The sequence below is a fragment of the Shewanella sp. S1-49-MNA-CIBAN-0167 genome (assembly GCF_040310145.1).
In the GTDB taxonomy this organism is placed as follows: Bacteria; Pseudomonadota; Gammaproteobacteria; order Enterobacterales; family Shewanellaceae; genus Shewanella; species Shewanella psychromarinicola.
Genome location: NZ_JBEOPO010000002.1, coordinates 115,343 through 173,013 on the forward strand (window position 1 = coordinate 115,343; position 57,671 = coordinate 173,013).

Below are 57,671 nucleotides of genomic sequence, written 5' to 3' on the forward strand. Positions count from 1 at the left end.
TATTCGATTGGCCCGCGGCTATGCGCCGCTAACCATTAATCTTCACTCCCCCATGCTATCAGACAGTCAAAACAGTGTATTGGCAGTCGGTGCACAACAAAAAAACACCGTTGCCTTTGGTTTTGCCGATAATTTGATTGTGTCGCCACACATTGGTGATTTATTCAGTCTTGAAGCTCAGCACTATTTCACTCAAAGCTTAGCCACTTTTAAGCGTTTGTATGACTTCAACCCTAGCCATATTGTGCATGATAATCATCCACAATATGCGCCAACCCAATGGGCTGTAAACTACCAATCTGAGCATAATTTGCCGCAATCGCACTGTATTGGCATACAACATCATTTCGCCCACGTGTTGTCGGTTATGGCAATGCACCAGCGTACGGATCAAGTATTAGGATTCAGTTTTGATGGCACAGGCTTGGGAGATGACGGCGTTTTATGGGGCAGCGAAGTGATGCTGGCTGATGTTAACGGTTTTACCACGGTGGCGCACTTTAGTTCATTTAAGCTCATTGGCGGTGAACAAGCCATTAAGCACCCTGTTAGGATCCTGCTGGCATTATTATTTGAACAAATGACACTGCAACAGGTGCTAGAGCTTCCCATTGCCGCAATACAAAATGTGGGCAAGAAAACCGTCACTAATTTATACAAGTTATGGCATAACAACAGCCATTGCATTGAATGCCGCTCAGTTGGGCGCTTATTTGATGCCCTTGCTGTCGCATTAGACTTTATTGGCAGTTCGCAGTATGAAGGCCAAGCAGGCATGATGATTGAAACGGCAGCCAATGACTATAGCAATCATCCAAAACGGCAGCCTTTATCAATAAGGCTCAACACCGTCAGCCACAATGATCCTGAGCCCATTCAATGGCACAGCAGTGACTTTATTACTCAATTGGTGAACCTGGCGATAAACCACTCACAGACACCCTACATTAAACAGCAAGTATGCTGGCATTTTATTGATGCTATCAGCCAGCAACTTGATCACATCGGTCAACAATATCCGCAGTTACCGCAGGTGTTTTGTGGCGGTGTATTTCAAAACAAAACATTACTCTCCCAGTGCATTGATGATTGTCGACGCGGTGAACGGCAATTTTTACCCAGTGGTCATATACCTATTAATGACGGCGGGATTGCTTTAGGTCAATTGTGGTATGCCATTCATCATATGGCTTAGGCATATCGGCTGCTTAAGCACCTTGAAGAATACATTACGAGTGTTCACTAACAATAAATTGCGGCGCCGCTCACATTATTTACTCAACAACCGTGTTGTTCTCTGTCTTTGTTGCAAAAGCTGATGTGTATCAAAGAATCCTTTAACCACTTCACCGACACTAGTTAATAATCATAACAAATAAGGTTAAGGAATATATTATGTGTAAAGACTGCGGCTGTTCAATTACTCATGAGCATACTATTCATAGTAATCCTCAGCTTAATGATAAAAAGACCTTAGCTGTTATTCATAAAATATTGGATAAAAATGATATAGAAGCGCAGCACAATCGTGATCACTTTGCGGCTCATCAGGTCAGCGCCTTTAATTTAATGAGTAGCCCAGGTAGCGGTAAAACCAGTCTTTTAGAATGTTTACATGAATATCTTGATGCACGCTATGCCGTAATTGAAGGCGATCTTGAAACCTCACGCGACGCCGACCGCTTAATTGCCAAAGGCATTAACGCCTATCAAATTCAAACCGGATCAGCCTGTCATCTTGATGCTTTTATGGTTCACGGCGCACTGCATCACATCAATTTAGATGATGTTGATATTTGTTTCGTTGAAAATGTGGGTAATCTTGTGTGCCCAGCCAGTTACGATGTCGGCACTCATAAAAATATTGTGTTGTTATCAGTGCCGGAAGGTGATGACAAAATTGAGAAGTATCCGGTAATGTTCCGCCGAGCAGATTTAGTCGTTATCACTAAGTCTGACCTGCTACCTTACTTTGATTTTAGTATTGATGAGGCTAAAGCACAGTTAAGTAAATTAAACCCTAATGTTGAGTTATTAGTTGTGTCAGTGAAAGATTCTGACTCAATGAACACCTTGGCTACATGGTTTGATGAACATAAGGAATATTAGTTATGTGTTTATCCGTACCATCAAAAGTAGTTGAAATTCATGACGATGCAACAGTGACAGTTGATACTCTTGGCGTTAAACGTCGAGTGAGTTGCCATTTAATAAGCGACCCACTAGAACTAGGCGACTTTGTATTAATCCACATTGGCTTTGTGATGAATAAAATTGACCACAATGATGCCCAGGAAAGCCTCGAGTTGTATCGACAAATTATTACTGAAATGCAATTGGAGTCAGAATAATGATTACGCTTAATGACTTTTACCAAGGGTTTCGTGATCCACAGACTATTCGTCATTTAGCGCAATTGATTGCTCAAGAAGCGGCCAAAACCGACGATCAAATTAACATTATGGAAGTCTGTGGTGGTCATACCCATACCATTATGAAGTACGGTTTATTACAGCTATTACCAGACAACATCAAATTTATCCATGGTCCTGGTTGTCCTGTTTGCGTTATGCCCAAAGAGCGAATTGACCATGCGGCCACCCTTGCCTCTCAAGCCGATACCATTTTAGTGACCTTAGGCGACATGATCAGAGTACCGGGTTCAATGGGCAGCTTGGCGCAGTTTCGCGCTAAAGGCTGCGATATTAGGCCAATATACGATCCATTGGATACCTTAACGATTGCCCGAGATAACCCTGACAAAACGGTCATTTTCTTTGCCATTGGTTTTGAAACCTCTGCACCAATGACCGCCGCCTTATTGGCACAAGCTGAAGCGTTGAAAATTGATAATCTGTTATTTCATATTAACCATGTGCTAGTGCCACCTGCCATTGATGCAGTGATGTCTGATAGTCGCAGTAAAGTGAACGCGTTTATTGGTCCGGCGCATGTGAGCGTGATTAGCGGTGCCAAAATCTATCAATCTACGGTTGATCAATATCAAACACCTGTGGTGGTATCAGGGTTTGAGCCCGTGGATGTTATGGAGTCTATTTTACGAATTGTGACCCAAAAAGTCGCCGGCAAAGCTGAACTTGATAATCAATATAGTCGCTCCGTGAGTTATGAGGGCAACCTAGCCGCTCAACAACTCGTCGACAAATATTTTATGGTTCGTGATAGCTTTCGTTGGCGCGGACTAGGTCCTATTGCTAATTCGGCACTGACACTGCGCCCTGAATATCATCATCGCGATGCCGAGCGCATTTATGTCAAAATTTTACCCACAACCGAAATCGATGACCATAAAGCCTGTATGTGTGGCGATATTTTACGTGGATTGGCTAACCCTAAAGACTGCAAAGTGTTTGGTAGAGGCTGTTCACCGCAAACACCGCTTGGCAGCTGTATGGTGAGCTCGGAAGGCGCGTGTAATGCCTATTACCGCTATGGAGAAGTGAGTCATGCCAACTAAAAAAACAATTCAACTAAGCCACGGTGGTGGCGGTAAAGAAATGGATCAACTCATTCACGATCTGTTTTTTAAAGCCTTTGATAATCCTATTTTGACCTCGCAAGAAGACGCGGCCAAATTGAACATGTGTGGTCACATTGCTTTTACTACCGACTCGTTTACCGTGTCACCGTTATTTTTTGCCGGTGGCGATATCGGCAAATTAGCGATTGCTGGCACCGTAAACGATTTAGCCATGATGGCGGCGCAACCAGAATACTTAAGTTGTAGTTTTATCATTGAAGAAGGCTTTCCGCTGGATGACCTCAACACCATAGTCAATAGCATGGCCGCTGAATTACATAAGTCTGGCGCACGAATTGTCTGTGGCGACACTAAAGTGGTGCCTAAAGGCTGTGCCGACGGACTATTTATTAACACCTCTGGCGTAGGCCGTATTTTAAATCCCGATATTTCAGCACGTAATTTGCAAGTGGGCGACGCCATTATTGTTTCTCGGGATATTGGCCGCCACGGCGCGGCAATTTTAATGGCCCGTGATGGCTTAACGCTTGAGTCTGACTTATGCAGTGACTGCGATACCTTATGGCCCATTGTTGAACAACTGTTGATTGCCAATATCAAAATGCATGCAATGCGTGATGCCACACGAGGTGGATTATCTGCAGTGTTAAATGAGTGGGCTAAAGCGTCGCAGATTGGCATTAACGTCGAGGAAGCCAGCATTCCTATTTGTGACGAAGTGAAAGGCTTATGTGAGTTATTTGGCTTTGAACCTTTTGACTTAGCCAATGAGGGCACCTTTATTATGGCGCTGCCAATGGATATAGCCCAAGGCGCAATTGAAGTTATGCAGCGATATGGCCACTGCGAACACGCCGCTATTATCGGCCAAGTGACTGAGAGTCATCCTGGCAAAGTGGTGTTGCAGACGCCTTGGGGTAGCAGTCGCTATTTAGATTTACCGCAAGGTGAATTACTGCCAAGGATCTGTTAATGCACGAATACTCGATTGTGATGTCACTAATGGAACAATGCGAAGCACTGGCTTTGGAACATAAAGCCACACGGATTGAGCAAGTTGAACTGAAAATTGGTGTGTTAAGTGGCGTTGAGCCAGCCCTACTGTCTCAAGCGTTTGAAACGTTTAAATTAGACAGTATTTGTCACCAGGCAAAATTAATCATCAATATCCAAGCATTAGTTTTGCAGTGCAATCAATGCCAACAGCAATCGCAAGTCGATGAACGAACTATTATTTGCCCCGTTTGCCAGTCAAATCACACCAAAGTGATTGACGGTGAGGACATGATGTTAATGCAACTCGTTATGGACACGTAAGTTTTTAGCTAATAGTAATATTAAAATACCCTAACCTAATAACCCGAGTAACTTTAAAAAAAGAAGGACTACACCATGAAATATTTATCAATTGCCTTTATCCTTGCCACTATGCCAACTATTGCGATGGCACATGAGGGACATGGTGGCATGGGCTTGTTTCATCATTTCGCTCAGCTCAGCCCAGCAATTATGTTAGTGGCTATCGTGGCATTTGTTTATTGGAAACGAACTAAGTAACCACAACTTGAGAGAATAATCAGTCTCGGGTTAGATTAATAATCATGACGGGATGGTCATGCTAGGTCGTTATGACTAAGCAGTTATTGCGGCACAGCCATCATTTTTATCGACATCATTTACACAATCCGACGTTGACATAGTTGGCGTCAGGATGGATTGCGTCAACATAGCTTGTAACAATGATGAACCATGAGATAACGCCACTGATAAAAAAAGCCTTCAAATGAAGGCTTTTTTTGTAGCTGAACAATCCAAATAAAACCGTTAGAACATTTCTGCTGGCATGGCCATAATCGATTTATCACCCTGATTAACTTGTGATAAATGATATTGAGCTTTTGATAACAACTTATCCATATAGAAATCAGCCACAAACTGCTTCTGAGCAGCAAAAGACGGGTCTTCATGGTTTGAAGCTCTATCAGCCATCAATAACCAAAAATAACCGTATACCGCGTAACCAAAGGCATCTAAGAAGTCTACGGCACAAGCATTAACTAATGCTGGTTGTGATTTTTTGTTAGCGTTAATGTAGTTAGCTGTGGTCAGTAACTCATCAAACACTTGGTTTACCATGGCTTTATGCTCAACACTTGGGTGAGTTAAGCCTGCAAGACTGGCATTCACCTCAGCCGCAAATTGCGTCAAGGTTGCCACGTTATCACCGGTAACTTTACGCCCTAAGAAATCAATCGCTTGAATACCGTTAGTGCCTTCATAAATCTGCGCAATGCGGGTATCACGTACAAACTGCTCGATACCCGTTTCGCGAATATAGCCATGACCACCAAATACTTGCTGGCCCATTATGGTGGCATCTAGTCCGCGATCTGTTAAAAATGCTTTTGATACCGGAGTGAGTAAGCCAACATATTTTGCTGCTTTAGCTTTCACATCGCCGCTAGCATATTTGGCTAAATCTAACTGCTTACCGGTATAAACCGATAACGCACGGCCCGCTTCTGTCAGCGCACGAATAGTGAGTAACATACGACGCACGTCGCCATGGACGATAATCGCATCTGACGTTGCACCGGTTGCGGAACCTTCAGCTGCAATGCCTTGTAACCTATCTTTGGCATAATCGCTGGCCATTTGATAAGCCGCTTGCGAGTTACCTAAACCTTGTAAACCAATCGCTAAACGCTCGTAGTTCATCATAGTAAACATACACACTAAACCGCGATTGGGCTCACCCACTAAGAAGCCTTTGGCGTTCTCGTAGTTCATCACACAAGTAGCAGACGCTTTAAGACCCATCTTATGTTCGATAGACCCAACCGTCACCCCATTTGCTTCACCTAAACTACCGTCACTATTAACGCTGATTTTAGGCACTAAAAATAATGAAATACCTTTTGAATTAGGCAGTTTGGCTAAAACTAAATGGATCACGTTTTCTGTTAAATCTTGATCGCCTCCGGTAATAAAAATCTTATTGCCGGTAATCGAATAGCTGCCATCATCAAGAGGTTCTGCTTTGGTGCGGATACCGCGTAAATCTGAACCTGCGTGAGACTCGGTCATGTCCATTGCACCAGCCCATTGGCCAGTATATAAATGGGGTAAATAAGTTTGTTTTAACTCATCATTTGCATGAGCATTAATACACAATGCAGCACCTGCAGTAAGTGAACTGTACAAAGTAAATGAGTTACAGGCGCTATAGCCCATTTCATCAACTAATACACCGAGCATTTTGGGCATACCCATGCCACCAAAGTCAGGCTCACCACATAGACCGACCCAACCGCCTTCAGAAAACTGCTGGTACACTTCCTTAAAACCATCAGGGGTAATAATGTCGTTGCCTTTATGAACCACTCCTTGCTCATCACCGCTGCGATTTAAAGGGTGAAGCAGATCACGGCTGATCTTATTGGCTTCATCTAGAATGGCGAGTGCGGTATCCATGTCGACAGCATCTGCCATAGCAGGAAGCTGTTCCCACGTAGCTTGTGCATCAAATACCTGTTCCAATAAAAATTGCATGTCCTTTAACGGGGCTTGGTATGGGTTCATAAGAGTCTCTTAAACGAATAATTAAAACAGTTGTTTTAATTTATACTAAAGTGTCACAAAAGGAAAAGCTTTTTAGCAATTATCTAACCATAATTTGACCCATGTCGACTCGTGCCAAACCTTAATGCCGATAGTTTATGTTTCTCAACCCAATAAGGTTCCAATGAGTTACAATTACCACTTAGCTCACAGAATTAGCACCTTATTTGATTAAGATCTGTTGACCTTACTCACCGCATCGATCACGAGAGATAAACAGCCCTGATATTTAACAATAGTGAACCGCACTTTTATGCATACACCTAATGAAGAACACGGCCCATCATCAGCTTTATCTGAGCACTATCAGCAGGTCACTGTCATAGGCAATTCAATGGGTGATTGGCAGCCAGCCCAAATTGGACATACTTTCATTTTTAACGGGACTCAACATGAGGCCGATAAGGTGATTAATATTTGTAACGGCCCTTATCTAGGCTCACGTCAAGCCTTCGTTGTCAGTAACAGCCCAGATAACAATCAATTAGTGTCATTGTTAACCGAAGTGAGTGAAACACTCGACCCGCAACTTAAGTGTTGGCCTTCTTCTGGATTGGTGACTATTTTATTAATGGCGCTGATAGCAAAACAGGTCAATGTACAACGTATGTCTTTATTACCTTCATTAGCAAGACCCGCAGAAATGCCTTCTTCTGAGTATTTACCTTGTATGGTGCATAATTGGTTAGGTGAGCGTCGTATTGCTTTAGGTTTGCAACTCACCAGCAATAATATTCAGTGGCCAGAATTGTTTGTAGATGATGCAACGACTGCATTTACTTACGATAATACGACAGAGCCCGTTGAAATTAACCCATTTGAAGTGTTATTAAGTGATGCAGTCCGCCGCCGTCAAAATCAAGTATTAACGCCCGATAACACCGATCCGAAGTTTGTCGTCGCCCAGCGTTTAGCCCTGCAAGTGACCACTGAGCAACCAGACAATCTTGATGTGCAATATGCATTGTTAGCCGCACTGAGTAATTTACCCAGCGTGCAATGGTTAACTTACGCCAACCAAAGCGACTTAATCATGGCCGAGTCGTTGTTTTATAACCAAGACCCAGAAACTCAAGCCAGTAATTGGTATTTAATTGACTATCAAGCATCACAATACCTCGATACGATTCGTCATCACTTAGCATATTGCCAACAAGTGATTGCGTTAACGGCAAAGCAAGTACATCCCGAATTAGAACAAGATTAATTATGATCCTACCGAATAACACCTAACGGTCATGTTGATGAACGTTCACCACCGAAATATGTGTAAGCGTCCGTTGAACTACGCCTTGCTTCATAGACAGGATTTTTAGCGCAGGCATAAAACTAGAAGACTTGAAACAACGGCACGGTGCGCAAACACAAGTACTCGATCTTGATGTTCAGTGGCAACGACATAAGTGCCGCATGGTGGCAAGAAAACGGCTCACGCAGGTGCCCGCGCGGCTACCGTCTTGATAGTAGTAAAGAACAATGTTGTGTAAACCTCTACATCGTGGCTCGATATTCGGCCCATCCGTACTTGTTGTGGTTGAATTAGTATTGGCTAGTGTCGTGGTGTGTTAATCGATACCCATGTATACATCGAGCTCTAGCGTGGCCATGCTTGGCATGCAAATAGCGCTGGCGATCACAGCGGTACCGATCTGTTTTTCATTATATTTCCTTATTATTCCTCTATCTTAATTTGTTTAATTCCTCCATGCTTAATCACAACCTTGTATCAGCTTTGGGTACAACACCTCAATTTAAAAATTGAATTTACCAAGTTAGCAAAGCAAAAAACGCATTAGTTAGACAATTACAACCCTGTAGAAATCTCATGGATTTAGGCGGCGTTGCCAAGCGTTGTTAAACAATGAAACTAATACCATCAACCATTATGAGTCATAGGATAGAGACCTAAATGAGTTAACTCGTGACACCAAAAAATGAATAGCTTTACCTATTTACAACAATGATGCAGCATAAACGCTAAGAGCAACCTATTAATACCTGTCTAAGTCGCAAGTCCATTAAAGACTGTCAAACTTGAGAGGATAATAGTGCGCAAAGACGCTGTAATCCAATTGTAGTATTGGAGGGCTGAAGCTATCCCAATAAGTGAACGACTAAATAGAGAGGAAGCAATTATGCTAGTAACTTTTTCCAGTCCTGCCTACGGGGACATAACGATGTTTGGTGACGTGGCGATTCGGCTGCTTAAAATGATGGGGCACAGCGGTACGGTTCCCAGTGCTCTTTATGCAGAAGATGTTCAGCCAGCGCTGGTGTGTCTGGAGGCTGCGCTCGAGCAGTTGCCAGAGCCAAAAGCATCTATGAAAGACGAGGAAGACGATAACGGCGCACCGACCGTAAGTCTGTCGCATCGGGCCATGCCTTTACTCGAATTGCTCAGGGCTGCAGTCAAGGGGGAATCCAATGTAATGTGGGACCACAATAAATAATCCAACCTAGGCCTGCCGTCGTTAGTTGAATTCTGGTCGCTGATGACAAGACAAGGTGTAGTTGACGTGACGTCGGACGCAGCTTCTGGGTAAGTGGAATGCTATCTTGCTGTTAATCATGATGGTTCCCGTGCTGCGTCTACAGATTTTCTGGTTAAATCCTTGACGACCTGTTCCGCTAGGAATGCCTGTTACCCTATGTACTCAGTCATACAAGGCACGACATCCGTACCTTTTATTCTTTTAAATCATTATATTCAAAAAGAAAATTGATATGCTAGAATAAAAATAAGCGGTTAGTTGGTGATATCATCTACCTACCTCTTAATGCTTGGGTTTGGGTTTGGGTTTGGGTTTGGAAGAATTTAAACCTGTTGCGATAGTAGATATATTTTTTATTGTTTTTCTCATAAAAAAACCTCAACATTAATGTTGAGGTTTATATAAAATATAAAGCAGTGCTATTTATTTTACAATTGTAGCGACGCCATCTGGAACCACTGTAATTGTTGCTTCTTTACCAACAATTGATCTCGCTTTTTCCAAAGCTTCATCAAAAGTAAAGGCATGCTCCATATGCATATCTGTTATTATTTTAGGGTCACATTCATCAGTTACAATTATAACTGTATATTTAGATAATAATCTTGCTAAAATTTGAAATTCCCATTGGTCAGGAAGAGTATCTTCTTTTTTGATGTTAGCTACTTTTTCCAAAATTTCATTAGCATTTTTTGCTGATGCGACACTATTATAAAATCCTTCTCCTCCATGTCCATCAACACAAGATGAGAGTGCGATTAATACTCCACCTTCTCTTGTAGTGGCTTCAGCAGCAGTTAGACCTTTAACAGTTTGATATATATTTTGATCTAGAGGATAGCCGCCATTTGTTGTTACGCCAATGTCTGCAATATTTTTCTTTACAGCAGCTAAATCATCAACAAATTTACACCCTACGAGATGTGCTTCACTTATATCTCCGGTAAAACATCCAATTATATCTTTTTCACCATTGATTACAGTGTTTAGGATAAATGCACATTTAGATTGTTTAGCCGCGTATATCATATCTTTATGGATAGGATTATCTTCAAGGTTCCCAGTTCTAGATTTAGGATTGCTTATAAATTCTGAGTTGTGGTTATACATTATTGTTTTAGCTGAAGCTATGCCTGGTAATATACTTTTTCTTCCACCTGAAAATCCTGCAAAGAAATGGGCTTCGATAAATCCTTCAGCTATTAATAAATCAGCTTCCATAGCTAATTTATTTAAATAAAGGTCACCTCCAGAAGGCAGAGTACCCATGAACACTTGATCTTCATCGTTAGTTGATATGTGATTACAAATTATTTCATTATCAACTACTTCTTCTCCCATTTTATAAATCAATTCTTCTCTAGTAGTAGGTCGATGAAATCCTGTAGCAATAAGAATAGTTATCTCAGCATCTGGATTACCTTTCCTTATCTCTTTTAATATCAATGGAACAGTTACTCTACTAGGAAGTGGTCTTGTGTGATCGCTGGTAACAAATACAATTTTATTCTTTCCGACGGCTAATTCTGATAATTTTTTTGTGCCGATCGGATTCTCTAAAGATTTTAGAACAATTTCTTCTTGAGTCATTTTTGGATCAAATTCGTCAGTTTGTGGTATTAATACTGCTTGAAGATATTTTTTTTCTATTGAAATCTCTACAGTTTTCTTAGCATAAGGCATTTTTATTTTCTGAAACATAAGTAAATCCTCCTAATAAATAAAAAGTAATATTTTTAAACTGACAAATTGTAAACTATAGCAGTGAGTATTGTTAAGTACACCGTCACATATTTTAAAATAACATTACAATTTATTGATAATACTTGCATTATATGCAGCACCAAATCCATTATCTATATTCACAACACTGACGCCACTAGCACAACTGTTGAGCATTGATAGTAGTGCAGCTATTCCATTTAGTGAGGCTCCGTATCCTACACTTGTCGGAACAGCAATGATTGGTTTCTCTACAAGTCCACCTATAACACTAGCAAGAGCTCCTTCCATACCTGCAACAACTATAATAACTTTTGCTTTTCTAATAACATCTAATTTTGAAAAAAGCCTATGTATTCCGGCTACACCAACATCATTTATTATTTTTACGTTATTTCCAAGAATAAGAGCTGTTTCTTTTGCTTCTTCAACCACAGGAATGTCGGATGTTCCTGCTGATATAATAGCAATATAATCTTCTGTCTTTTTAATAGCATTTAATTCGAGAGTAATAGTTCGTCCTAATTTGTTATACATTAATCTAGGATCAAGATCTTTTACAGCTTCATATACTTCATCGCCTACTCTCGTTGCTAAGATATTATTTTTTTTGGTAAGCATAAATTTAATAATTTCTCTTATTTGCTCAGTAGTCTTACCACCACCGTAGATCACCTCAGGACAACCTACTCTGATCTCTCTATGATTATCGATCATAGCAAAACCTAGATCCTTGAATGGAAGTTCTTTTAGGTTATCAAAAGCATCATCAACGCTTAATTCACTATCTTTAATTGCGTTCAATATTTTTTTTATTTCAACTTCAGTCATTTTAAAACACCCCTTAGCTATTTAAACTTCCCATTTTATAACCTGCTGCATCTATAGTTACGTACTTAAACCCATATTCTTTTAACTTTATTGATATCTCATCTAGAAAATCTGTATTAAATAATTGATCTCTTATTGTTGGGTCTATTTCAATTCTTGCCAGATCTCCATGAGAACGGACTCTTACAGCAGCAATACCTTTATCTCTTAAATACTTTTCAGCTTTCTCTATCCTGTTAATATCATCAATTTCTAGCCTCGTATCGAAAGGAATTCTTGTCAATAAACATGCACCGGCCGGCTTATTCCAAGTTAAAAGGCTGAGATCCTTTGACATTTCTCTAACCTCAGATTTTGTGATTTTACATTCCAGTAGAGGACTTACAATTTCTAATTCATTTAACGCTTTAATTCCAGGTCGGTAATCTTTTATATCATCAAGATTAGTTCCATCGATTACATAATCAAAACCTTCATTTATAGCTTTTTCTTTAATCATAGAAAATACAGCTTTTTTACATAGATAACATCTATCGCTAGGATTATTTTTTATTTCATCTATAATCCCAACTTTAATAAAGTCATGTTTTATTCCCATTTTTTCTGTAAATTCTTTTGCTTCTTCTATTTCCCAGCTTGGGATGTATGGTGAATTTACTGTGACGGCTGCTGCATTATCGCCTAATGCATCTTTAGCTGCTTTTAGCAAAAAAGTACTGTCTACACCACCTGAAAATGCTACTAATACTCTTTTCAACCCTTTTAAATAACTAACTAATTCTATATATTTTTCACTCATAACCTTCTCCATACAAATTGACTCTGACACGTCTTGATATATTTTACCTTTATTCATAATTGCCTCTTATTTAATTAACTTCAATACCTCTGAATATATATCCAAAATAGAAACGTTGTTTATTTTTGCTAATTCTTTACAAGTTTCATATTCAGGCTTTATTTTAATAACCTTGCCATTCAAAAGACCTTTTTTAATATCCACCTCTCCAAATTTAGTTTGGACTTTTTCGAAAGTTCTTTTCAACATCTTCTTTTTTACAGGGTACTCTCTAATTCCTAGAGTAGTGGTTTCCATAAATAATATATTTTCTATTTTGTTTAGAAGATCGACTGTAGTTAACACGGTAAGTTTTATAGCAGGTCTATTTTTTTTCATTAATATATTTGTTTTATATACATCTAGGGCACCGTTATCAAATAACTTTTCTTCAATAGCTTCATATAGCTCAGGATTCATATCATCTATATTAACTTCGATAATGATTTGTTCCTCTATATCAAAATCGTTATTTTCTTCTTTGACAGTATTTGATTTAACGATTTTACCTTCAATTTCCGTTGCAATATAAACTCTGAGTATATTTGGAATATCAAAATCTTTTGTCCCTAATCCATATCCTGTTTTTATAATATTAAAATTCAATTTGCTTGTGAATTCATTTACATTAGCTTTTAATATTGCTGCGCCTGTAGGCGTCGTTGTTTCAAAATTAACTTTCCCCAATGTTACAGGAGTGTTTTTTAAAATCTCTACAGTTGCAGGTGCCGGTACAGGTATAACCCCATGAGCACACTTTACAAAACCGCCACCTAGTTCTACAGAAGATGAAATAATCTTATCAACATTCAAATAATCAAAACATATTGCGGCACCTATAATATCAACTATTGAGTCGACGGCTCCAACTTCGTGAAAATGAATCTCCTCAATTGTTTTACCATGAACTTTGGCTTCTGCTTTAGCCACCTCCATAAACATATTGATACTTAACGTCTTTATATTTTTATTATATGGAGCATCATTAATTATTTTCTTGATACTTTCTAGATTTCTATGTTCGTGTTTATGATGGTGATCATCGGCGTTATTATTATTATGAGTATGTTCAGCTTCATGTGAATGATGATGGGTATGTTTATGTAAATGATGATGGGTATGTTCAGCTTCATGTGAATGATGAGTATGTTCATGATTTTCTTTGTTTAAAATCACATCAATCTTTGTTCCTTCTATTCCCATTTTTTGTTTTCTGGATCTATGTAAATAAAATTCATTTTTGACTGATAATTTATTTAGCATTTCAGTTAGATATTCAAAATCGACTCCTACATCTACCATTGCTCCTAGATTCATGTCGCCGCTTATTCCTGAAAAGCAATCGTAATATAGTATTGTCATTTTGTTCCCCCTCCTAAATAATATTATGTAATTTTAAAATTCTCTATCCATTATTAAATCGTCATATTTTTCATCTCATATTATTCTATGATTTTTTGAAATATAACTTCGTTATTTTGACACAGGAGGCGATCGAAGTTTGTGATGTAAGCGAAAAAACTCAAATGTAATATTTGAGTTAAGAATTCACCTTGATTTCTACAAACGAATGATAATTATAGAAGATGATAAGACATCATATTCATTTGATACGTAACCCATTGACCAAATTGAATATTAAAGAGATCTTCGGTTAACGAAAATGGTAGAATTCAAAGAAGGGTTAAAAGATGAAATAATAGCCACTTTAGAAAAAACAAAAATGATCCGAACTAGCGGTGTTTTTTAAGACAGTTGTTGGCTATATTGTTAAGTAGCTTCTTTGTGCCGCTCTGGATTTAACTCAAGTTCACCAATTGCCTGCCAGTTCCACTCTTTTTTTGTTCATCGTTCACCATGCTCTTTTCTTTTTTCTGATACAACACTTTTGGTTTGCTTAGTATTTCAACGTCAAGGCCATCATGGCGCTGGCTCGGTGTAACAAACTGGATCCTGCTATGACGAAATTCGTTGTGGAATGCGCATTCTTTGTAAAAAGCGCTGTATTATCCGATGTTTGCTGTGATAGCAAAACGGTTAATAGCCAATAGACCTAGACGAATGGAGCAAAAATCTGTCAAACAATGAACAAAAACCTATAAGATATGAGTGATCCCTAGGGCTGAAGCTAAGCAAGAAACCATCATCAATGGTCACTAGGAACAGATTGAAGTCTTTCTTGGTATCAAGTGGTTAACCCTCCCGAATTCAACTCTGAAGTGCCATTCAGTATGGACTGTCATTATCAGGTTATTAGTGTGGCTGAATGAGTATTGGTGCAAAGCCAATGGCAGTAAAAATTAATATAGGCAGAAATGCCAATAGGGAAGATAAAAAAAAGGGTAATCTATAAATGAGACATCGTTTACTTGCCTAGCCTTTGCTACAACTATTTTAATATTATTAAAGTGAAAGTCGGCAGCAATAAACACCCTGTCAGTCTATACCTAACAACCTCGAAATACAGGAACCAGCATGTCGAGAAGTGACAGTGTTCAAGATTCTAGGAATAGGCCACTTTCGGTAGCTAGAGCAACCTGCGATCTGCTAGGTTTTAGGCGGATTTCGTCTTTCGAGGATGCTTCACTTCTATCACCCAAGTTCTATAGCCTAAGTTCTATAGCCTAAGCTGTATAACCTAAGTTCTTGGACTTGGGATTTAGCAATAGTGATAATAAAAAGGCAGTAACCATTCTCTTTAATCACTGCCTTGTTAAGTTACCCTATGGGAGCTCTGAAACGAGCATGTTAAGGAGTCTTGGGGATAATGCTTACCACATTAAATCATCAGGGATGGCGTAGTTAGCATAAGGATCGTCGGCATCACTCACCTGCTCTACTGAATATTTAGCGGCTTTATCCCATAAATAGCCACACCATTGTGGTACCAGTAACTTGACTCGTTCTGCCAGTTTATGCGGCACTATGTAGCTTTTTTCTTCATGACGGACAATGCCCAAGGTGCCGTTAAGTAAATCAGCTTGAATTTTATCGGTAATATAAACGGAATAGATCTTGTTTTCTAAGGTGAAGTTAAACTTAATCTCGGCATCTTTGCCCACAGTAATAGCGAATTTAGAAAACTCAGTGATCAATCCTCGTACTTGACCTTTTTCAGATGCCTCAGCAAAACGCTGCTCATTTAAGGCTTTGTCTTTGAGGTTTTGAGCATTTTTTTGCTCGGCGATTTGTTGCTTTAATGCATCGCTACCATCATCTATCTTTGATTTTTTATTACGCTTTTTTTGAGTTTTTACGTCACGAACTTTTTGTTTACTGGCAAGACCTGCTTTAAGCAATTGATCTTGTAATGCATTGGCCATGTTATTTACCTTTAATTTTGTTGAGTTTTATAAACCTTGCTTTGCGGCCATGTCACCTAACTCAGTCATAGCAGTGCTGGCGCCACCTAATGACCAACCACCATCAACAGGCAACACGACACCTGTGATGTATGATGCCATGTCAGATGCCAGGAATAAGGCCGCATTGGCAATATCTTGGCCTTTGCCATTGCGTTTTAACGGCACACTATTAGCGACCCGTTGTTGTAATTCATCACTGGGCGCTAAACGGTTAAAGCCTTCGGTATCTTCAATGGGGCCAGGTACAATAGAATTAATCCTGATCCCTTCAACTCCCCACTCTAGCGCTAATGTGCGGGTTAGCATATCGACTCCGGCTTTGGCGGCGCAAACATGCACTTGCAACGGCATCGCGATATACGCTTGCGGGGCTGAAATTTGAATAATGCTGCCGTTGGGACGTGATAACAGTGGATAGGCTTGTTTTAATACTTGAAAACTGCCAATTAAATCAATATCAATAACTGATTTAAAACCATTATTAGATAACTTTGCTGCACTGGCTGGGAAATTACCCGCCGCGCCACTTACCAGTACATCAATGTGCCCATATGTAGCGGCGATTTTATCAAAGCCAATGGTTAACGCATCGTTGTCACGTACATCAAAACTCACGCCTAAATGATTCGCTCTGGGATTAGCTTGATTGAGTAACGCAACCGCAGCGTTTACTTTATCAAGACTGCGACTCGCAACGGCAACATTCGCGCCGGCTTTTGCAAATTGAATGGCAACTTGCAGATTAATGCCAGAGGTGCCACCCACCACCACCACATTTTTACCTGTGTAATCAAACCTTGTGTTATCAAACCTTGTGTTATCAGACATAGTCATCCCTTATTTCTGTGTGTTTTTGTTGATGTAGATAAGTCTATTTTGCTGACGACATAGACAGAAAATATAACTTTTTCAATGATGCTTTTACAACAAGAACGGATCAAACATGCAGTGATTGATAAATAGCCTTAAGCGCTGCTAATGGATCCACAGCTTGAGTAATTGGTCGACCAATCACCAAATAATCTGACCCCGCTGTAATAGCTTGTTGTGGCGTCATGACACGCTGTTGATCACCAGTATCACTGCCTGCGGGACGAATACCCGGTGTCACTAAGGTAAAGTCTTGTCCAAATGATGATTTAAGCAATTTAGCTTCTTGAGCGGAGCACACAACCCCATCTAACTCAGCTTGATGAGTCAGTTTTGCTAAGCGCAATACATGTTCAAATACAGGGACATTGATGCCAAGTAAGACTAAGTCTTCATCTGACATTGATGTTAATACGGTAACGGCTATCAACAATGGTGCATCTTGACCAAATGGCACCAAAGCTTGTTTAGCGGCCTGCATCATGGCAAGCCCTCCGCTGGCGTGCACGTTAGTCATCCACACGCCTAGATCAGCGGCGGCGGTAACGGCTTTTGCCACCGTATTGGGAATATCATGGAATTTCAAATCTAGGAATAAATCGAAGTTACGATTATGGATATCGTTAACCAGATCTGGCCCGAATAACGTAAACATCTCTTTGCCGATTTTTAGACGACACATATCTGGGTCAAGTTTATCAATAAAGGTCAATGCGTCATTTTTATTATGATAATCGAGGGCGACTACAATTGATTTCTTCGTCATTGGAACTCCAGCGGCCATAGCTTATTTTAATGCCTTTATTATAGGGTATCTAAATGGTAATGATAAAATTATTCACCGTCGAGCCCTTTGATCCGTTTGATGCTGCCCCACTGTTTACATGATGGACAATGCCAATATAAACCGTGAGAGGGGAAACCGCAGGCAATACAGCGGTAACTAGGACGGAATTTAATTTGTTGTTCAACAAGCTGTTCGAGCATAGATAAACTTTGTTTCGCTTGGCCATCTTCAGCTTGTTTAATGTGCAATTGCATTAAATGCTGAAACCCTTTCATGGTCGGATGATGATATAAGTTATCGAGCATCATGGTTTCAGCACTTTGATGTTGATTAAGGCTTATTTTGTGCTCGGCAAGTGCGATAACCACACTGGCACCTGCGCCGTCGGCAATGGCCTCTGCAAGCAGTTCGTTAAAACCTTCTGGATCTTGGGTGTCTCGATACACTTGCTTTGCAATTGAAACGGCATCAGCAAATAAATCAATATCGGCCAATTTCAGCTGTTGGATCGCCTGCTTGCATAACTCAAACTGACCAGCATCAAGATAAATTTTAGCTAAGGTTAACCAAGCCCGACCGCATTGAGCGTCTTGTTTAATCGCTTGGTGCAATTTTTTGATTTTGTCAGCGTCGTTATTGGCTTCATCAGCTAATTGACAATAAAAATGTGCCGTGGTGTGTTTAAGCACTTGTTGGCGTTTTCGAGGTAGACGCTTAGTGATATCGATGGCCTTTTGCCACTCTTTAGTCACTTGGTAGATTAACAGAAGTTGTGTTTCTGATTCTTCACTGTGGTCATCTTGACTGACTAAGTTGCTAAAGATTTCTTCGGCGCGGTCATAAAACCCAGCGGCCATATAATCTTTACCTAACTCCATCATCGCGATGTCACGTTGCTCGTTGGTCAAGCTGGGCCTGGCAATCAAGTTCTGATGGATACGTATTGAACGGTCTACTTCACCCCGTTTACGAAATAACGAACCTAACGATAAATGGGTGTCGATGGTTTCATCGTCAACATCAAGCATGCTGATAAATAAATCAACCGCTTTATCAGACTCGTTAGACAGTAAAAAGTTAAACCCAGTAAAATAATCTCGGCTTAATTTTTTACTCTGCTGGCTATCGCTATGACGAATACTGCGTCGTCCCATGTACCATCCGTAACCGGCAGCGATAGGCAATAACAAGAACAAGATTTCTAGCATACTAGACGACTTGATCCTTAGGCGTTAAAGCAACACTGGTTGCCTCTACAGCGGTAAACTTTTTAAGGGCTTTGTTACTTTTACGCAACGCAAGTTTTAGCTTAATGATGTGGTAGCTTGCAAATATCCAGCTGAGAATAAACCCGCAGAAAAAGACCACGGCAAGTACTATAGGCAAACGATATTGCCCTTCAGCAATAAAGTAACTTAAAGTGACGACTTGTTCATTTTTAGCACCAAATAATAAAGCTAAAACAAACAACAATCCAACGAGTACAACAACAATAAATGATCTCACGCTATTCTCCATGAAGGTGTATCAATATAATGATTATCCAAGAAATTTACTGGGCTGACCAGCATTGACTGTCATTAGATATAAAAAAGCCTCCAAAAGGAGGCTTTTTATTCAGTCATTAATCAAGGATTAACAACATCGACACGTTCGCGCAGTTCTTTACCCGGCTTAAAGTGCGGTACATACTTGCCTTCCAAATCAACAGAGGTGCCTGTTTTTGGATTACGACCCATACGTGGTGCACGATAGTGAAGTGAAAAACTACCAAATCCGCGGATTTCTATACGATCACCGGTTTCTAATGTTGTTGCCATTTGCTCCAACATTTCTTTGATTGCACTTTCCACTTCCTTCGCCGACAGTTGCGACTGCCTAGTGGCGAGTTTTTCGATAAGTTCAGATTTTGTCATCTTAGCTATCCCATATTATCAAGCCAAACACAGTCGCCTAATGGGGAGGAATTCCCCATACAACAGACGATTTTCGATTACTTACGAGCCGCTTTGAAAGCTTCAGCCATTGCGCTGCTCATTACAACTTCATCTTGCTTGTTCAAAGTAGCAATCGCTTCTTTCTGTTCAGCTTCATCTTTCGCTTTGATAGATAAGCTGATAGAACGGTTCTTACGATCTACACCCATGAACTTAGCTTCGATTGCATTACCTACTGAGTATACAGTAGATGCATCTTCGATGCGTTCTGAAGAGATGTCAGCTACACGGATATAACCTTCAACTGTTTCAGCCAATTCAACTGTAACACCTTTTGCGTCAACAGCAGAAACAGTACCGTGAACTACGGTGCCTTTCTTCTTGTCAGCTAAGTATGCGTTGAATGGATCATCTTCAGTTTGCTTAACACCTAAGCTGATGCGCTCACGCTCTGGGTCTACTGAAAGAACCACTGCATGGATTTCGTCGCCTTTCTTGTATTCAGATACTGCATCTTCGCCAGTACCGTTCCAAGAAATATCAGATAAGTGAACAAGACCATCGATTCCACCGTCAAGACCGATAAAGATACCGAAGTCAGTGATTGACTTGATCTTACCAGATACTTTGTCGCCTTTGTTGTAACGAGTTGCGAAGTCATCCCATGGGTTAACTTTACACTGTTTCAGGCCTAGAGAAATACGACGACGCTCTTCGTCAATGTCTAGTACTAACACTTCAACTTCATCACCTAAGTTAACAACTTTAGATGGGTGAATGTTCTTGTTAGTCCAATCCATTTCAGAAACGTGAACTAAACCTTCAACGCCTTCTTCGATTTCTACGAAGCAACCGTAGTCAGTTAAGTTAGTTACGCGACCAGTAAGACGTGTGCTTTCTGGGTAGCGCTTGCTGATTTCTAACCATGGATCTTCGCCAAGTTGCTTAAGACCTAATGATACGCGAGTACGCTCACGGTCATATTTAAGTACTTTAACGTTGATTTCGTCACCAACATTAACGATTTCAGATGGGTGCTTAACACGTTTCCAAGCCATATCTGTGATATGTAAAAGACCGTCAACACCACCCAAGTCTACGAATGCACCGTAGTCAGTAAGGTTTTTAACGATACCTTTAACAGCTTGACCTTCTTGTAGATTCTCAAGAAGAGTATCACGTTCAGCACTGCTTTCAGATTCGATAACTGCACGACGAGAAACAACAACGTTGTTGCGCTTCTGATCAAGCTTGATAACTTTGAATTCTAATTCTTTGTACTCTAAGTGAGCGGTGTCGCGAACTGGGCGCACGTCAACTAGAGAACCTGGTAAGAAGGCACGGATACCGTTTAATTCAACAGTGAAACCACCTTTAACTTTACCATTGATGATACCGATTACAGTTTCAGCATCTTCGTACGCTTTTTCTAGAACGATCCAAGCTTCATGACGCTTAGCTTTTTCGCGAGACAATTGAGTCTCACCAAAGCCATCTTCAACAGAGTCAAGGGCTACGTCAACTTCATCACCAACTTGAATTTCTAAAACGCCTTGTGCGTTTTTGAATTCGTCAGCATTGATTGGACTTTCAGACTTAAGGCCGGCGTCAACAAGTACCATACCGTTTTCAATGGCAACAACTGTACCACGAACGATAGAACCTGGACGGAACTCTAAAGTTTCAAGGGATTGTTCAAATAGATCAGCAAAAGATTCAGTCATGTTTTAGGTTACTTCATTATATAAAACCACCATCCATCCTAGATGTGGAGTCTAGTAATATTATTCGTGTCATCCTTAACACAAACACCTACTGCACAATAAACGAGGATTCGGTTACGTGACAGTAATTTTTTGTCTAACGTATTCAAGCACTTGCTTCAATACATCTTCTATGCCTATGCCGCTTGTATCAATAACAAGTGCATCATTAGCTGGGACTAAAGGCGCAGCGGCGCGATTGGTATCACGGTCGTCTCGCTCGATAATTTCAGCTAAAAGGCGGTCGATTTTAACATCGAAGCCTTTGTCCTGCAACTGATTATAGCGTCTTTGCGCCCGTTCTTCAGCAGACGCAGTTAAAAATATTTTTACTGGTGCTTTAGAAAAGACCACGGTACCCATGTCGCGTCCGTCGGCAACTAAGCCTGGAGCGGCACAAAATGCCCGTTGGCGACGTAATAATGCCTCACGTACACGCGGTAATGCCGCCACTTTAGAGGCAGCATTTGAGCATTCTGGTGAGCGAATGGTCGTGGTAACGTCTTCGCCTTCGAGGACCACTTTAATGGCATCAGTCTGGCTGCCCGTTAAAAATTGGACATCAAGGTGTGCAGCCAATAAGGTCAGTGCTTCTTCGTTTTCTAGCTCAACATCATGATGAATAGCGGCTAAGGCTAAAACACGATAAATCGCACCACTGTCTAATAAATGCCATCCTAAATGCTGTGCCAATAATTGACATATTGTCCCTTTTCCTGCACCGCTAGGGCCATCAACTGTGATCACTGGAGATCGTTCTGACATAATTTGCTCCGAAAATAATCTATCTTCCCTGAAAACATACGAGGGTTCATCAAAATAAGCGCGCGAATTGTATAACAAATAAATGTTAATTACTGATGAATTTTCGGTTATTAAAACCAAGATCGACCTTTAATGGTGTTAAAGGCCGTGTTTTAATCTGTCGATGTGGTGTTATTTTGCCAGTTGTGCAAATTGCGCAAAATAATCCGGGAATGTTTTTGATGTGCAGTCTGGATCGTTAATGGTGATACCACAATCGGCAAAGGCCAATATTGAAAAACACATCGCCATACGATGATCGTTATAGGTATCAATCGCAGCGGTATTTAATACAGCTGGCGGCGTAATGGTAATATAATCATGACCTTCATCAACCGTTGCACCCACTTTACGTAACTCAGTTGCCATGGCGGCTAAACGATCAGTTTCTTTAATGCGCCAGTTATAAATGTTGCGAATAGAGGTAACGCCTTTAGCAAACAAGGCTGCGGTTGCAATGGTCATCGCCGCATCTGGAATGTGGTTCATGTCCATGTCGATACCCGTTAAGGTCGATTGACGGACAATAATGTAATCATCGCCCCACTCTATGTCTGCACCCATTTCAGCTAATACATCGGCAAACTTAACATCACCCTGAATACTTAAACGGCCAACGCCAGTTACTTTAACTTCACCACCTTTGATCGCGCCAGCAGCTAAAAAGTAAGATGCGGATGAGGCATCGCCTTCAACTAAGACTTTGCCAGGCGACACGTATTGTTGTCCTGATGGAATTTCAAAACGGGCGTAATCATGATTAATCACCTTGACACCAAACTTGGCCATCAACGAAATAGTAATATCAATATAAGGCTTAGAAACAAGCTCACCTTTAATAGTAATGTTCACGCTGTCTTTGGTCAGTGGTGCCACCATCAGTAGCGCAGTTAAGAATTGACTTGATAAGTTACCCGCAATCTCAACATCACCGCCATTTAATCCTTTAGCCTTGATGGTTAATGGCGGAAAACCATCGTTTTTAAGATAAGTCACATCGGCGCCAAGTTGACGTAACGCATCAACTAAATCACCAATAGGACGTTCTTCCATTCGAGGCTCACCGGTTAAGGTAAATTCGCCATGACCTAAGGTTAATGCCGCACACAACGGACGCATGGCAGTGCCTGCATTACCAAGAAACAGGCTTTGAGCTTGTTCACTATTCAGTGGCGATCCCATTCCCTCGAGCTCACAAACGGTATTGTTATTCGATAGACGATAATTTACCCCAAGTTGTTTTAACGACGCCAACATATAACGGATATCATCAGAATCGAGTAAGTTCGTTAGCGTAGTCGTGCCTTTGGCCAACGTGGCTAATAGCAAGGCACGATTTGAAATACTTTTTGAGCCAGGAATGTTAATTTCGCCATTCATGCGGGTAATATGGTCAAGACGCAGTTGTTTCATTAATACTCTTCTTTGTGTTGCACTCATTGAACGTCTACAGACCGACAGATGAGTAAAAGGCTTCACCGGATAAAATAAGCCTTACATCACCTCGTGAACTTAGGCTGATGTAAAAGGCAATGTTTCGATACAGTTTGGTAGGATCAATTTAATCTTTGGCAGTCCAATTCGTTCGGGATAAACGGGTTAACGCGTATATAAGAATGCGGCGTAAGGTGTGATGCTTAGTCATTCTACGCTAATACCTTGCAACAAACTTCTCGCTTACAAATAAGCAAGCCCGTTCAGCCGAACTTGGGCTGTGTCAGTGGCTTCTTTTTACTGCGTTAGCGTTACACCTCTAGAACAACACGTCATAAACTCCGCCTTATAGAAAATGGCCTCAAACGCTGCAACATCTATTGGAGTAAAGGTGCTTCGACAGCTCAACAACCTCAGTAATCGACTACATAATGTTTCATAGTGCTTACGTTACTGATTGTCGCCAAGGATTCAACCGTTATTTTATGTTTTAGGTGACTTTTATGCTCAAGTTGAAATTTTTTAACTTTAGTTAGGTTTTTCTCGACAAATCTGCACAGTTCAGACCATTAATGACGGTCTGATTTAGTTGCCCAGATTGATTAGGGGTTAGCAATGTTAGACCTAATAAGGCTGATTTAGCAGTTCTTTATTGGTATAATTCACGTTATGCTAAAGCCAAGATCCTGTATCTTGTTTCGATTTAATGCGTGTAACTTTACAATAAGAAGGTCAATCCATGTTTAATTCATTAACCGCGATGCCAGCCGATCCGATTTTAGGCCTATTGACACAATATCGCGCAGACAAGCATCCCAATAAAGTCGATTTAGGTGTGGGTGTTTATAAAGACCCTGTTGGCCACACACCTATTTTAGATTGCGTAAAAGTTGCCGAAAAAATCCGTTTAGACACCGAAACAACAAAAGTGTACATAGGTCCAACAGGCTCAGCACCATTTAATCAACTCATGGGCGAATTAGCCTTCGGTGCCAGCCACAGTGTATTACTGGCCGATCGCGTTCGCACTGTGTCGACGCCAGGCGGAACAGGTGCCCTGCGCGTGGCAGCTGACTTTATTAAGCGTTGTAATCCTAATGCAGTGTTATGGGTAAGCGACCCAACATGGGCAAACCACACGGGTTTATTTGAAGCCGCAGGCATTACAGTTAAAACCTACCCATACTATGACTACGACAACAAAACACTTAAATTTGATCAAATGCTAGCGACGTTAAACACCATAGATAAAGATGACGTGGTGTTATTTCATGCATGCTGTCATAACCCAAGCGGCATGGATTTAAGCACCGATCAATGGGATGAAGTGGTTAAGGTTACGGTTAAGCAAGGTTTTACGCCATTAATTGACATGGCTTACCAAGGCTTTGGTGACGGCGTAGATGAAGATGCCTACGGCGTGCGCCAAATGGCTGCGGCAGTAGAAAGCATGATTTTATGCAGCTCTTGCTCAAAAAACTTCGGTTTGTACCGTGAGCGTATTGGTGCCTGTTCCATTGTCGCTAAAGACAGTACAACGGCTAACGTGGCACTGTCGGTAATGTTATATGTTATTCGCTGTATTTACTCAATGCCCCCAGCCCATGGCGCGGCGATTGTTGAAACCATCTTAGGCTCGCCAGCGCTTAAACAGCAATGGTTAGCTGAGCTCAAAGTGATGCGCGACCGTATTAACGGCAACCGTACTATGTTGGTTGAACAATTAGCCGCCAATGGTGTTGACCGCGACTTTAGTTTTATCGCCCGTCAAAAAGGCATGTTTTCATTCTTAGGGGTTAACCCTGAACAAGTGGCCATACTTAAACAGCAATACAGTGTGTACATGGTCGGCTCAAGCCGGATCAGTATTGCCGGTATTAGCCAAACCAATGTTGATTATTTAGCTAAATCTATTGCGGCAGTATTATAACAAAAACCCATTTTGATAAGCGTTAGTATAAGTAGAAAAAATCAATAAAAAGGTCGCTTATTGCGACCTTTTTGTTGCTCAGTTTACTCAAATAGACTTGCCAAGGATCGCTTACAGACCTAGATGTTAACCCGTTCAGCTGATGACAAATAAATCCAAACATAGGCAATTTATGTTATCGAATGTATATGTTATTGAATGTAGGCAGCGTAGGCAGCGTTTACAAATATTTCGTTATGGTTAACTCATCATCGATTAGTTAATCTCAACTTGGCATAAGAGATAGGATTAACTGATAGGTATCAATAGCTTTTCAAATCATCAATATCAAGCTTGCCAATTATGTTGCTCACAAGGCGTATTCTCGTATTCATAGCGGCGTCAATCGCTGGCCTATAGTAAATCAAGATAACTTCAATCGCCAAATAAAGGGCTTTTTGATAAACGTTTATTATCCCGAGTTGAGATGAATGACTTCCAAATGCCGATAATAATCATTATGGATATTTTTGGATGCAGTGCTTAGGTGACGGCACGGTTAAATCTGTAGGTGATGGTTGTAGATGAATTGAAGCTGCTTGTCGTATTTAATGTTCCCTCATCGGGATATAGATCCCAATATTTAAACATTATTATATTATGCCTGTGTAAATATCTAATATCCCATAGGAATATGTACCCTGACGCAGAATTTAACATGTTGTCAAGGTGAATCAGCTATGCAAAATGAAGCCATAAGTGCACAAGAGATCCCCGAGTCTGTCGTTGTTTCAGATACACGCTGGTCACGTCAGGATACAACCTGGATGTTGAGCTTGTTTGGCACGGCCGTCGGTGCCGGAATTTTATTTTTACCTATCAATGCGGGAATGGGTGGCTTTTGGCCATTGGTCTTAATGGTGCTAATGATTGGCCCTATGACCTATCTTGCTCACCGTGGTCTATCCCGTTTTCTATGTTCATCCGCCATTGCTGACAGTGACATCACTCAGGTAGTAGAAGAACATTTTGGTATTGGGGCGGGTAAAGCCATTACCTTACTGTATTTTTTAGCCATTTATCCCATTGTGTTAATCTATGGCGTTGGGATCACTAATACCGTCGACAGTTTCATTATTAATCAATTAGGCATATTTACCGAAGTCCCAAGAATGTTGCAGGACGGTGCGCCAGCATTAACAGATGCTGGTGTGCAGATTATCGATAAAATAAGTGCTATTCCGCGTTGGCTACTTTCGGGCATGCTGATCTTATGCATGATGTCTGTGATGGTCGCAGGTGAAAAATTTATGCTCTCTGTAACGCGGATATTAGTCTATCCCCTAGTCGCAATCCTCGCTTTCATGTCATTGTATTTAATACCAGACTGGAAGTTTGATGCTCTTATGGTTGTGCCTTCGGCCACTAATTTTCTTGGTACCGTCTGGTTAACTATTCCAGTGCTTGTGTTTGCCTTTAACCACTCGCCTGCTATCTCCCAGTTCTCGGTTTCGCTCAAAAAAGAACACGGCGCTAATGCCTCCCACAAGGCCGATGTCATACTACGCAATACGACCATCATGCTAGTGGGATTCGTGATGTTGTTCGTATTCTCCTGTGTATTGTCCTTAACACCGGTGCAATTGTTAGAAGCAAAAGCCGATAACCTACCGATCCTGTCTTATCTTGCCAACGTTCATGAAAGTGGTTTTATCAGCTATGTTGCACCTGTGATTGCTTTCATCGCCATTATTTCATCTTTCTTCGGCCACTACATGGGGGCTACCGAAGGCTTAAAAGGCATTATTACTAAGCAATTACCCAATAGCGGCAAGCCAGAAAACAGTCACAAATTGGATAAATTTATCTTAGGATTTATGTTTATTACTACTTGGGCCGTGGCGATTATCAACCCAAGTATACTTGGCATGATCGAGGCGCTTGGTGGCCCCGTTATTGCTGCTATTTTGTATATTATGCCAATGTATGCAATACATAAGGTGCCGGCTCTGAAAGCCTACCGAGGACGAGTGAGCAACATCTTCGTCGTCATTACGGGTTTATTGTCAATGACCGCCATTGTGTTCGGCTTACTGAGCTAAATGAGAATGGTGAGATAAATGAGCTAAGTGGGCTAAGTGGGCTAAGTGGGCTAAGTCCATCATACCTTCCCTTTTATTTGAGCGAATTAACCACCGCTTTTTTTTCATAAGGGAAGGTTTTACCCATAAAAGTACCGAGTCAGCAGTAGAAAAGGTCTATAACGTTTGATGTTGTGAATGCAAAAAAAACCTATCCAGTGAAACGTTTAGCATAGATGAAGTCTGTTTTGCGGAGCGCTCAATGTTAACCTTTAACCTTGAGGGGGCTCGATAAATCATTATTACGGTTGTGAACTTGTCACAAAACAAAAACTAGAAGTAGCTCAAAACCTTATTCACATTACTTTGATAGAATTGAATTAATATCACCGCCTTCGTTGAGTTAACACCACTAATGTCTTTTTATCAATCTCCCAAAAAAATATCTGCTTTTGATGCTAAGTTTGAAGCACAAAAAATAGCGTTTGCACCGGTCAGTTTTCAAGTCGCACGTTGCTTAAGTCAATTTGATTTACTCACCAAAGTTGATGAGGTTGGTGAGAAAGGTATTAGTCTAGTTCAACTTACCCAAGATTCCGAGTTGTCTGAATATGCCATTCATGTCTTGCTTGATATGGGATTAAGCATGGGCATTTTTTGGTGTAAAGATAATCATTACCGCCTCGATAAAACTGGCTATTTTTTACTCCATGATGATATGGCCGCAAAAAATCTAAACTTCATCCATGATGTTTGTTATCAAGGCTTGTTTGAGCTTGAAGATTCACTTAAGCAAGGCAAAGCAATAGGGCTTAAACACTTTGGCGATTGGGACACTATTTACCCGGGCTTAAGCCAACTACCAGAACAAACTAAAAAAAGCTGGTTTGAGTTTGATCATTACTATTCAGATCATGCTTTTGACAGCCTATTACCATTAATATTCAAGTCACAGCCGGCGCATATTATTGATGTGGGTGGCAATACCGGTAAATGGGCATTTGCCTGCACCCATTATAATAAAAACGTCCACGTCACTATTATGGATTTACCGGGGCAACTTGTTGTGGCAATGAAAAATGCACAAACACAGTTGGTTGCAGATCGCGTTCATCCCTTTGAAACAGATTTACTCGATAGCGAAAAGCCTTTTTGCCAAGAGGGTGATTTATATTGGATGAGTCAATTTTTAGATTGTTTTTCTAAACAACAAATAAGCATTATTCTTAAGCGCACTGTGGCAGCGATGAAACCTGATAGTGAACTTTGTATTTTAGAGACATATTGGGACAGGCAACCCCATGAAGCTGGTGCCTATTGTGTTAACGCAACGTCTTTGTATTTTACTGCTATTGCCAATGGAAATAGTCGGATGTACCACAGTAAAAATATGCTTAACATGATCATTGAAGCTGGACTGTATGTTGATCAAGACATCGACAACATCGGCCTGGGTCATACTTTACTGCGCTGCAAACTCAAGCCTACTTATCAATAGTGTTTAACTGAAGTTGCTATACATCTAATCAACACGTCATTTATTCTCCACATAAAAAAGCGAATGCTGGTCGGCATTCGCTTTTTTATTGCTGAACCAAGGTTAAGGTTAGTTAGGCTTGATGGTGCTTTACAGCAAAGTTATTCATAAAGTCAACCAGGGCTTGCACGCCGGCTAGCGGCATGGCGTTATAAATACTGGCACGCATACCGCCTACGTTACGATGACCTTTTAATGCCATTAATCCTACCTGCTCTGCTTGAACTAAAAACTCACTGTTTAACGCATCATTCACTAATTGGAAGGTCACGTTCATACGTGAGCGGTTATTAAGTGCGACGCCGTTTTTATAAAACGGATTATTGTCGATACAATGATACAGTAACGCCGCTTTTTGTTGGTTCAATTGAGCCATCGCACTCACACCACCATTAGCCGCTAACCAGGCAAACACTTCAGAGGCTAAATACCAAGCAAACGTTGGTGGGGTATTAAACATTGAGCCATATTCAACCGCCACGCGATAATCCATTATTGATGACTGCGGTAGGCTTGGAAGTTTAAGCATATCGTCACGCACGATCACAATCGACAAGCCTGATGGGCCAATGTTCTTTTGCGCGCCAGCATAAATGAGTCCGTATTTGCTGACATCAATTTCATGGGACATGATGGTTGATGATAAATCAGCAACGATGGGCCAAGGGCTCGTTAACTCTTCAAAAATTTCGATGCCATCAACGGTTTCGTTTGAGCAATAATGCACATAACGATAGTCTTTCTTGATTGTGCTTAAGTCGGGTAATGTTACCTGGTTAAGACCATTGATCTGTTCAACAATATTGATGCTGTCAATATGTTGCTCACCCACCAGTTTTTGCGCTTCTGTCACCGCTGACGACGACCATTGACCACTGACTAAATAAAGCGCCCGACCGTTATCACCCAAGAAGTTATTCACTACGTTAGAAAATTGGCCGCGGCCACCACCATGCATAAATAACACATGATAGTTTTTAGGGATGTTCATCAACTTGCGTAGTGTGACCTCTGCTTGCTCGGTCAGTGCAATAAACTCTTTACTGCGATGACTGATTTCCATCACGGAGACGCCTAGGCCATTCCAATCAATTAATTCCTGTTGTGCTTTTTGCATCACAGCTTGAGGTAACATGGCCGGTCCAGCACAGAAATTATAAATTGCGCTCACAAACAACTCCTTTGACAAATAATCAATATAGACAATAACAAGTTAACCGTAATAATAAGGATTTTACGGGGTGATGAATAGGCCTTTATTTACCTATTTTGATGAAATTTATTCCGTAATATAAAACGGGCGCCATTAAGGCGCCCGTTCGAGGAGAAATTGACAACAAGGGTAATAAATTACTCTTGTTCGTTTGCTCCGGTTTTGGCATCGTCTGGATCAGTTGATTCAACATCATCAGTTGATTCAGCATCGGTCACTTCAGCATCGATAACATCGCTTACTGGAATAACATTGCCTTCTTCGTCTAACAACTCTTCAGTTTGAATCTCTTCAATACGCTGTAAACCAACAACTTTCTCGTCTTCAGCTGTACGGATGATAGTCACACCTTGAGTGTTACGACCAATAATTGATACGCCTTCAGCAGGCGTTCGCACTAAGGTGCCTTTATTACTGATCAACATGATTTCGTCAAAAGTGCCAACTTGAACGGCACCGACTACTTCACCATTACGCTCGCTTACCTTAATCGATACCACACCTTTAGTGCCGCGACTCTTCGCTGGGTATTCATCCAACTCGGTACGTTTACCGTAACCGTTTTCAGTTATGGTTAAAATCGCACCGTCAACTTTAGGCACTATTAACGATACCACTTTTTGGCCCGCATCAAGCTTAATACCACGAACACCGGTTGCAGTACGGCCCATTGGGCGTAGCGCAATGATTTCTTCGCCCGTTTCAGCATCAATCTTCACTTCACCGGTTTCAGAATCACGCGCTTTCTCATTAAAGCGAACCACTTTACCTACATTAGAGAACAACATAATGTCGTTACTGCCGTCAGTAATATCGACGCCAATTAATTGATCACCGTCTTTTAGGTTTACAGCAATAATCCCGTTTGAACGTGGGTTGCTGTAAGCTGTTAATGCTGTTTTCTTAACCGTGCCATGCGCTGTTGCCATGATGATAAATTTATCATCAGCATATTCACGTACCGGCAGAATTGCCGTAATGTGCTCACCGTCAGAAAGTGGTAATAAGTTAACAATAGGACGTCCACGAGCAGTACGACTCGCTAATGGTAATTGATACACTTTTAACCAATACATTTTACCAAAGTCAGAGAAGCAGAGAATCGTGTCATGGGTGTTTGCCACCAATAACTTTTCAACAAAGTCTTCATCTTTTACTTTAGTTGCCGCTTTGCCTTTACCACCACGACGCTGTGCTTGGTAGTCAGACAAGACTTGGTATTTTGCATAACCTAAGTGAGATAAGGTCACGACAACGTCTTCTTCATTGATTAAGTCTTCAAGACTCATATCAATTTCATTAGCGTTGATAATCGTGCGACGTTCATCACCATATTGCTCAAGAATTTCTTCTAGTTCTTCTTTAATCACTTCCATCAAACGCGATGGAGTACGAAGAATGAATAACAAACCCGCAATCAGAACTAAAAGCTCTTCATATTCAGCTAGAATCTTGTCATGTTCTAGACCGGTTAAACGGTGCAGACGTAATTCAAGAATCGCTTGTGCTTGATGCTCGGTTAAATAGTACTGACCATCACGGATGCCATACTGTGGTTCTAACCATTCTGGACGCGCAGCATCATCGCCCGCTTTTTCAAGCATGCCTTGTACATTACCTAACACCCAACCTTGTGCCACTAATTTAGCTTTGGCTTCAGCCGGTGTAGGAGAGGCTTTAATTAACGCAATAATCGGATCGATGTTAGCCAGTGCAATGGCGAGTGCTTCAAGAATATGAGCACGGTCGCGGGCTTTACGCAGTTCAAATACGGTACGGCGCGTAACCACTTCACGACGGTGAAGAATAAAACACTCAAGCATTTCTTTAAGGTTAAACAACTTAGGCTGACCGTTCGTCAATGCCACCATGTTGATACCAAAAGAACACTGCATTTGTGTTTGAGAATATAAGTTGTTTAGTACAACCTCACCCACTTCACCGCGTTTGATTTCAATAACAATACGCATACCGTCTTTATCAGACTCATCGCGTAGGCCACTGATACCTTCTAATTTCTTATCTTTTACAAGCTCGGCAATTTTTTCAATCAAACGGGCTTTGTTAACTTGATATGGAATTTCATGAACAATAATACGTTCACGACCATTCTCTTCCGTTTCAATGTCAGCTTTAGAGCGCATGATAGCGCGGCCACGACCAGTGTTGTAAGCATCAATAATGCCTTTGCGACCGTTAATTGATGCTGCCGTTGGAAAATCTGGACCTGGAATGTATTCCATTAACTGTTCAATCGACAAGCTTGGATCGTCGATTAACGCCAAACAGCCTTTCACTACTTCTGTTAAGTTGTGAGGTGGAATGTTAGTGGCCATACCGACTGCAATACCAGATGAACCATTGATTAATAGGTTCGGTACGCGTGTTGGTAATACCGCAGGGATCATCTCTGTGCCGTCATAGTTAGGCACAAAATCAACGGTTTCTTTTTCAAGGTCCGCTAATAATGAATGCGCCAACTTTTGCATACGAATTTCGGTATAACGCATCGCCGCAGCAGAGTCACCATCGACCGAACCAAAGTTTCCTTGTCCGTCTACTAATGTGTAGCGTAGCGAGAACGGTTGCGCCATACGTACAATTGTATCGTATACAGCGGTATCACCATGGGGGTGATACTTACCAATTACGTCACCAACGACACGAGCGGATTTTTTATATGGTTTGTTCCAATCGTTTTTTAATTCGCTCATTGCGAACAATACCCGACGGTGAACGGGTTTTAAACCGTCACGGACGTCAGGTAATGCACGACCTACAATTACGCTCATTGCGTAATCAAGGTAAGAATTCTTAAGTTCGTCTTCGATGTTAATTGGCGAAATAGATGATGCCAGATCAGTCATAAACTGCGCGTTCCCCTAAAGTGAGCTGACAATAAAACTTAGATATTATTATCTAGCTTAAAAACGTGATTTGGCATTCTAACACAGATATTTAATGTCGCCAGAACTAAGACCTGCCAAATGCTCTATCACTATTAATAATTACAAAAAAGCTAACATTTTCAGATAATTTAGTTTATTCGTTGGCTAATATATGGCTAAATTTTAGCAAGAATAAAACGCCACTTGCTGATGCTTTAAGCACTTAAGCGCACAAAATGATAATCCACCGCACTTAAATGGATGTTTTATGAGCAAGCGTGACCGGAGAAAGCCATTGTTGACTACTATTCACCAAGGTTATCGCTATAATAGCGACCATACTTTCATTAAACACTTAGGTTAAGTTATGTCACATGCTGAACAATCGACACCCAATGTAGATCCGCTAGAGATCGCAAAATTTGAAGCCATGGCGCAAACATGGTGGGATCTCAATGGTGAGTTCAAGCCATTACACTTACTTAATCCACTGCGTTTAAACTACATTGACCAAACCGCTGACGGCATTTTCGATAAGAAAGTCTTAGATGTCGGTTGTGGTGGCGGCATTTTATCCGAAAGCATGGCGCGCCTAGGTGCCCACGTTGATGGTATTGATATGGGTACTGAGCCGCTTGAAGTGGCAAAACTGCACGCATTAGAGTCTGGCGTGTCAGTTAATTATCTTAAAACAACTGCCGAAGCACACAGCGATAGCCACCGCGAGTATTACGATGTGGTGACTTGCATGGAAATGCTCGAACATGTACCCGATCCACAATCGGTTATCCAAGCATGTTGTGACATGGTTAAACCCAATGGCTTTGTGTTTATCTCCACCATTAACCGCAATATGATGTCATACCTGCAGACCATTATCGGTGCTGAATATTTATTGAAAATGCTCCCGGTTGGCACCCACGACCACAGTAAGTTTATTCGTCCATCTGAACTAATGGCATTAGTCGATAATACCGACTTATTGTGCAAGGATGCATTAGGGATTACGTACAACCCGTTGTCAGGAGTGTTTAAGTACACTAACAGTGTTGATGTTAATTATATGATAGCCACCCAAAAAATTGATTAATCATCCTGGTGACTCTTTTCAACGTTTTAATGTATGTGAACCAGAGTAGCGTTACTTCCTGCCAATAACGCTATAAAGGTGCATACATGATTCTATTATTATTGACTCTTGTTAGGAGCTAGCCTTTGCATAAGCAAGATATAAAAGGGGTACTATTTGATTTAGACGGTACTTTAGCCGACACAGCCCCTGATTTAGTCCAAGCATTAAATCTCAGTTTGGACGAAGCCGGTTTTAATGTCCAAACGCTTGAAACGATGCGCCATGCGGCGTCACACGGCAGTTTATATTTAGTTAAAACGGCTATTCCGCACGCCGAGGAACGAGTACAAATTGCTATTCAGCAAGCACTACTTCGCTATTATGCCCAGATAAATGGCGATCACAGCCGCTTGTTCGACGACTTACCCGAACTCTTATCGCTGTTAGATTCACAAGCCATTCCTTACGGTGTGGTCACCAATAAGCCGGCTCGATTTGCCCGGCCATTAGTTGCAAAGCTGGGCTTAACCGATAAACTTAAAACCATGATCAGTGGTGATAGTACCCGTTATTCAAAACCTCATACCGCACCGATGTTTTTAGCCGCACAACAAATCGCCATTGCCCCTCAAAGTATTTTATACCTCGGAGATGCCGAACGAGATTTAGTTGCGGCCCACAATGCGAGTATGTTGGGTGGCGTTGCCTTGTGGGGATATTTGTCCGCTACTGACAAACCTGACACATGGCCTGCTGGCAGACAATTTGAACACGGTGCATCACTGAAACAATTTTTCACTGAATAAGGCGATTTTGTTGTATTTGAGTCACCGGTTAATTGGCACCATTTTGGGGTAAATAATCAATATTTTTGAATAAATGATTAGTATGCTGATCATCTCTGGTCACACGATCAAAATCAACCAAAGATCAACCTATAAACCAGCAATATTTTTTGATCGCTGTTTATTTTAGCGATCAAATCTTTCTTATTTGATGGTTTAAAAAATATCATTTATCAAAAACACTTTATAAATTTGGGCTCTAGGGTTAGTTGTCACTAACCCTACCGTTTATCCTCAAGTTATCCACAAGAAGTTAATTAAATTGTGGCTTGCAAAAATCCCCAAACCTCACTATCTTGTATCTAAGATTTTAAATAACACCATATCTTGTGTGTGACTGGCAATCAAAACACTACGCACCTGCATTACAAGGACGTAGTCGATAAGTGAATGTACTGGTATTTTACTACCATGTTGTGAGTACGTTCAGCTTGATTGTTTAACATGGAATTGTTTTGTAACTGATTCAGATCGAATCAAGTTACATGGTATCCAACAACAGATCACACGATTAGATATAGAACCAAGGCCTCTCTTCAATGAATAGCAATATGACAGTCACCAAGCGCAGCGGCGAACGTGAATCGATCGATTTAGATAAAATTCATCGCGTGATCACTTGGGCAGCCAATGGATTAAAAAACGTCTCAGTATCTGAAGTAGAACTTCGATCTCACCTGCAGTTTTTCGACGGCATTCCAACAGAAGCCATTCATGAAACGATTATAAAAGCCGCAGCTGATTTGATCTCTCCGGAGTCCCCAGATTACCAATTTTTGGCCGCGCGTTTAGCCGTATTCCATTTACGTAAAAAGGCTTTTGGTCAATTTGAGCCGCCTAAATTATATGACCATGTCACCAAGTTAGTCGAAATGGGTAAATATGATATGCATATCATGGCTGACTATAGCCGTGAAGAATTAGACATTCTTGATAGCTATATTGATCACTGGCGTGACATGAACTTCTCTTATGCCGCGGTAAAGCAACTTGAAGGTAAATACCTGGTTCAAAACCGTGTGACCCATGAGATGTATGAAAGCGCGCAGTTTTTATATATTTTAGTGGCCGCATGTTTGTTTGCGCGTTACCCAAAAGAAATCCGCTTGAAGTACATTAAAGATTTCTATGACGCGACGTCTTTGTTTAAGATTTCTCTGCCAACGCCAATCATGGCCGGTGTACGAACGCCTACTCGTCAGTTCAGCTCATGTGTATTGATTGAGTGTGATGACAGCTTGGATTCAATCAATGCTACGGCATCGTCAATCGTTAAATATGTCAGCCAACGTGCTGGTATTGGTATTAATGCCGGTCGTATTCGTGCATTAGGCAGCCCTATACGCGGCGGTGAAGCATTCCACACGGGTTGTTTACCATTTTATAAGTATTTCCAAACAGCGGTGAAGTCTTGTTCTCAAGGCGGCGTACGCGGTGGTGCAGCAACGCTGTTCTATCCGTTATGGCATCTCGAAGTTGAATCGCTATTAGTGCTGAAAAACAACCGGGGTGTTGACGACAACCGTGTACGTCATCTTGACTACGGCGTACAGTTAAACAAATTAATGTACCAACGCTTAATCAAAGGCGAAAACATTAGCTTGTTCAGCCCATCAGATGTGCCGGGTCTTTATGATGCCTTCTTTGAAGACCAAGTAGAATTTGAACGTTTATACTTGCAGTACGAACAAGACAGCAGTATCCGTAAAAAACAGATTAAAGCCGTTGAGCTGTTTTCATTGATGATGCAGGAACGAGCCTCTACAGGTCGTATCTATATTCAAAACGTCGATCACTGTAATACCCACAGCCCATTTGACTCTAAAGTGGCGCCGATTAAGCAATCTAATTTGTGTTTAGAAATTGCCTTACCGACTAAGCCGTTAACTAACATTGACGATCCAGACGGTGAAATCGCCTTATGTACCTTGTCAGCGCTTAACTTAGGCGCGATTACCGACTTATCTGAACTTGAGCCGTTAGCTGATTTAGCGGTACGTGCGTTAGATAACTTACTTGATTACCAAGATTACCCAATAAAAGCGGCTCAAACGAGCTCGATGAATCGCCGTACGCTTGGTATTGGTGTGATTAACTTTGCTAACTACTTAGCTAAAAACGGTAAAAAGTATTCCGACGGTTCAGCAAACAACCTGACCCATAAGACCTTTGAAGCTATCCAGTTCTATTTACTGAAAGCGTCAATGAACTTAGCTAAAGAAAAAGGTGCCTGTCCGTTATTTCACGAGACCACCTACTCGAAGGGTATTTTACCCATCGATACCTATAAACGTGATTTAGACAAGATTTGTGACGAACCATTACACATGGATTGGGAAGGTTTACGTAGCGACATAAAACAGTACGGTTTACGTAACTCAACCTTGTCAGCATTAATGCCGTCAGAAACCTCATCGCAAATTTCAAACGCGACCAATGGTATCGAACCACCACGTGGCTTAATCAGCGTGAAAGCCAGTAAAGATGGCCAGTTAAAGCAAGTCGTTCCAGACTTTGAGCTGCTTAAAGACAAGTACGAACTGCTGTGGAATATGCCAAACAACGATGGTTACATCCAACTTGTTGGTTTAATGCAGAAGTTTATTGACCAAGCTATTTCTGCCAACACTAATTATGACCCAAGCCGTTTTGAAGGCGGTCGTGTGCCAATGCAGACCTTGCTAAAAGACTTGTTAAGTGTGTACAAACTGGGCATTAAAACATTGTATTATCATAATACACGCGATGGTGCTTCGGATCAGTTTGACGACATTATTGCTGTCGAAGAAGAAGACGATGACTGCGCCGGCGGTGCGTGTAAAATCTAATCATCACTTTATCTCTATTTAGCGGGGGATAATCCCCGCTTTGTGAAAAATGCGTTTTCAGGACACCTAAATAATGGCTTACTCTACATTTTGTCAAACACCTAACGATGCAACCAAAGAACCTATGTTTTTCGGGCAATCAGTTAATGTGGCACGCTACGATCAACAAAAATATGAAGTCTTTGAAAAACTGATTGAAAAGCAATTAAGTTTTTTCTGGCGTCCAGAAGAAGTTGATGTCAGCCGTGACAAAATTGATTTCGGTGATTTACCTGAACACGAAAAGCACATTTTCCTGTCAAACCTGAAATATCAAACCTTACTTGACTCTATTCAAGGCCGCTCACCAAATGTGGCATTTTTGCCATTGGTATCGCTACCAGAATTAGAGACGTGGATTGAAACATGGTCGTTTTCTGAAACGATTCACTCACGCTCTTACACTCATATTATTCGTAATATTGTCAATGACCCATCCGTGGTGTTTGACGATATCGTGCAAAATGACGAAATATTGAAACGTGCCGGTGACATTGCCGCTTATTACGATGATCTGATTAAACTGACCCAGATTAATAACCTGTTAGGTGAAGGTACTCATGTTATCGACGGCGAAGAAATCACCGTTAATTCACGTATCCTGAAAAAATCACTGTATTTATGCATGATGTCGGTTAACGCCTTAGAAGCTATCCGCTTCTATGTCAGCTTTGCCTGTTCATTTGCCTTTGCTGAACGTCGTGTTATGGAAGGTAATGCCAAAATCATCCGCTTAATTGCCCGTGATGAAGCGTTACATCTCAATGGGACACAACATATTATCGCCTTGATGCAAGGCGGCAAAGACGACCCTGAAATGGCAGAGATTGCTATTGAGTGTAAGCAACAAGCTTATGACTTGTTCGTCAAAGCAGCAGAACAAGAAAAAGAGTGGGCTAAATACTTATTTAAAGACGGATCAATGATTGGCCTAAATGAACCGATCCTATGTCAGTACGTTGAATTTATTACTAACCAAAGAATGAAATCAGTACATTTGCCTCAGCCTTATGAAGAACGGTCTAACCCACTACCCTGGATGAAAAATTGGTTAGAAAGTGATGCAGTACAAGTGGCCCCACAGGAAGTAGAGGTGTCATCTTATCTTGTTGGCCAAATTGATTCTTCTGTAAATAGCGATGAGTTTTTAGATTTTGACCTATAAAAAACTTTTCAAAAAATCGCCAATTGTAAGCTTGAAAGGACAGCCGATTATTTTATTTGACGGCCAACATTCAAGCTTACTAGAAGCGCTTGAGTCGAAAAAAGTAAACGTGTTTTCAGAATGTCGTAACGGATTTTGTGGCGCATGTAAAACCACCGTAATATCTGGTGAAGTAAACTACCTATCAGAGCCTCTTGCAGAACTCAAATCCGACGAGTGTCTACCCTGCTGTTGTGTGCCTAATGGCGATTTAAACCTCAAACTCTCTACTGAGGGAGTCGAAGTCGTTGCTAAGCGACAATACGCTTCGGTAAATGACAGCCATACACTCACAACAGCATTAACCCAACAATTACAGATTAATCCCAAACGGGCCCTTGACCGTTAATCTATAAGCCCTTCAACACCCGTTATATATTCAGGGCAAAGCTTAACAACACCCGTTTACCAGACTCAATCTTAGTGACGTTATGCTCATACTTATCAGGACGAAATAAATACACCCGCCCCCATAAATTCACTATGCATTTAGCACAGCTAAACACCCCACCCACTTTAGGTTGGACTATTACGAGGTTCAGTTTGTAATAACGACCTTGTTGCACCGGATCGGTATGGGTCATCACTTGATGATGAGTATGATAGGTCACCCAATTTATCGACAACATACGGCTGCTTAAAATGGCTTTGTTAATCACGTTTGCCATATTCACTCCAATGAAAATATTTGCAACAGATTATATCGACTCAATAAAAAATTGGGGCCATATTCACCAGCTAAAATCGTCTAAGATAGACGAGGCGCTTCTGGATGCTTAGTGACAGAAATGCCATCCATCATAGGGGAAAAGGAACACGGTTAGCGTCAGAGGGATAGTGCAGAAAAGAAGACCATTATTGAATGGGTTAAATGACTAATACCTAATACCTAATTCCTAATTCCTAATTCACACTATCAATCCATAGCGACCATGAACCACTCTTAATCCCTGACGCATTAATCGCTAACGGATCAATCCTAACGAATTAATCAAATTGACTCTCCCGTCATCAACGACAATCTAACGCTTGTTAACTAATCTCAACTCGCGATAAACGATGGGATAAACGATGGGATAAATAAGCCAATATGACAATATTTGACCTATTTAACCTATTTGATAACCGTTTATATCCCGAGTTCAAGATTAACTGTTTGTCATTGTATCGCAAGAATCGTCATAACTATCCAGCTCAATAATACCTTGCAGGATCATGCCGTGATAATGGGCTTTTACCAGTTGATAATTCATGCTCGGCGCAAAAAAATAAGTCACCTCTTCAGCCCCTGTTTGCTCAACCGGTATAAGCTGTATTTCTCCCCAGGGCGCTATGGTAGCGGTTAATTTGTCTTTAACGTAGAACTGATAGGGTTCAATCGCATCAGAGGCTTGCCTTATTAGCGCAAATTGCTGTCGACCTCGAAGCACGTTTTCACGTATTTGGATCGCCAAAGTGTCCACATCTCTTAATGGTATGGTCTTTGATGCATAATTATCGATGTCCCCATCAATATCAACACGAGATTTAAGGCCATGGTTGTCAAAAGTCACTCGCATGTCTCGAGAGCGAAAACCAGTTACCTGTTGATGAAAATTATCGGTTAACCATTCGTTGCGATCAGTTGACCACGATAACTCGGTACGCTGTTGATATTGAGTGCCAATACCTAAAATGCTGGCTTTACTTTTTGAGGTGATAACGGCAGATTTACCCTGCCAGTGCTCAGTCCGAGTCATTTCTCCCATATGTAATCCACTGAGATAAATAGAATAATCAAAGCTGCGCTGACATTTTTGCTCAACGTCACTCGCCAATACGCTATTACTGTGCAGTAAACCACTTGAAAGACCGACTATTATCAGTATTCTAGTGGCCATTACACAAGCTTTGGTCGACATGCTGAGATTGCAATATCTTGTCAGCATAAGTTTTATTTGCGCCATTAATGTCATCATCAGAGAAAGCTTTTCACTTTTTGCTCTTACCTTAAAAATAGTGTTAGCTTAAAAAACTTCATTCACATTTAAGTAGAAGTTAGTTTCATTTTCACCCACCCCGACATCAAAACGTAAATTAATATTATCTTTAATTCTAAATCGAAATCCAGTGCCATAGGCCGTTAATAGCGTATCGGTTAGCTCACTGACTTTAGGTGCGACACTGCCAACAGCGCCCCAAAAGACCATGCCATAACGTTGGAACACTGGTAAGCGATATTCAACTTGCCCCATCATCATTTGCTCATCTCGGTAGCGACCTCTAATGTAACCCCGCATCGCATTAGAGCCACCCAAATCGGGTAATAAGTTCCAAGGTACGTCACCACTGGTTAGATGCCCTTGAACTTGCCAAGCGACTAAACCCGGTGTTGAACCTAAGTCTATATAGTTCGCTAATTCAATATTATAAGTAGAAAACGAATCGAATTGATCATTTTGATATAATCCCGCATCAACCTGAAATAACCACCCTTCTGTCGCGTTTAAACGGTAATCTCTTGAATCATAAATACTGGTGACGACAATGCCAGAACTAAAATTATCGGGCAGAATGGTATTTGAATCCACAGGTGCCTCTGTTGCGACTAATTCTAAACTGTCTGCACTTGTGTAAATAAAGTCAGCACCCACGCCAATAAAATAGTGGCTGGCAATTTCGGTCATCCAGCGAGGCTTAAAGCTATACAATTGTTCATTAAACTCATGATGATTGAGATCTTGATCGCCTTGTTCAATCCCTACTCCATAATAAACTGCCGCTTCATTATGCAGTTCTAAGTCAAGCAACAACCGCTGCTTGCCTTGGTTTAAAAAAGTCATATTTTCAACTTGAACGCCATAGGATTGATTTATAGAAGCAAATGAATTCAATACCAGTGATGAGGGTTGTTCTGCACTCGTTGCATTATCGGTTTTATATAACCCCACCATTAATAACCCCACGCCAAACTTTTTCTCTGGGGTGTAATAAGCCGTTGGTAAATAGCTCATATCAATGACTTTAGTGTCATCGAACTCACCATCTGCCCCAAAAACTGACAAAATGTTATCAATCCATGTTGGTTCCATGTCTTGGGGGGTGTCAAATAAAGGTTCAACAGCAAGGGCGGTGTTAGAAAAAACAAATAGTGCTAGAAGTAAGGTCCGTTTCATAAAAACTCTATTAAAATATTGAAGAATTAAGCTCGCACGATGATTTCTATGGCAAACTTTTGAATTATTGTGCTGTCCGTTAAGCCCACAGCGTTGAGTATAAAGGGTTGTTGCCGATGAAAATAATTTCAAAAAACACATTTTAAATAACAATCAATTCATCAAAGATTATCCTATCCACCACTGAATACTTACTGAATAAAAACTTAACCCTTACTGAAGAACAAGGTTATCAGATATTGAATTTAACGCTGACCGCCACACCTAGCGTTAGCCTGGACATGCAATCTACAGCAACCTTCTTTATCCGTTGATACCACTATGCTAAAGAATGCGAAAGAATATACCACATTTAGCACCCAATATTGACGATAGATCAATATCCAACAGATCCGTCTCACTTGGTAAAAAAATCAAAATTATCTATATTTAGGTGACTTGTTACAACATTTTAATCCATTAGACAAGAGTGTATAGGCTCAAATTTAGTGCAAATAAGCCTCATTTAATCTGTGACCTATCAGCAAGTAAAAATTATGCCCTTAGATATATCATCCAGCGCGCAACTAAGGTATAAAGTCGTTATGAAAACGCCTATAAGATTACAACCACTGGTTGACGATGGTCTCGTCGATGAAGTGATAAGCCAACTCATGAGTGGCAAAGAAGCTACCGTCTATATGATCCGATGTGGCGATGAGATCCGCTGCGCCAAAGTGTATAAGGAAGCCACTAAACGCAGTTTTAAAAAAGCAGCACAATATCAAGAAGGTCGAAAAACTAAAAATAGTCGTCGTGGACGAGCCATGGAAAAAGGCTCTAAATACGGCCGTGAAGAGCAAGAAAAAGCATGGCAAAATGCCGAAGTGGACGCGTTATACAAATGCGCCGCCGCTAAAATTAGAGTACCAGTGCCTTATGGTTGCTTTGATGGGGTGTTATTGATGGAGTTGATCACCAACGTCCACGGTGATGTTGCCCCTCGATTAAATGACATTACCCAGATGAGTGCAGAGCAAGCACAAACGCAACATCGCATCATGATGGGCTATGTTGTGCGGATGTTATGTGCAGGCATTGTCCATGGGGATTTATCCGAATTCAATGTACTGGTCGACAAGAATGGGCCGGTGATCATTGATCTGCCCCAAGCAGTTGATGCATCGGCAAACAATAATGCCAAAGCCATGTTATTCCGTGATGTGAATAATATGACCGACTACTATTCACAATTTGCTCCAGAATTAGCCATAACCAAATATGCTAAAGAAATGTGGGCTTTGTATGAACAAGGTGAATTAACACCTGAGACGCCATTAACCGGTGAGTTTGAAGATGATACAACCGCAGCCGATGTTGACTCTGTTTTAGAAGAAATTAACGCCGCATTTGAAGAAGCCCAAGAAAGGCGCGAGCGCTTGAACGAAGCACAAAGCGACGAGTATTAACCTAAGCGTTTACTCACGATAGTCTCATCAGATAATGCTGGTGGCTCGTTAACAATACCAAGCCTGACTTAACTAAAGCTCAGGCTTTTTATTACCCGTTTGAAACACCATATCAAGGCCAACGTTATCCCAAGGTCAGTCATTATTTAATCTTAACTCGGGATAGCGATGGGATAAATGATGACATTCGAATAATAACGGCCATAGTGAAATATATTGATCACTCTTTCGCTGGTACTAGCTTACTTTTAAACACCCCATAAAAGGCAATACAGGCACCCGCAAGACCTAAAAATGAGCATACTAAGCGATAGTCACTGTTGTCGAGAAAGAAGTTAGCCACACTGAAGATCAACAAAATGGCTAAGCCAACATTTTTGGTCATCATCATTTTAGGTTCAAACATTAGCCATTGTTCACATTTAGGGCATTGTGTTTCAACACCATGCTTGCCTTTTCGTACTTGTTTAAGTGCTTTTCGAGCAAATACAGCCTGACAACTAGGACATTCCATTCTACATCACCTTTCATAATTTTTAATCAATATAATACAATGTATTAACTCAACATTAAAGTTTCTCATTCCACGCCTGTACAGCAAAGTAAAGCAAAGGTCATTAACAATTCAACTATTTGGAACGTTCGTTCAAGATAGCCATTGAACGAATGATATAGTTAGTTTATAGTTTAGGGAATGCAGCACATTGTGAGCGGGCTAACCCGCCTGAGATGTGTATATTATCGACTAGTATATCAAATTCACTGAGCTTGATCGCTTAACTCAACACACAAATGGAGCACTGAATATGCATAAAATGATTGGATTTGATGTTTATGGCACATTAGTGGATCCGGTGGATATGGGTCAACATCTGCAGGAATTGATTGGCGATAAGGCACAAGAATTTGGTCAACTCTGGCACGATAAAAAAGTCGAATATGCATTTCGCCGCGGCTTAATGCAGCAATATGAAGATTTCGGTGTCTGTACCCATCAGGCATTGCAATATTGCTTGTCGGTTTTCAATGTCACACTATCTGCCCGTGCGCAACAGGAATTACTGGCAAAATTTAGTCAACTAACCGCCTTTGAAGACGTTATTCCTGGACTCGCACTACTGCGAAATCAAGGCCATACCCTGGCCGCATTTTCAAATGGCCCTGAAGTCGCGGTTCGTACGTTAATGCAAAATTCAGGTGTATTACCTCAATTACATGACGTCATCAGCGTTGACGACATACACACCTTTAAACCTGACCCTGCCGTTTACCATTATTTAATGACTCGCACACAATCCGAACCACATCATTGTTGGATGGTGTCCAGTAATCCATGGGATGTTATCGGTGCAAAAGCGGCAGGACTAAAAACGGCTTGGATCCAACGCGACAGTAAAAAAGTATTTGATCCCTGGGGCATCGAACCTGACTTAACCGTAACCAATTTAATTGAATTAAGTGAACAGCTCTATGCAATAAATGACTGAGATGCTGCATTAAAAAATAAAAGCATAACTCATAAGAGTTGATGCTAATACAATCAATCTAGACACGCTACACTAACAATCTTGTGCTAAGCGCATTTTAACTTTGTATCAGTAACCTTAGACAGGTTGCCACGAGGAAATTTTATGAGTAATGAATACACCCCACCTAACGTTTGGGTAAATAATACCAATGGTGGTAACAAGTGGGCAAACATCAATAGCCCTGAATCGGGTGCAAGATCGGATAAAGTACTACCAATAGGTAAGCATTCTTTACAGCTTTATTCCCTTGGCACACCAAACGGACAAAAAGTGACGATTCTTTTAGAAGAACTGCTTGCTTTAGGTATTAAAGAAGCGGAATACGATGCTTATCTCATTAATATTGGCGAAAGTGATCAGTTTTCGTCTGGGTTTGTTGATGTAAATCCAAACTCAAAAATTCCTGCCTTATTAGATAAATCAGCTGATGAAGACCTTAACGTATTTGAATCTGCTTCAATTCTGGTTCATTTAGCAGAAAAATTTGACCAGTTCCTGCCTAAAGATGGCAAAGCAAGAACCCAAACATTTAACTGGTTATTCTGGGCGCAAGGCTCGGCCCCTTTCCTCGGTGGCGGGTTTGGTCACTTTTACGCTTATGCCGATGAAAAACAGGAATACCCTATAAACCGTTTTGCCATGGAAGTTAAGCGCCAATTAGATGTGTTGGATAAGCAACTGGCAAAAAACACCTTTATTGCTGGTGAAGAATATAGCATTGCAGATATCGCTATTTGGCCGTGGTATGGCAATTTAGTCTTGGGTAATTTATACAGCGCCGCCGAGTTTTTAGACGTCGCCAGCTACAAGAATGTCATGCGCTGGGCCAGTGAGATATTAGCGCGCCCAGCAGTGCAACGTGGCAAAATGGTTAACACAACATGGGGCGAACCATGGGAAATGTTACCTGAACGCCACAGTGCAGCAGACATTGATGCAGTATTGGCCTTAAAACCTTAAGCACTGATGCGACTAAGCGACTAAGCGACTAAGCGATTGCTGATTAATCAAAATAGTGATCAATATTTCAATCATGTCGATAGTCAAATGATGTAACAAGATCACTCATCAGTTGCTCAGATTAGTATTGTCATTGTCATCATCAGTAGGCTAGTCGCCATTAGACTTGGCCAATGTAAACATTAAAAAAGCCTTCTGAATAATAGAAGGCTTTTTAGTTTATGCTATCGTGTTCTGAAATGGATTACGCCATTCTAACGGCACATCCAATCTGGTTTAAATACTCATCGCAAGCTCTGCGCCTTGGCGTATTGCGCGTTTAGCATCTAATTCAGCAGCAACATCGACCCCACCAATTAAATGCACAGGTAATCCACTGGCTTTCATTTCATCAACCAGACTGAGGTTAGACATTTGTCCTGCACACAACACAACATTATCGACAGCCAGAATTTCAGATTGTTCGCCGATGGTAATGTGTAGCCCTTGCTCGTCGAACTTTTCGTAGTTGACGCCTGTTTTCATATGAACTTGATGCTGTTTTAACACATTGCGATGGATCCAACCGGTTGTTTTACCTAATCCTTTACCCATTTTAGTTGTTTTACGTTGCAATAAATACACTTCACGGCCAGGGACATGCTCGGCTTTTTCAGTTAACCCGCCAGCATGCTGATAGGTTTTATCAATGCCCCATTGTTTTAACCATTTATCAGGTTGCAAGGTACTCGATTCTAATTCACATAAGAAATGCGCTATATCAAAACCTATGCCGCCAGCACCAATTAACGCCACTTTTTTACCAATTTCAACTTGGCCAGTTAATACTTGTTGATAATCGACCACTTTAGGGTTATCGAAACCCGGTAATGTCAAAGCTCGTGGCACCACACCAGAGGCAATGACAATTTCATCAAATTTTTCAGTCGCTAATACCGCTGCATCTAATTTGGTGTTTAAGCGTAACTCAACGTTATGCAGCTTAATTTGATTGACAAAATAACGAATGGTTTCGTTAAACTCTTCTTTACCCGGGATTTTACGCGCTAAGTTAAACTGACCGCCGACTTCAGATTTGGCTTCAAACAATACCACTTCATGACCACGAGATGCTGCATAGACAGAGAAAGCCATCCCTGCAGGGCCCGCACCCATCACAGCGATTCGTTTCTTATTGGCTGTGGGGGTAAAATTAATTTCGGTTTCATAGCAGGCTCGAGGATTCACTAAGCAGGTTGCCCGTTTCATCGAAAAAGTATGGTCCAAACACGCCTGGTTACACCCAATGCAAGTGTTAATCAATTCTGGCGTATTAGCTGCCGCTTTATTGACAAAGTCAGCATCAGCTAAAAATGGACGCGCCATCGACACCATATCAGCTTGACCAGATGCAATAATCGCCTCGCCTATTTCTGGAGTATTAATCCGGTTTGTGGCAATTAATGGTACCTTTACTTCAGCTTTGAGTTTTTCAGTCACCCAAGAAAATGCACCACGGGGCACATTAGTCGAAATCGTTGGTACACGCGCTTCATGCCAACCAATACCGGTATTAATAATACTAACACCCGCTTGTTCAAGCGATTTGGCTAGCTGAACCACTTCGTCCCACGTTGAGCCATTGTCGACTAAGTCGAGCATCGATAAGCGGAACACAATAATAAAATCACTGCCGACCTTCTGACGAATAGCGTTAACTATTTCAATTGGGAATTTAACCCGGTTCTCATAGCTTCCGCCCCATTCATCGGTGCGTTTATTGGTGCGAGAACTGATAAATTGGTTGATCAAATACCCTTCTGACCCCATCACTTCAACGCCATCATAGCCAGCTTTTTTAGCTAAAGCGGCGCTGGTTGCATAATCTTTAACAGTAGAACGTACTTGACGAGCAGACATAGCTGAAGGGGTAAACGGCGTGATCGGCGATTTTACTTTGCTCGGTGCTAAGCTAAAAGGATGATAGCTATAACGGCCAGCATGCAATATTTGCATACAAATTTTCCCGCCAGCCTCATGCACAGCATCGGTAACAATTTTATGTTTACCCACTTGCCAAGAAAAGCTTAATTGACAGGCATGTGGTGCTAAACGTCCACGTAAATTAGGCGCAATACCACCAGTGACAATTAAGCCTACGCCACCTTGAGCACGTTCTTTATAAAACGCTGCCAGTTTCTCAAATCCGCCTTTTTCTTCTTCTAACCCCGTGTGCATTGAGCCCATCAACACGCGGTTTTTCAGCTGTGTAAAGCCGAGATCTAAAGGTTCTAATAAGTGTGGAAACGACATTCAAACATCCTTTTTAAACAAGTGATTTAATCCAGCATACCCCGACAGTAAATTTTGCTCAATCATTTAAACGATTGTTTGATAAAAACCTTTACAATTCAATTTCACATTTATATTGATTTTCAGTTAGGATGATGACATTAGACTGATAAAGGAGTGGCAAATGTCCGCTAAACCCTCGTTTTTAAAAAGGATGTTTTTACTGTTATGGAATACAGTAAATGGTATCCGTAAGTTAATCATCAACGTTATATTTTTTGGTTTGTTGGCCGTAATAGCCGTCGCGATACTCAACAGTGAAGATGACATTATCATCGAAGATCAATCAGCCTTAGTGTTGAATTTGTCTGGGAGCATAGTGGATCAAAAACATTATGTAGATCCCATTGAAATGGCATTTAGCCAAGGGCAAGCTAATGATCCAGAAGGTGAAATTTTATTAGCGGATCTACTTTATACTATTAATAACGCCACTGAAGATGCCCGAATCAACAGTATCGTATTAGATTTAGGAAATCTTCAAGATGCCGGGATCAGTAAAATGACCGCCATTGGTAACGCATTAAAGCAATTTAAAGCCGCCAATAAATCGGTTATTGCCATGGCTAATGGTTATGATCAAAACCAATATTTTTTAGCCAGTTTTGCAGACAAAATTTACCTTAATAACCAAGGTATGGTGTCGCTAGATGGCTTGAGTCGTTACCGCTTATATTACAAATCGGCACTGGAAAAACTGAAAATCACCACTCACGTATTTCGAGTGGGTACGTTTAAATCTGCCGTAGAACCTTTTATTCGTGACGATATGTCCGATGCAGATAAAGTAGCCAGTAAAGTATTGTTAAACGATATTTGGCAAAGCTACTCAACTATTGTTGCCAGCAACCGTCAAATAGGCCCAGATCAATTAGTGTTAGGCACAGATGAGTACCTCGCTGAGCTGGATAAAGCGCAAGGTGATAGTGCCCAAATGGCGGTAAACATGAAATGGGTTGACGAGCTTGTTTCTGCTGATGCGTTCCGTGTCGCCATGATAGAAAGGGTTGGCAGTGATAAGGAAGGTAAAAACTTTAAACAAATTAGTTATAATAATTACCGTTCGTTAACCGCACCGACACCTAAGTTTGTTAAAAATGATTCCATTGCCATTATTGTTGCAAAAGGCACTATTCTTAACGGTAAACAACCTGCTGGACAAATTGGTGGCGAAAGCACCTCCAAACTCCTTATGCGAGCACGCTTTGACGATAAAGTAAAAGCCGTGGTACTTAGGGTTGATAGCCCTGGTGGTAGTGCATTTGCATCAGAGCAAATCCGTCAAGAAGTGTTAGCGCTAAAAGCGGCAGGTAAACCTGTTGTGGTTAGCATGGGTAGCCTTGCTGCATCAGGCGGGTATTGGATATCAGCCAGTGCCGACTATATTGTCGCAACACCGACAACCCTTACAGGTTCAATTGGTATTTTTGGTATGTTTGCCACATTTGAGCAAGCACTTAATCATATTGGTGTCACCTCTGACGGTGTTGCAACATCTGATTGGGCTGGATTATCGCCGGTTCGTGAATTAAGCCCAAAAGTGGCTACCGTAATACAACGTCATATCGAACGGGGTTATCATGAGTTTATTTCTCTGGTGGCTAAAGAGCGTCATATGACGCTAGAGCAAGTAGACAACATTGCTCAAGGCCGAGTATGGACGGGAAAACGTGCATTAACGCTAGGACTAGTTGATGAGCTCGGAGACATGGAGCTGGCGTTAGCTAAAGCGGCTGATTTAGCTAAAATGGACAAGTTCGACGTTAAAGTGATCGAGCAAGAGCTTAGCGCTGAACAGCAAATTATGCAGCAAATTATGGGGGCAAGTGCCGCTTACGTGCCTGATAGTGTCCGTCAAACCAGTGTCGTCGAGCAATTTATTAAACATTGGGCCGGCGCATTTGAAACATTATCAATGTTTGATGACCCTAATCATGTCTATATGTATTGCGAAAACTGTAATTACTAATCAATTAGTAATCAATTAGTAATCAATTATATGAACGCAATATGAAGATTATTCAAAAAAAGCCTGCTTAGCAGGCTTTTTTATTGGGGATCGATAAATAAACTCGTATAATTTACACAATCTACAATAGTTGTTTAATAAGAGTCCTATATTTATGACAAATCGTTCGATTTACGTAGCCTATACAGGCGGTACTATTGGGATGCAAAAAACAGCCAATGGTTTTGCGCCAGTGGCAGGATTCTTGACTGATTGCGTTCAGTCAATGCCCGAGTTTTATCATGATGAAATGCCCCACTTTGTCATTCATGAATACAGCCCTTTGATTGACTCGTCCAACATGGCGCCACCTGATTGGCAATTGATTGCGAACGACATTCAAGCCAACTATGACAAGTACGATGGTTTTGTGATTTTACATGGTACAGACACCATGGCTTATACCGCTTCTGCGCTATCATTTATGTTGCAAGGTCTATCAAAACCGGTGATCGTAACGGGTTCACAGATCCCCCTTGCACAATTACGATCTGACGGTCAAACCAATCTGCTCAATTCGTTGTATATAGCAGCGAATTACCCTGTAGCTGAAGTATGTTTGTTCTTTAATAACAAGTTGTTTCGCGGTAATCGCTCAACTAAGGCTCATGCCGATGGCTTTGATGCATTTGCATCACCTAACTTCCCGATGCTACTTGAAGCGGGAATTAAAATTAATCTTAAAGCAGGTAAAATCACTAAGCCAACGGGCGCTCCTTTAGAGGTTGTCACTATCAGCCCTCAACCCGTGGGTGTGGTCACGCTTTACCCTGGTATCTCAACTGATATTTTTAATAATATTTTACAGCAACCAGTAAAAGCACTGATCTTATTAACTTTTGGTGTCGGTAATGCACCACAAGATAAAAAATTACTTGAAACCCTTAAACAAGCTGACGAACGCGGGATTGTATTGGTGAATTTAACCCAGTGTTTCCAAGGCAAAGTCAATATGGCCGGCTATGCTACTGGCAATGCGTTAGCGCAAGCAGGGGTGATCGGCGGTGCCGATATGACGGTTGAAGCGGCATTGGCAAAACTGCATTATTTGTTGTCCATTGGATTAACCTCAGCGCAAATCAAACAACGTATGCAGCAAAATTTAATTGGTGAACTGACGATTGACTAGTTAACGTTTTTATAGCTAACGTTGTGAATTGCGAAACGATGTAATCGCTAAACAAAAGATAAAAATGCGGGCTAATTAGCTCGCATTTTTTATGCTTTAATTTGATTAATATCGATTAATCAGCATGGGATTATAAATCAGCGGCTTTAAACTCGGCAATGGGATCACCTTTAAACTGTCTTTTCAGCTCTGATTTGGATAACTCATTAATATTACCACCAGCTGCGATAGTAAAATGTTCAGTTTGCTGAAGCTTACGCGCTTGGTATAACATCACCACTTGTAAAGTCGACTCACGCTGTTGCTCAGTTAATACCGTGCCATCATCCCACTTACCTAGCTCGGTTGCAGACAACATGCGCAGGTAGACTTCTTCAGGCATTTCATCAATGACTTTATTGATATCATTCATACTGATTTCCGTTTATGTAATACAATTCTGACCCGGGTAACAAGATACCCCGAAAAGCCAACTACAAAGCTTGCAATCGCGATATAAGAAGTTACCCCTTGTGCGGGCTCTCCTCCCCAAAACCACACGACAACCCCCGCAATAAATAATGTCAAAAAAATAAAACTGTGGGTCATTAAGCTGTTTGACCGCTCAATGTGACTGATAACGGTTAAAGACTCAGTATTACCACTCAAGTCAGTTTTGCAATGCTGGCATTGCTTAGCCTTACTCGAAATACGTTTTTGACATTTGGGGCATGCAATTAACGCCATAATTCACTTTACCTGTTCGATCATTTACAGCTAATATTAACCGCTGCTGTGGAGATTATAATTGATCAACCACTGCTAACATAGCCACTAAAGACGCTTCACCTAAATATACGCAGCGCTCAGGAGACCAGCCCACAAAAGGATCGGCTAAATTGGCATTGTCTTTAAATGGCATCTCTAACGTATTGGATAAACAACTGAACGTATTGGCTACCCAGTTAGAACCCACAGTTAAATTCGCTTTACCTGGCTCATCTTTATCGTAACCAAACTCTGTTTGGAAATCAGCACTGGCAATGGTCAATGCACTGAGAAATTGCTGCTGTAATGCGGCCATTTTATCATTGTAGTTTGGTACGCCTTCGCAACCGGCAAGGAACACAAAAGGTAGACCTTCATCACCGTGAACATCGTAAAATAAATCAACACCTGTTTGGTGCATCTTATTGACCACATAATACACCTCAGGACTTTTCTCTAAGCTGGGTGTTTGCCATTCACGATTTAGGTTGGTGCCAACCGCATTGGTGCGTAAATGACCGCGAGCACTCCCATCTGGGTTCATATTCGGCACAATATAGAAATTGGCTTGGTCTAATAAAGCTTTCGAGGTTGGACAATCGCTATCGAGTAGTTGATTTAACAATCCTTCGACTAACCACTCAGCCATGGTTTCACCTGGGTGTTGACGCGCGGTAATCCAAATATTCTTTTTTTCTGGGTTTGCATCACCAATTTTAAGCAAGGTCATGTCGCGGCCATCGAGGGTTAAGCCGAGGTGCTCAAGACTGACTGCAGGATGTAATTGGACTTCACTGATTAAATCTAAATGACGTTCGTAGCTGTAAGGTGCAAAGTAGGCAATTTGAATCGCTTCACAATCTAGCTCAGCTTGGATGGTTAACTTGCCATCGGCATATTGAGTCGGCAATCGGAACCAAGTCTGACGATCATAGCTAGCAACTGCTTGATAATCTTCCCAACCTTTTGGGTAAGATGCGTTACCTGCATTAACAATATTCACGGTATAAGTCTGGCCGACTTCGCCTTCTAAACGAAAGTTAAACCATTGATAAAACTCACCACCGAAATCGGGACGAATGGCGACTTGTATATCGTCATGTTGGTCGAGGTTAATGACGTCAATGTTGCCGCCGTCAAAGTTTGCTGTGATCCGCATTAGGTTATCCTTTATGTGCTTGCACTTATTTTATCGGCTTAATAATGCCTGATTTTATAGGCCCTAGCTTATCAAATGCGGCAATTGGTGGGAACCTTTAAAAGTTAAGGCAGTACCCTTGACCGCGAACAGTATTAATCAGTTCACGGGGTAAATTCCGTTTGCCTAATTTGCGCCGTGTATTACTGATATGCATATCTACATTACGGTCAAATCGTCCTAGTTCCTTATGCAACACCCTTCGCTGTAATTCTGCTTTGCTGATGACATCACCTTGGCGCTCAAACAAATATTTGAACAGTCGGTATTCCGTTTGCGTTAACACTAACGACTTTTCAGCAAAATTAATGGTATAGCACGTATCATCAAAGCCAATATAATCATTAACAGGCTCATTAATCTGCGGGTGGGACCGTCGATGGAGCACATTGAGACGTAGTTGTAATTCGCGGATGTTAATCGGTTTAGCAAGGTAATCATCAGCGCCTAACTCAAACGCTTTAATACGCTCCAGTTCGCTGCTACTGTCTGCTAATGCAATAATGGGGGGTTGGGTTTGTCTTGCAACTAACAGCCAAAAGGAATTCATTTTGGGGACCGAAAAATCGACTAGTATGGCTTCAAGCTGAAGCGTCTCCATTTGGATCAATGCATCAAAGGCATTATTAACCCAGTAAACACTATAACCCTGTTCACTCAGTTGTCGACCTAGGTCACTTTTACCGCAAAGGGTATGTTCTATGAATAGAATATTGTGCATGCTTAACCACTTAATGATAACGATTATTATTAAGATTAGCATATCGGTTTATTCTAAACCAGATTTAATCTGCCTTCTAATTCTTTTCATTAACAAAAAAGGCCTGAATCTTCAGGCCTTAAGACATTTATCACCATAATGAGCGAAACATCATTGCTCTATTTATCTGTCATCAACTGCTTAATGAATTTAACGGGTGCACTACCGTAACTTAAAAACTGTTCATGAAACTGCTTTAAATCAAAATCTTCACCTTGCTTCGCTTTACGTTGCTCACGGAAATCATAAATCTCTCGATAACCCGCGTAATAGCTCGTCAATTGCACTTGGCTTAAGGTGGCACGGCGCCATTTCCCTTCAGCTTCGGCACGTTGTTGGAAAGCTTCATTCTCAAGCAAGTCAAGCACCTCTTGCTCACCCATACCGTTGACTTGAATATTATAATCTAAAATAGTGTTACAAATAACCCGTAGATTCCACTTGTAATACATCAACCACATTTCAGGTTCAAAGTTTCCATAGCCCTCTTCCAGCATCATGCGTTCGGTATACACAGCCCATCCTTCAATCATGGCACCATTACCGAATAGGCTTTTCACTAAACTAGGAGACTGATTTGAAAACACCAGTTGGGTGTAATGTCCTGGGATCGCTTCATGGATATTGAGTACTTGAAGGATCCAATGATTATATTCGCGTAAATAGCTTTCTGCAGACTCATCGCTCATATCATCAAGGGGTGACACATTGTAATACGTATTACCGCCTTGATCATAAGGTCCAGGCGCACTGATGGAAGCACCAGCAAAGCCGCGCATATATTCAGGCGTTTCACGGACAATTAACGGCTTGTTTGGGTCGAGTGTCACCAGTTGTTTATCATTCACAAATTGAATAAGTTGTGGAATTTGCTTACGAACTTCGGCAACAAAGTTTTCACGCTTAACATGTTTGCTGGATAACACATCAATTAACTGACGAATGGCTTGTCTCTCATCGGCAGGTTTAGGGGTATCGATGTACTTTGACCAAATGGTATCGGTGATTATCGCCATTTCTTGTTGAACATGATTTTTATCAGCCACGGCTTTGTTGTACAACTGTTTCGCTGTCATTCCAGACTGAATGTCGAAAGCAAATTTTTCTTCGTATAAGGTTTCACCAATGCGGAAATCTCGGGCGCCATTTTCTGCTAATTTAGTTTCAAGTGCTGTTAACCACTCAATATGTTGTTTAATGGCTACGATTGCCGCATCAAAACGTTGGCTAAATAAGGCTTTTTGATCTGTGCTTAAACCCGAATCAGCGACCTGCAGAACTAACGCGTCTGACAATACCGAAAATGCCCCTTGGTTTTGCATAATCGCTAATTGGGTATGTTCAAGTGTTGGGTCGTTAATATTGTTTCGTGCAGCGTCATAATAGGCTGGAACATTTTCAAGACGGGCAATCACAGAGATTAGGCGCTCATCTAACGGCGCAAAATCCTCATTGATGATTTGCGCAAACCCACCTGCAACATTGTAATTAGACGGATCCCACTGCCAACCTTTAAATCGAATAATGTCCCACTGCATCGACTCCATTAAATTGGTCAGTAACCTATAATCGATTAACTCATTAGCTGATAATGATTGTGGGTCAAATTGAGCCAATGCCGTTTGCTGGTGTTTAACGAAAGCCAAGGTTTTATCGCGGCCAGCTTTATTAGGGATCTCTAAGTAGCCGTCGTTAACATGCTTACCTCTGTATAGCGCCCATGTAGGTGATAATACCCACAACTCATCGATAAACTGTTGTGAATATTGATTAAAAGTTAACTTTTCCGCAACGGTTGTTGTGCTCGCCTCAGCAGTAACCGCATTGGGTGTAGCACTTTGTTGAGTTTGGCTATCAGTACAGCCAATCAGTCCGGCTAAGGCGAAAGAAACCACCAAAGGAAGTAAGGCTTTGTTCATTTTTTATCCTTAAATTGTTATTATTTTAAGTGCGTATGGGCAGGTAAATTTTATCCTATTACGATGTGAAATAGTTAATCATGTCCATCACTTTTTTGCATCAACTTGACATCTTTTGTGACATATAATCTAGCGCATTTACCCAAAAAGTGCAGACTAAAAAGCGGAATTCGTCACATGGCAGTGTCCACAACAAACTAAAAAGGTCTCAAGCATGCACCCAAAAAAGCGGAATATACATTCCGCTTTAATCAAAAATCAAATAATAACTGAGTTAACCTATCACCAGATCAACTTACACATTCCATGGATTGGATTTGTTACCTTTAGGCGTTATCGGTGCTTTAGCGGTTTTAGTCTTTCTTAAGTCCGATGAAGCCGTTTTCGACTTGCCTAAACTGAGTGTGGGTCTGTCGGTATCTGATGTCGATTTATGTTGACGACTCTTTGGCACAAAATTCAATACCGAAATAGGAATGGGTTTAGAGGGTGCAAAGCCGGCTATTTCTTTACGTTCAATTAAATGACCTAACCGACTTTCAATCATGCACAGGTTTTTAAAATCATCATTAGACACAAAGGAAATCGCTTCACCCGCTGCCCCCGCACGACCGGTACGACCAATACGATGAATATAATCGTCTGCTGGATAAGGTAAGTCATAATTAACTACACGCGATAAATCATCAATATCAATACCACGCGCCGCAATGCCGGTAGCCACAAGGTATTTAATTTTACCGGTTTTAAAATCGGCTAAAATTTGCTCCCGGACGGGTTGGCTTCGACCACCGTGAATACATTCAGCGCTAATATCACGCTTTTCAAGTTGGCTGACCAATTTAGCCGCACCTTGCTTAGTTTCAATAAATATCAGCGCTTGGTTCCACGCTTCGGTGTTAATT

At 41.1% G+C, this 57,671-nt stretch carries 49 protein-coding genes and 1 pseudogene (2 of these 50 running past the window's edge); 22 read left to right on the plus strand and 28 right to left on the minus strand.

Annotated elements, in window-relative coordinates; all coding sequences use genetic code 11:
* The 7 genes from hypF to AAEZ00_RS01605 form a co-directional block, all read left to right on the plus strand.
* On the plus strand, nucleotides 1-1,195 hold the 3' portion of the coding sequence (hypF, locus tag AAEZ00_RS01575) for a carbamoyltransferase HypF (protein ID WP_351088139.1). The gene continues 1,172 nt to the left of window position 1, outside the view; only the last 1,195 of its 2,367 coding nucleotides appear in the window; the start codon falls outside the window, past its left edge; it ends in the stop codon at nucleotides 1,193-1,195.
* Nucleotides 1,196-1,395: 200 nt separating this feature from the next.
* Complete coding sequence (hypB, locus tag AAEZ00_RS01580; RefSeq protein ID WP_351088141.1) at nucleotides 1,396-2,109, plus strand: hydrogenase nickel incorporation protein HypB; 714 nt, start codon at nucleotides 1,396-1,398, stop codon at nucleotides 2,107-2,109.
* A 2-nt stretch (nucleotides 2,110-2,111) separates the two neighbouring features.
* Nucleotides 2,112-2,351, plus strand: coding sequence for a HypC/HybG/HupF family hydrogenase formation chaperone (locus tag AAEZ00_RS01585; RefSeq protein ID WP_101031246.1), 240 nt, complete (start codon nucleotides 2,112-2,114; stop codon nucleotides 2,349-2,351).
* Nucleotides 2,351-3,478, plus strand: coding sequence for a hydrogenase formation protein HypD (hypD, locus tag AAEZ00_RS01590; protein ID WP_351088143.1), 1,128 nt, complete (start codon nucleotides 2,351-2,353; stop codon nucleotides 3,476-3,478). Before AAEZ00_RS01585 ends, hypD begins: the two co-directional genes overlap by 1 nt.
* The gene (gene hypE, locus AAEZ00_RS01595; RefSeq protein WP_124013101.1) at nucleotides 3,468-4,475 is read left to right on the plus strand and encodes a hydrogenase expression/formation protein HypE; all 1,008 of its coding nucleotides are present in this window, start codon (nucleotides 3,468-3,470) and stop codon (nucleotides 4,473-4,475) included. Before hypD ends, hypE begins: the two co-directional genes overlap by 11 nt.
* On the plus strand, nucleotides 4,475-4,819 hold the full coding sequence (locus AAEZ00_RS01600; protein ID WP_101031240.1) for a hydrogenase maturation nickel metallochaperone HypA/HybF: 345 nt from the start codon (nucleotides 4,475-4,477) through the stop codon (nucleotides 4,817-4,819). The genes hypE and AAEZ00_RS01600 overlap by 1 nt, the downstream gene beginning before the upstream one ends.
* Nucleotides 4,820-4,894: 75 nt before the next feature.
* A complete protein-coding gene (locus AAEZ00_RS01605) occupies nucleotides 4,895-5,059 on the plus strand; it encodes a hypothetical protein (protein ID WP_164839476.1) in 165 nt (54 codons plus the stop codon).
* Nucleotides 5,060-5,326: 267 nt separating this feature from the next.
* Here the strand turns inward: AAEZ00_RS01605 and AAEZ00_RS01610 are convergent, their stop codons facing one another.
* A complete protein-coding gene (locus AAEZ00_RS01610; protein ID WP_351088145.1) occupies nucleotides 5,327-7,084 on the minus strand; it encodes an acyl-CoA dehydrogenase C-terminal domain-containing protein in 1,758 nt (585 codons plus the stop codon).
* Between the two features lie 292 nt (nucleotides 7,085-7,376).
* Between AAEZ00_RS01610 and AAEZ00_RS01615 the strand changes: the two genes are divergently transcribed.
* Both AAEZ00_RS01615 and AAEZ00_RS01620 read left to right on the plus strand, forming a co-directional pair.
* Complete coding sequence (locus tag AAEZ00_RS01615) at nucleotides 7,377-8,330, plus strand: hypothetical protein (protein WP_351075036.1); 954 nt, start codon at nucleotides 7,377-7,379, stop codon at nucleotides 8,328-8,330.
* Nucleotides 8,331-9,258: 928 nt separating this feature from the next.
* Nucleotides 9,259-9,573 (plus strand): DUF1840 domain-containing protein, encoded by a 315-nt coding sequence (locus tag AAEZ00_RS01620; protein ID WP_101031234.1) that lies wholly within the window; start codon nucleotides 9,259-9,261, stop codon nucleotides 9,571-9,573.
* A gap of 465 nt (nucleotides 9,574-10,038) precedes the next feature.
* On the opposite strand, the gene larA is transcribed toward AAEZ00_RS01620, so the two are convergent.
* The 14 genes and pseudogenes from larA to aroA all read right to left on the minus strand — a co-directional run bounded on the left by larA (nucleotide 10,039) and on the right by aroA (nucleotide 23,945).
* Nucleotides 10,039-11,316 carry a nickel-dependent lactate racemase gene (gene larA / locus AAEZ00_RS01625; RefSeq protein ID WP_101031232.1) on the minus strand — a complete coding sequence of 426 codons (1,278 nt, stop codon included), beginning with the start codon at nucleotides 11,314-11,316 and terminating at the stop codon, nucleotides 10,039-10,041.
* 105 nt (nucleotides 11,317-11,421) lie between these two features.
* Nucleotides 11,422-12,168 (minus strand): nickel pincer cofactor biosynthesis protein LarB, encoded by a 747-nt coding sequence (gene larB / locus AAEZ00_RS01630; RefSeq protein WP_351088147.1) that lies wholly within the window; start codon nucleotides 12,166-12,168, stop codon nucleotides 11,422-11,424.
* Between the two features lie 13 nt (nucleotides 12,169-12,181).
* The gene (gene larE, locus AAEZ00_RS01635) at nucleotides 12,182-13,024 is read right to left on the minus strand and encodes an ATP-dependent sacrificial sulfur transferase LarE (RefSeq protein WP_351088149.1); all 843 of its coding nucleotides are present in this window, start codon (nucleotides 13,022-13,024) and stop codon (nucleotides 12,182-12,184) included.
* 9 nt (nucleotides 13,025-13,033) lie between these two features.
* Nucleotides 13,034-14,368 (minus strand): nickel pincer cofactor biosynthesis protein LarC, encoded by a 1,335-nt coding sequence (larC, locus tag AAEZ00_RS01640; protein ID WP_351088151.1) that lies wholly within the window; start codon nucleotides 14,366-14,368, stop codon nucleotides 13,034-13,036.
* Nucleotides 14,369-14,776: 408 nt separating this feature from the next.
* A pseudogene (locus AAEZ00_RS01645) lies at nucleotides 14,777-14,985 on the minus strand (IS3 family transposase); the annotation flags it as partial.
* A gap of 792 nt (nucleotides 14,986-15,777) precedes the next feature.
* Nucleotides 15,778-16,329, minus strand: a complete 552-nt coding sequence (locus tag AAEZ00_RS01650; protein ID WP_351088153.1) for a DUF2058 domain-containing protein — start codon at nucleotides 16,327-16,329, stop codon at nucleotides 15,778-15,780.
* A 27-nt stretch (nucleotides 16,330-16,356) separates the two neighbouring features.
* Nucleotides 16,357-17,199 carry an SDR family oxidoreductase gene (locus AAEZ00_RS01655; RefSeq protein WP_124013095.1) on the minus strand — a complete coding sequence of 281 codons (843 nt, stop codon included), beginning with the start codon at nucleotides 17,197-17,199 and terminating at the stop codon, nucleotides 16,357-16,359.
* 109 nt (nucleotides 17,200-17,308) lie between these two features.
* The gene (gene pyrF / locus AAEZ00_RS01660) at nucleotides 17,309-18,007 is read right to left on the minus strand and encodes an orotidine-5'-phosphate decarboxylase (protein ID WP_124013094.1); all 699 of its coding nucleotides are present in this window, start codon (nucleotides 18,005-18,007) and stop codon (nucleotides 17,309-17,311) included.
* Between the two features lie 68 nt (nucleotides 18,008-18,075).
* Complete coding sequence (gene lapB / locus AAEZ00_RS01665) at nucleotides 18,076-19,236, minus strand: lipopolysaccharide assembly protein LapB (RefSeq protein ID WP_124013093.1); 1,161 nt, start codon at nucleotides 19,234-19,236, stop codon at nucleotides 18,076-18,078.
* 1 nt (nucleotide 19,237) lies between these two features.
* Complete coding sequence (locus tag AAEZ00_RS01670; protein WP_124013092.1) at nucleotides 19,238-19,534, minus strand: lipopolysaccharide assembly protein LapA domain-containing protein; 297 nt, start codon at nucleotides 19,532-19,534, stop codon at nucleotides 19,238-19,240.
* 122 nt (nucleotides 19,535-19,656) lie between these two features.
* Nucleotides 19,657-19,944 (minus strand): integration host factor subunit beta, encoded by a 288-nt coding sequence (gene ihfB / locus AAEZ00_RS01675; RefSeq protein ID WP_124013091.1) that lies wholly within the window; start codon nucleotides 19,942-19,944, stop codon nucleotides 19,657-19,659.
* Between the two features lie 77 nt (nucleotides 19,945-20,021).
* Complete coding sequence (rpsA, locus tag AAEZ00_RS01680) at nucleotides 20,022-21,689, minus strand: 30S ribosomal protein S1 (protein ID WP_101031218.1); 1,668 nt, start codon at nucleotides 21,687-21,689, stop codon at nucleotides 20,022-20,024.
* Nucleotides 21,690-21,803: 114 nt separating this feature from the next.
* The gene (cmk, locus tag AAEZ00_RS01685; RefSeq protein ID WP_101031216.1) at nucleotides 21,804-22,493 is read right to left on the minus strand and encodes a (d)CMP kinase; all 690 of its coding nucleotides are present in this window, start codon (nucleotides 22,491-22,493) and stop codon (nucleotides 21,804-21,806) included.
* Nucleotides 22,494-22,664: 171 nt separating this feature from the next.
* Nucleotides 22,665-23,945, minus strand: a complete 1,281-nt coding sequence (gene aroA / locus AAEZ00_RS01690) for a 3-phosphoshikimate 1-carboxyvinyltransferase (RefSeq protein ID WP_351088156.1) — start codon at nucleotides 23,943-23,945, stop codon at nucleotides 22,665-22,667.
* A 760-nt stretch (nucleotides 23,946-24,705) separates the two neighbouring features.
* Here aroA and AAEZ00_RS01695 point away from each other — a divergent pair.
* From AAEZ00_RS01695 to AAEZ00_RS01705, 3 genes are all read left to right on the plus strand, one after another.
* Complete coding sequence (locus AAEZ00_RS01695) at nucleotides 24,706-25,896, plus strand: amino acid aminotransferase (RefSeq protein WP_335686548.1); 1,191 nt, start codon at nucleotides 24,706-24,708, stop codon at nucleotides 25,894-25,896.
* A 719-nt stretch (nucleotides 25,897-26,615) separates the two neighbouring features.
* The gene (locus AAEZ00_RS01700; protein WP_351088158.1) at nucleotides 26,616-27,977 is read left to right on the plus strand and encodes an aromatic amino acid transport family protein; all 1,362 of its coding nucleotides are present in this window, start codon (nucleotides 26,616-26,618) and stop codon (nucleotides 27,975-27,977) included.
* 394 nt (nucleotides 27,978-28,371) lie between these two features.
* The gene (locus AAEZ00_RS01705; RefSeq protein WP_351088160.1) at nucleotides 28,372-29,454 is read left to right on the plus strand and encodes a methyltransferase; all 1,083 of its coding nucleotides are present in this window, start codon (nucleotides 28,372-28,374) and stop codon (nucleotides 29,452-29,454) included.
* A gap of 112 nt (nucleotides 29,455-29,566) precedes the next feature.
* Here the strand turns inward: AAEZ00_RS01705 and serC are convergent, their stop codons facing one another.
* Both serC and gyrA read right to left on the minus strand, forming a co-directional pair.
* Nucleotides 29,567-30,664, minus strand: coding sequence for a 3-phosphoserine/phosphohydroxythreonine transaminase (gene serC, locus AAEZ00_RS01710; protein WP_101031206.1), 1,098 nt, complete (start codon nucleotides 30,662-30,664; stop codon nucleotides 29,567-29,569).
* A 179-nt stretch (nucleotides 30,665-30,843) separates the two neighbouring features.
* A complete protein-coding gene (gyrA, locus tag AAEZ00_RS01715; protein WP_101031204.1) occupies nucleotides 30,844-33,573 on the minus strand; it encodes a DNA gyrase subunit A in 2,730 nt (909 codons plus the stop codon).
* Nucleotides 33,574-33,961: 388 nt separating this feature from the next.
* On the opposite strand from gyrA, the gene ubiG reads away from it, so the two are divergent.
* From ubiG to yfaE, 5 genes are all read left to right on the plus strand, one after another.
* A complete protein-coding gene (gene ubiG, locus AAEZ00_RS01720) occupies nucleotides 33,962-34,684 on the plus strand; it encodes a bifunctional 2-polyprenyl-6-hydroxyphenol methylase/3-demethylubiquinol 3-O-methyltransferase UbiG (protein ID WP_101031202.1) in 723 nt (240 codons plus the stop codon).
* A gap of 125 nt (nucleotides 34,685-34,809) precedes the next feature.
* A complete protein-coding gene (locus tag AAEZ00_RS01725) occupies nucleotides 34,810-35,472 on the plus strand; it encodes an HAD family hydrolase (RefSeq protein ID WP_101031200.1) in 663 nt (220 codons plus the stop codon).
* 578 nt (nucleotides 35,473-36,050) lie between these two features.
* Entirely contained in the window at nucleotides 36,051-38,339 is a 2,289-nt protein-coding gene (nrdA, locus tag AAEZ00_RS01730) for a class 1a ribonucleoside-diphosphate reductase subunit alpha (RefSeq protein WP_101031198.1), read from the plus strand.
* A 73-nt stretch (nucleotides 38,340-38,412) separates the two neighbouring features.
* Complete coding sequence (nrdB, locus tag AAEZ00_RS01735) at nucleotides 38,413-39,543, plus strand: class Ia ribonucleoside-diphosphate reductase subunit beta (protein ID WP_101031196.1); 1,131 nt, start codon at nucleotides 38,413-38,415, stop codon at nucleotides 39,541-39,543.
* Nucleotides 39,533-39,931 carry a class I ribonucleotide reductase maintenance protein YfaE gene (gene yfaE, locus AAEZ00_RS01740; RefSeq protein WP_101031194.1) on the plus strand — a complete coding sequence of 133 codons (399 nt, stop codon included), beginning with the start codon at nucleotides 39,533-39,535 and terminating at the stop codon, nucleotides 39,929-39,931. Before nrdB ends, yfaE begins: the two co-directional genes overlap by 11 nt.
* A gap of 22 nt (nucleotides 39,932-39,953) precedes the next feature.
* Here yfaE and AAEZ00_RS01745 read toward each other — a convergent pair whose 3' ends face one another.
* From AAEZ00_RS01745 to AAEZ00_RS01755, 3 genes are all read right to left on the minus strand, one after another.
* Nucleotides 39,954-40,250, minus strand: coding sequence for a hypothetical protein (locus tag AAEZ00_RS01745; protein WP_101031192.1), 297 nt, complete (start codon nucleotides 40,248-40,250; stop codon nucleotides 39,954-39,956).
* A gap of 480 nt (nucleotides 40,251-40,730) precedes the next feature.
* The gene (locus tag AAEZ00_RS01750; protein WP_232772029.1) at nucleotides 40,731-41,462 is read right to left on the minus strand and encodes a hypothetical protein; all 732 of its coding nucleotides are present in this window, start codon (nucleotides 41,460-41,462) and stop codon (nucleotides 40,731-40,733) included.
* Between the two features lie 126 nt (nucleotides 41,463-41,588).
* Nucleotides 41,589-42,737, minus strand: a complete 1,149-nt coding sequence (locus AAEZ00_RS01755) for a BamA/TamA family outer membrane protein (protein WP_101031190.1) — start codon at nucleotides 42,735-42,737, stop codon at nucleotides 41,589-41,591.
* Nucleotides 42,738-43,321: 584 nt separating this feature from the next.
* Here AAEZ00_RS01755 and AAEZ00_RS01760 point away from each other — a divergent pair.
* Nucleotides 43,322-44,185, plus strand: a complete 864-nt coding sequence (locus tag AAEZ00_RS01760) for a PA4780 family RIO1-like protein kinase (RefSeq protein ID WP_101031189.1) — start codon at nucleotides 43,322-43,324, stop codon at nucleotides 44,183-44,185.
* 220 nt (nucleotides 44,186-44,405) lie between these two features.
* Here AAEZ00_RS01760 and AAEZ00_RS01765 read toward each other — a convergent pair whose 3' ends face one another.
* Complete coding sequence (locus tag AAEZ00_RS01765) at nucleotides 44,406-44,699, minus strand: hypothetical protein (RefSeq protein WP_101031187.1); 294 nt, start codon at nucleotides 44,697-44,699, stop codon at nucleotides 44,406-44,408.
* A gap of 292 nt (nucleotides 44,700-44,991) precedes the next feature.
* Here AAEZ00_RS01765 and AAEZ00_RS01770 point away from each other — a divergent pair, with 292 nt between their 5' ends.
* Complete coding sequence (locus tag AAEZ00_RS01770) at nucleotides 44,992-45,672, plus strand: haloacid dehalogenase type II (protein ID WP_351088163.1); 681 nt, start codon at nucleotides 44,992-44,994, stop codon at nucleotides 45,670-45,672.
* A 144-nt stretch (nucleotides 45,673-45,816) separates the two neighbouring features.
* On the plus strand, nucleotides 45,817-46,674 hold the full coding sequence (gene yghU / locus AAEZ00_RS01775) for a glutathione-dependent disulfide-bond oxidoreductase (protein ID WP_351088164.1): 858 nt from the start codon (nucleotides 45,817-45,819) through the stop codon (nucleotides 46,672-46,674).
* 276 nt (nucleotides 46,675-46,950) lie between these two features.
* Here the strand turns inward: yghU and AAEZ00_RS01780 are convergent, their stop codons facing one another.
* Nucleotides 46,951-48,966, minus strand: coding sequence for an oxidoreductase (locus AAEZ00_RS01780; protein WP_335686538.1), 2,016 nt, complete (start codon nucleotides 48,964-48,966; stop codon nucleotides 46,951-46,953).
* A gap of 163 nt (nucleotides 48,967-49,129) precedes the next feature.
* Here AAEZ00_RS01780 and sppA point away from each other — a divergent pair, with 163 nt between their 5' ends.
* A complete protein-coding gene (gene sppA, locus AAEZ00_RS01785) occupies nucleotides 49,130-50,974 on the plus strand; it encodes a signal peptide peptidase SppA (protein WP_124013079.1) in 1,845 nt (614 codons plus the stop codon).
* Between the two features lie 154 nt (nucleotides 50,975-51,128).
* Nucleotides 51,129-52,142, plus strand: coding sequence for an asparaginase (ansA, locus tag AAEZ00_RS01790; RefSeq protein ID WP_101031178.1), 1,014 nt, complete (start codon nucleotides 51,129-51,131; stop codon nucleotides 52,140-52,142).
* Between the two features lie 130 nt (nucleotides 52,143-52,272).
* Here ansA and AAEZ00_RS01795 read toward each other — a convergent pair whose 3' ends face one another.
* The 6 genes from AAEZ00_RS01795 to AAEZ00_RS01820 form a co-directional block, all read right to left on the minus strand.
* Nucleotides 52,273-52,554, minus strand: a complete 282-nt coding sequence (locus tag AAEZ00_RS01795; RefSeq protein WP_101031176.1) for a YeaC family protein — start codon at nucleotides 52,552-52,554, stop codon at nucleotides 52,273-52,275.
* A complete protein-coding gene (locus AAEZ00_RS01800; RefSeq protein WP_124013078.1) occupies nucleotides 52,551-52,868 on the minus strand; it encodes a zinc ribbon domain-containing protein in 318 nt (105 codons plus the stop codon). Before AAEZ00_RS01800 ends, AAEZ00_RS01795 begins: the two co-directional genes overlap by 4 nt.
* 55 nt (nucleotides 52,869-52,923) lie before the next feature.
* Nucleotides 52,924-54,048: a M14 family metallopeptidase gene (locus AAEZ00_RS01805; RefSeq protein WP_101031172.1), complete on the minus strand. Its 1,125-nt coding sequence runs from the start codon at nucleotides 54,046-54,048 to the stop codon at nucleotides 52,924-52,926.
* Nucleotides 54,049-54,145: 97 nt separating this feature from the next.
* A complete protein-coding gene (locus AAEZ00_RS01810; protein WP_124013077.1) occupies nucleotides 54,146-54,808 on the minus strand; it encodes a response regulator transcription factor in 663 nt (220 codons plus the stop codon).
* 158 nt (nucleotides 54,809-54,966) lie between these two features.
* Nucleotides 54,967-56,766 (minus strand): DUF885 family protein, encoded by a 1,800-nt coding sequence (locus AAEZ00_RS01815; RefSeq protein ID WP_351088167.1) that lies wholly within the window; start codon nucleotides 56,764-56,766, stop codon nucleotides 54,967-54,969.
* Nucleotides 56,767-57,061: 295 nt separating this feature from the next.
* On the minus strand, nucleotides 57,062-57,671 hold the final stretch of the coding sequence (locus tag AAEZ00_RS01820) for a DEAD/DEAH box helicase (RefSeq protein ID WP_124013075.1). Its footprint extends 710 nt past the window's final position; the window shows 610 of its 1,320 coding nt (coding positions 711-1,320); its start codon lies off the right edge, out of view; the stop codon is at nucleotides 57,062-57,064.

Coding starts and splice junctions, on each gene's coding strand:
- nrdB (WP_101031196.1), top strand. CDS start 38,413: ATGGCTTACTCTACATTTTGTCAAACACCTAACGATGCAACCAAAGAA.
- AAEZ00_RS01650 (WP_351088153.1), bottom strand. CDS start 16,329: ATGGCCAATGCATTACAAGATCAATTGCTTAAAGCAGGTCTTGCCAGT.
- AAEZ00_RS01695 (WP_335686548.1), top strand. CDS start 24,706: ATGTTTAATTCATTAACCGCGATGCCAGCCGATCCGATTTTAGGCCTA.
- larB (WP_351088147.1), bottom strand. CDS start 12,168: ATGACTGAAGTTGAAATAAAAAAAATATTGAACGCAATTAAAGATAGT.
- AAEZ00_RS01800 (WP_124013078.1), bottom strand. CDS start 52,868: ATGGCGTTAATTGCATGCCCCAAATGTCAAAAACGTATTTCGAGTAAG.
- hypD (WP_351088143.1), top strand. CDS start 2,351: ATGATTACGCTTAATGACTTTTACCAAGGGTTTCGTGATCCACAGACT.
- AAEZ00_RS01705 (WP_351088160.1), top strand. CDS start 28,372: ATGTCTTTTTATCAATCTCCCAAAAAAATATCTGCTTTTGATGCTAAG.
- AAEZ00_RS01620 (WP_101031234.1), top strand. CDS start 9,259: ATGCTAGTAACTTTTTCCAGTCCTGCCTACGGGGACATAACGATGTTT.
- ansA (WP_101031178.1), top strand. CDS start 51,129: ATGACAAATCGTTCGATTTACGTAGCCTATACAGGCGGTACTATTGGG.
- aroA (WP_351088156.1), bottom strand. CDS start 23,945: ATGAAACAACTGCGTCTTGACCATATTACCCGCATGAATGGCGAAATT.
- larC (WP_351088151.1), bottom strand. CDS start 14,368: ATGACAATACTATATTACGATTGCTTTTCAGGAATAAGCGGCGACATG.
- AAEZ00_RS01795 (WP_101031176.1), bottom strand. CDS start 52,554: ATGAATGATATCAATAAAGTCATTGATGAAATGCCTGAAGAAGTCTAC.
- hypE (WP_124013101.1), top strand. CDS start 3,468: ATGCCAACTAAAAAAACAATTCAACTAAGCCACGGTGGTGGCGGTAAA.
- AAEZ00_RS01805 (WP_101031172.1), bottom strand. CDS start 54,048: ATGCGGATCACAGCAAACTTTGACGGCGGCAACATTGACGTCATTAAC.
- AAEZ00_RS01745 (WP_101031192.1), bottom strand. CDS start 40,250: ATGGCAAACGTGATTAACAAAGCCATTTTAAGCAGCCGTATGTTGTCG.
- ubiG (WP_101031202.1), top strand. CDS start 33,962: ATGTCACATGCTGAACAATCGACACCCAATGTAGATCCGCTAGAGATC.
- AAEZ00_RS01615 (WP_351075036.1), top strand. CDS start 7,377: ATGCATACACCTAATGAAGAACACGGCCCATCATCAGCTTTATCTGAG.
- rpsA (WP_101031218.1), bottom strand. CDS start 21,689: ATGACTGAATCTTTTGCTGATCTATTTGAACAATCCCTTGAAACTTTA.
- larE (WP_351088149.1), bottom strand. CDS start 13,024: ATGAATAAAGGTAAAATATATCAAGACGTGTCAGAGTCAATTTGTATG.
- sppA (WP_124013079.1), top strand. CDS start 49,130: ATGTCCGCTAAACCCTCGTTTTTAAAAAGGATGTTTTTACTGTTATGG.
- AAEZ00_RS01605 (WP_164839476.1), top strand. CDS start 4,895: ATGAAATATTTATCAATTGCCTTTATCCTTGCCACTATGCCAACTATT.
- gyrA (WP_101031204.1), bottom strand. CDS start 33,573: ATGACTGATCTGGCATCATCTATTTCGCCAATTAACATCGAAGACGAA.
- AAEZ00_RS01815 (WP_351088167.1), bottom strand. CDS start 56,766: ATGAACAAAGCCTTACTTCCTTTGGTGGTTTCTTTCGCCTTAGCCGGA.
- ihfB (WP_124013091.1), bottom strand. CDS start 19,944: ATGACAAAATCTGAACTTATCGAAAAACTCGCCACTAGGCAGTCGCAA.
- yghU (WP_351088164.1), top strand. CDS start 45,817: ATGAGTAATGAATACACCCCACCTAACGTTTGGGTAAATAATACCAAT.
- AAEZ00_RS01780 (WP_335686538.1), bottom strand. CDS start 48,966: ATGTCGTTTCCACACTTATTAGAACCTTTAGATCTCGGCTTTACACAG.
- AAEZ00_RS01750 (WP_232772029.1), bottom strand. CDS start 41,462: ATGGCCACTAGAATACTGATAATAGTCGGTCTTTCAAGTGGTTTACTG.
- pyrF (WP_124013094.1), bottom strand. CDS start 18,007: ATGACGAAGAAATCAATTGTAGTCGCCCTCGATTATCATAATAAAAAT.
- AAEZ00_RS01655 (WP_124013095.1), bottom strand. CDS start 17,199: ATGTCTGATAACACAAGGTTTGATAACACAAGGTTTGATTACACAGGT.
- hypB (WP_351088141.1), top strand. CDS start 1,396: ATGTGTAAAGACTGCGGCTGTTCAATTACTCATGAGCATACTATTCAT.
- AAEZ00_RS01600 (WP_101031240.1), top strand. CDS start 4,475: ATGCACGAATACTCGATTGTGATGTCACTAATGGAACAATGCGAAGCA.
- AAEZ00_RS01610 (WP_351088145.1), bottom strand. CDS start 7,084: ATGAACCCATACCAAGCCCCGTTAAAGGACATGCAATTTTTATTGGAA.
- AAEZ00_RS01700 (WP_351088158.1), top strand. CDS start 26,616: ATGCAAAATGAAGCCATAAGTGCACAAGAGATCCCCGAGTCTGTCGTT.
- AAEZ00_RS01760 (WP_101031189.1), top strand. CDS start 43,322: ATGAAAACGCCTATAAGATTACAACCACTGGTTGACGATGGTCTCGTC.
- AAEZ00_RS01585 (WP_101031246.1), top strand. CDS start 2,112: ATGTGTTTATCCGTACCATCAAAAGTAGTTGAAATTCATGACGATGCA.
- AAEZ00_RS01770 (WP_351088163.1), top strand. CDS start 44,992: ATGCATAAAATGATTGGATTTGATGTTTATGGCACATTAGTGGATCCG.
- cmk (WP_101031216.1), bottom strand. CDS start 22,493: ATGTCAGAACGATCTCCAGTGATCACAGTTGATGGCCCTAGCGGTGCA.
- nrdA (WP_101031198.1), top strand. CDS start 36,051: ATGAATAGCAATATGACAGTCACCAAGCGCAGCGGCGAACGTGAATCG.
- AAEZ00_RS01755 (WP_101031190.1), bottom strand. CDS start 42,737: ATGAAACGGACCTTACTTCTAGCACTATTTGTTTTTTCTAACACCGCC.
- larA (WP_101031232.1), bottom strand. CDS start 11,316: ATGTTTCAGAAAATAAAAATGCCTTATGCTAAGAAAACTGTAGAGATT.
- AAEZ00_RS01765 (WP_101031187.1), bottom strand. CDS start 44,699: ATGGAATGTCCTAGTTGTCAGGCTGTATTTGCTCGAAAAGCACTTAAA.
- lapB (WP_124013093.1), bottom strand. CDS start 19,236: ATGCTAGAAATCTTGTTCTTGTTATTGCCTATCGCTGCCGGTTACGGA.
- AAEZ00_RS01810 (WP_124013077.1), bottom strand. CDS start 54,808: ATGCACAATATTCTATTCATAGAACATACCCTTTGCGGTAAAAGTGAC.